The sequence below is a fragment of the Pseudomonas crudilactis genome (genome assembly GCF_013433315.1).
Classification (GTDB): Bacteria; Pseudomonadota; Gammaproteobacteria; order Pseudomonadales; family Pseudomonadaceae; genus Aquipseudomonas; species Aquipseudomonas crudilactis.
On record NZ_WXVV01000012.1, the window covers coordinates 164,187 to 213,030 of the forward strand.

At 60.4% G+C, this 48,844-nt stretch carries 43 protein-coding genes (1 of these 43 running past the window's edge); 28 read left to right on the top strand and 15 right to left on the bottom strand.

Annotated features, from left to right (window positions below):
- Nucleotides 1-1,183 carry the 3' portion of a type II secretion system inner membrane protein GspF gene (gene gspF, locus GTU76_RS15475; RefSeq protein ID WP_016985711.1) on the top strand. 29 nt of this gene lie to the left of the window's left edge, so only the last 1,183 of its 1,212 coding nucleotides appear in the window; its start codon lies off the left edge, out of view; it ends in the stop codon at nt 1,181-1,183.
- A 246-nt stretch (nt 1,184-1,429) separates the two neighbouring features.
- Here the strand turns inward: gspF and GTU76_RS15480 are convergent, their stop codons facing one another.
- On the bottom strand, nt 1,430-2,572 hold the full coding sequence (locus GTU76_RS15480; protein WP_016987792.1) for a pectate lyase family protein: 1,143 nt from the start codon (nt 2,570-2,572) through the stop codon (nt 1,430-1,432).
- A gap of 198 nt (nt 2,573-2,770) precedes the next feature.
- Here GTU76_RS15480 and GTU76_RS15485 point away from each other — a divergent pair, with 198 nt between their 5' ends.
- The gene (locus GTU76_RS15485) at nt 2,771-3,526 is read left to right on the top strand and encodes a FadR/GntR family transcriptional regulator (RefSeq protein WP_026000814.1); all 756 of its coding nucleotides are present in this window, start codon (nt 2,771-2,773) and stop codon (nt 3,524-3,526) included.
- 4 nt (nt 3,527-3,530) lie between these two features.
- Here GTU76_RS15485 and GTU76_RS15490 read toward each other — a convergent pair whose 3' ends face one another.
- The 3 genes from GTU76_RS15490 to GTU76_RS15500 form a co-directional block, all read right to left on the bottom strand.
- The gene (locus tag GTU76_RS15490; protein WP_180698999.1) at nt 3,531-4,424 is read right to left on the bottom strand and encodes an SMP-30/gluconolactonase/LRE family protein; all 894 of its coding nucleotides are present in this window, start codon (nt 4,422-4,424) and stop codon (nt 3,531-3,533) included.
- Complete coding sequence (locus GTU76_RS15495; protein WP_180699000.1) at nt 4,421-5,263, bottom strand: NAD-dependent epimerase/dehydratase family protein; 843 nt, start codon at nt 5,261-5,263, stop codon at nt 4,421-4,423. The genes GTU76_RS15490 and GTU76_RS15495 overlap by 4 nt, the downstream gene beginning before the upstream one ends.
- A 95-nt stretch (nt 5,264-5,358) precedes the next feature.
- Complete coding sequence (locus tag GTU76_RS15500; RefSeq protein WP_034152649.1) at nt 5,359-6,084, bottom strand: oligogalacturonate-specific porin KdgM family protein; 726 nt, start codon at nt 6,082-6,084, stop codon at nt 5,359-5,361.
- Nucleotides 6,085-6,444: 360 nt separating this feature from the next.
- On the opposite strand from GTU76_RS15500, the gene GTU76_RS15505 reads away from it, so the two are divergent.
- From GTU76_RS15505 to GTU76_RS15545, 9 genes are all read left to right on the top strand, one after another.
- Nucleotides 6,445-7,599: a mandelate racemase family protein gene (locus GTU76_RS15505; RefSeq protein ID WP_008079679.1), complete on the top strand. Its 1,155-nt coding sequence runs from the start codon at nt 6,445-6,447 to the stop codon at nt 7,597-7,599.
- A gap of 72 nt (nt 7,600-7,671) precedes the next feature.
- Complete coding sequence (locus GTU76_RS15510) at nt 7,672-9,282, top strand: ABC transporter substrate-binding protein (protein WP_016987797.1); 1,611 nt, start codon at nt 7,672-7,674, stop codon at nt 9,280-9,282.
- Nucleotides 9,283-9,366: 84 nt separating this feature from the next.
- A complete protein-coding gene (locus tag GTU76_RS15515; RefSeq protein ID WP_016987798.1) occupies nt 9,367-10,380 on the top strand; it encodes an ABC transporter permease in 1,014 nt (337 codons plus the stop codon).
- Between the two features lie 46 nt (nt 10,381-10,426).
- Nucleotides 10,427-12,037 carry an ABC transporter substrate-binding protein gene (locus GTU76_RS15520; protein ID WP_180699001.1) on the top strand — a complete coding sequence of 537 codons (1,611 nt, stop codon included), beginning with the start codon at nt 10,427-10,429 and terminating at the stop codon, nt 12,035-12,037.
- A gap of 62 nt (nt 12,038-12,099) precedes the next feature.
- Nucleotides 12,100-13,017: an ABC transporter permease gene (locus tag GTU76_RS15525; protein WP_180699002.1), complete on the top strand. Its 918-nt coding sequence runs from the start codon at nt 12,100-12,102 to the stop codon at nt 13,015-13,017.
- An 11-nt stretch (nt 13,018-13,028) separates the two neighbouring features.
- A complete protein-coding gene (locus tag GTU76_RS15530) occupies nt 13,029-13,868 on the top strand; it encodes an ABC transporter ATP-binding protein (RefSeq protein WP_180699003.1) in 840 nt (279 codons plus the stop codon).
- Between the two features lie 10 nt (nt 13,869-13,878).
- Nucleotides 13,879-14,655, top strand: a complete 777-nt coding sequence (locus tag GTU76_RS15535) for an ABC transporter ATP-binding protein (RefSeq protein WP_026000817.1) — start codon at nt 13,879-13,881, stop codon at nt 14,653-14,655.
- A 23-nt stretch (nt 14,656-14,678) separates the two neighbouring features.
- Nucleotides 14,679-15,047, top strand: a complete 369-nt coding sequence (locus GTU76_RS15540) for a 5-carboxymethyl-2-hydroxymuconate Delta-isomerase (protein ID WP_180699004.1) — start codon at nt 14,679-14,681, stop codon at nt 15,045-15,047.
- 13 nt (nt 15,048-15,060) lie between these two features.
- Nucleotides 15,061-16,878, top strand: a complete 1,818-nt coding sequence (locus tag GTU76_RS15545; RefSeq protein WP_180699005.1) for a glycosyl hydrolase family 28 protein — start codon at nt 15,061-15,063, stop codon at nt 16,876-16,878.
- Nucleotides 16,879-16,885: 7 nt separating this feature from the next.
- Here GTU76_RS15545 and GTU76_RS15550 read toward each other — a convergent pair whose 3' ends face one another.
- Together GTU76_RS15550 and rtcR are read right to left on the bottom strand one after the other, a co-directional pair.
- Nucleotides 16,886-17,164, bottom strand: coding sequence for a hypothetical protein (locus tag GTU76_RS15550; RefSeq protein ID WP_008079695.1), 279 nt, complete (start codon nt 17,162-17,164; stop codon nt 16,886-16,888).
- 100 nt (nt 17,165-17,264) lie between these two features.
- Nucleotides 17,265-18,869: an RNA repair transcriptional activator RtcR gene (gene rtcR / locus GTU76_RS15555; protein WP_016987803.1), complete on the bottom strand. Its 1,605-nt coding sequence runs from the start codon at nt 18,867-18,869 to the stop codon at nt 17,265-17,267.
- 204 nt (nt 18,870-19,073) lie between these two features.
- Here rtcR and GTU76_RS15560 point away from each other — a divergent pair, with 204 nt between their 5' ends.
- The 5 genes from GTU76_RS15560 to GTU76_RS15580 all read left to right on the top strand — a co-directional run bounded on the left by GTU76_RS15560 (nt 19,074) and on the right by GTU76_RS15580 (nt 24,501).
- Entirely contained in the window at nt 19,074-20,621 is a 1,548-nt protein-coding gene (locus tag GTU76_RS15560; protein ID WP_180699006.1) for an RNA-binding protein, read from the top strand.
- 336 nt (nt 20,622-20,957) lie between these two features.
- Nucleotides 20,958-22,184: an RtcB family protein gene (locus GTU76_RS15565; RefSeq protein ID WP_016987805.1), complete on the top strand. Its 1,227-nt coding sequence runs from the start codon at nt 20,958-20,960 to the stop codon at nt 22,182-22,184.
- A 14-nt stretch (nt 22,185-22,198) separates the two neighbouring features.
- Nucleotides 22,199-22,987, top strand: a complete 789-nt coding sequence (locus GTU76_RS15570) for a nucleotidyltransferase domain-containing protein (protein ID WP_016987806.1) — start codon at nt 22,199-22,201, stop codon at nt 22,985-22,987.
- Between the two features lie 8 nt (nt 22,988-22,995).
- Nucleotides 22,996-24,021, top strand: a complete 1,026-nt coding sequence (gene rtcA / locus GTU76_RS15575; protein ID WP_016987807.1) for an RNA 3'-terminal phosphate cyclase — start codon at nt 22,996-22,998, stop codon at nt 24,019-24,021.
- A 150-nt stretch (nt 24,022-24,171) separates the two neighbouring features.
- On the top strand, nt 24,172-24,501 hold the full coding sequence (locus GTU76_RS15580) for a hypothetical protein (protein WP_016987808.1): 330 nt from the start codon (nt 24,172-24,174) through the stop codon (nt 24,499-24,501).
- A 57-nt stretch (nt 24,502-24,558) separates the two neighbouring features.
- Here the strand turns inward: GTU76_RS15580 and GTU76_RS15585 are convergent, their stop codons facing one another.
- Complete coding sequence (locus GTU76_RS15585; RefSeq protein ID WP_016987809.1) at nt 24,559-24,972, bottom strand: VOC family protein; 414 nt, start codon at nt 24,970-24,972, stop codon at nt 24,559-24,561.
- Between the two features lie 223 nt (nt 24,973-25,195).
- Between GTU76_RS15585 and GTU76_RS15590 the strand changes: the two genes are divergently transcribed.
- Complete coding sequence (locus tag GTU76_RS15590; RefSeq protein WP_180699007.1) at nt 25,196-27,007, top strand: ABC transporter ATP-binding protein; 1,812 nt, start codon at nt 25,196-25,198, stop codon at nt 27,005-27,007.
- On the opposite strand, the gene GTU76_RS15595 is transcribed toward GTU76_RS15590, so the two are convergent.
- The 3 genes from GTU76_RS15595 to GTU76_RS15605 form a co-directional block, all read right to left on the bottom strand.
- Entirely contained in the window at nt 27,004-27,948 is a 945-nt protein-coding gene (locus GTU76_RS15595; protein WP_016987810.1) for an alpha/beta hydrolase, read from the bottom strand. The two genes, GTU76_RS15590 and GTU76_RS15595, sit on opposite strands and share 4 nt — an antisense overlap.
- A 112-nt stretch (nt 27,949-28,060) precedes the next feature.
- Entirely contained in the window at nt 28,061-29,059 is a 999-nt protein-coding gene (locus tag GTU76_RS15600) for an NAD(P)H-quinone oxidoreductase (RefSeq protein WP_016987811.1), read from the bottom strand.
- A gap of 61 nt (nt 29,060-29,120) precedes the next feature.
- Nucleotides 29,121-30,320 (bottom strand): YbfB/YjiJ family MFS transporter, encoded by a 1,200-nt coding sequence (locus GTU76_RS15605; RefSeq protein WP_180699008.1) that lies wholly within the window; start codon nt 30,318-30,320, stop codon nt 29,121-29,123.
- 111 nt (nt 30,321-30,431) lie between these two features.
- On the opposite strand from GTU76_RS15605, the gene GTU76_RS15610 reads away from it, so the two are divergent.
- Nucleotides 30,432-31,307: a LysR family transcriptional regulator gene (locus tag GTU76_RS15610; RefSeq protein WP_180699009.1), complete on the top strand. Its 876-nt coding sequence runs from the start codon at nt 30,432-30,434 to the stop codon at nt 31,305-31,307.
- A 249-nt stretch (nt 31,308-31,556) separates the two neighbouring features.
- On the top strand, nt 31,557-31,952 hold the full coding sequence (locus tag GTU76_RS15615) for a hypothetical protein (protein ID WP_180699010.1): 396 nt from the start codon (nt 31,557-31,559) through the stop codon (nt 31,950-31,952).
- A 48-nt stretch (nt 31,953-32,000) separates the two neighbouring features.
- Here the strand turns inward: GTU76_RS15615 and GTU76_RS15620 are convergent, their stop codons facing one another.
- Complete coding sequence (locus GTU76_RS15620; RefSeq protein ID WP_180699011.1) at nt 32,001-32,723, bottom strand: pirin family protein; 723 nt, start codon at nt 32,721-32,723, stop codon at nt 32,001-32,003.
- Between the two features lie 214 nt (nt 32,724-32,937).
- On the opposite strand from GTU76_RS15620, the gene GTU76_RS15625 reads away from it, so the two are divergent.
- The gene (locus tag GTU76_RS15625) at nt 32,938-33,891 is read left to right on the top strand and encodes a GlxA family transcriptional regulator (protein WP_175554772.1); all 954 of its coding nucleotides are present in this window, start codon (nt 32,938-32,940) and stop codon (nt 33,889-33,891) included.
- A gap of 90 nt (nt 33,892-33,981) precedes the next feature.
- Nucleotides 33,982-35,439 (top strand): ATP-binding protein, encoded by a 1,458-nt coding sequence (locus GTU76_RS15630; RefSeq protein ID WP_180699012.1) that lies wholly within the window; start codon nt 33,982-33,984, stop codon nt 35,437-35,439.
- On the opposite strand, the gene GTU76_RS15635 is transcribed toward GTU76_RS15630, so the two are convergent.
- Both GTU76_RS15635 and GTU76_RS15640 read right to left on the bottom strand, forming a co-directional pair.
- Nucleotides 35,416-38,322: an ATP-binding protein gene (locus GTU76_RS15635; RefSeq protein WP_180699013.1), complete on the bottom strand. Its 2,907-nt coding sequence runs from the start codon at nt 38,320-38,322 to the stop codon at nt 35,416-35,418. The two genes, GTU76_RS15630 and GTU76_RS15635, sit on opposite strands and share 24 nt — an antisense overlap.
- A 125-nt stretch (nt 38,323-38,447) precedes the next feature.
- Nucleotides 38,448-38,879, bottom strand: coding sequence for a helix-turn-helix domain-containing protein (locus GTU76_RS15640; RefSeq protein ID WP_026000818.1), 432 nt, complete (start codon nt 38,877-38,879; stop codon nt 38,448-38,450).
- Nucleotides 38,880-39,090: 211 nt separating this feature from the next.
- Between GTU76_RS15640 and GTU76_RS15645 the strand changes: the two genes are divergently transcribed.
- The 6 genes from GTU76_RS15645 to ycaC all read left to right on the top strand — a co-directional run bounded on the left by GTU76_RS15645 (nt 39,091) and on the right by ycaC (nt 44,702).
- Nucleotides 39,091-40,014, top strand: a complete 924-nt coding sequence (locus GTU76_RS15645; RefSeq protein ID WP_180699014.1) for a LysR family transcriptional regulator — start codon at nt 39,091-39,093, stop codon at nt 40,012-40,014.
- A 505-nt stretch (nt 40,015-40,519) separates the two neighbouring features.
- Entirely contained in the window at nt 40,520-40,879 is a 360-nt protein-coding gene (locus tag GTU76_RS15650; protein WP_095120147.1) for a DUF6124 family protein, read from the top strand.
- Between the two features lie 214 nt (nt 40,880-41,093).
- Complete coding sequence (locus GTU76_RS15655) at nt 41,094-41,507, top strand: DoxX family protein (RefSeq protein WP_016987822.1); 414 nt, start codon at nt 41,094-41,096, stop codon at nt 41,505-41,507.
- Nucleotides 41,500-42,126 (top strand): antibiotic biosynthesis monooxygenase, encoded by a 627-nt coding sequence (locus tag GTU76_RS15660; protein WP_180699015.1) that lies wholly within the window; start codon nt 41,500-41,502, stop codon nt 42,124-42,126. The genes GTU76_RS15655 and GTU76_RS15660 overlap by 8 nt, the downstream gene beginning before the upstream one ends.
- A 43-nt stretch (nt 42,127-42,169) precedes the next feature.
- Nucleotides 42,170-44,008: an amidohydrolase gene (locus GTU76_RS15665; protein ID WP_016987824.1), complete on the top strand. Its 1,839-nt coding sequence runs from the start codon at nt 42,170-42,172 to the stop codon at nt 44,006-44,008.
- Nucleotides 44,009-44,078: 70 nt separating this feature from the next.
- Nucleotides 44,079-44,702, top strand: coding sequence for an isochorismate family cysteine hydrolase YcaC (ycaC, locus tag GTU76_RS15670; RefSeq protein WP_007913541.1), 624 nt, complete (start codon nt 44,079-44,081; stop codon nt 44,700-44,702).
- A 319-nt stretch (nt 44,703-45,021) separates the two neighbouring features.
- Here the strand turns inward: ycaC and GTU76_RS15675 are convergent, their stop codons facing one another.
- Nucleotides 45,022-46,449 (bottom strand): mechanosensitive ion channel family protein, encoded by a 1,428-nt coding sequence (locus GTU76_RS15675; RefSeq protein WP_180699016.1) that lies wholly within the window; start codon nt 46,447-46,449, stop codon nt 45,022-45,024.
- A 108-nt stretch (nt 46,450-46,557) separates the two neighbouring features.
- On the bottom strand, nt 46,558-47,580 hold the full coding sequence (locus GTU76_RS15680) for an alpha/beta hydrolase (RefSeq protein WP_180699017.1): 1,023 nt from the start codon (nt 47,578-47,580) through the stop codon (nt 46,558-46,560).
- Between the two features lie 161 nt (nt 47,581-47,741).
- Here GTU76_RS15680 and GTU76_RS15685 point away from each other — a divergent pair, with 161 nt between their 5' ends.
- Nucleotides 47,742-48,641, top strand: a complete 900-nt coding sequence (locus tag GTU76_RS15685; protein WP_175554764.1) for a LysR family transcriptional regulator — start codon at nt 47,742-47,744, stop codon at nt 48,639-48,641.
- The last annotated feature ends 203 nt before the right edge of the window (nt 48,642-48,844 follow it).

Here is a 48,844-nt window from a genome sequence, read left to right on the forward strand (position 1 = left end):
CGCGACCGGCAAGATCGAATCCGGGCACCTTGAGGCGGACAGCCAGGCTGCCGCGTTCACAACGTTACGCGGGCGCGGTTTGACCGCGTTGTCGGTGCACAAGGAAAGCAACGTCGCCCAGCACGGCGGTGGCGGACTGTTCAGCGCCAAGCTCTCGGACAACGATCTGGCCTGGGCCACGCGGCAACTGGCGAGTCTGTTGGGCGCGAGTCTACCGCTGGAAGCGGCGCTCAGTGCCACGGTCGAGCAGGCCGAGAAAAAACACATCGCCCATACGCTCAGTGCCGTTCGTGCGGATGTGCGCAGCGGCATGCGCCTGGCGGAATCGCTAGCGGCGCGACCACGGGACTTTCCCGAGATCTACCGCGCGTTGATTGCGGCCGGGGAGGAGTCCGGCGATCTGGCTCAGGTCATGGAACGGCTGGCGGATTACATCGAGGAGCGCAACAACCTGCGCGGCAAGATTCTCACCGCGTTTATCTATCCGGGTGTGGTCGGTCTGGTGTCGATAGGCATTGTGATTTTCCTGCTCAGTTATGTGGTGCCGCAAGTGGTCAGTGCGTTTTCCCAGGCGCGGCAGGATTTGCCGGGGCTGACCCTGGCGATGCTCAATGCCAGCGATTTCATCCGCAGTTGGGGTTGGCTGTGCGCCGGGATCATGGCTGGTGCGTTTTGGAGCTGGCGCCTGTATTTGCGTAATCCGGCGGCGCGCCTGAGTTGGCATCATCGGGTGCTGAAGTTGCCGTTGTTCGGGCGCTTCATCCTCGGCCTGAACACTGCGCGTTTCGCCTCGACCCTGGCGATTCTTGGCGGTGCCGGGGTGCCGTTGTTGCGTGCGCTGGAAGCGGCGCGGCAGACCTTGTCCAATGATCGCCTGAGCCTGAGCGTCACTGAGGCCACGGCCAAGGTGCGTGAAGGGGTCAACCTCGCCGCCGCGTTGCGCGTGGAGAATGTGTTCCCGCCGGTGCTGATTCACTTGATCGCCAGCGGTGAGAAAACCGGCTCGTTGCCACCGATGCTTGAGCGCGCGGCACAAACCCTGTCGCGTGATATCGAACGGCGGGCGATGGGCATGACCGCGCTGCTGGAGCCGCTGATGATCGTGGTGATGGGCGGGGTGGTGCTGGTGATTGTGATGGCCGTGCTGCTGCCGATCATTGAGATCAATCAACTGGTCCAGTAGCCGGTTTTGATGGTGTCTGATCGGGCCCCTTCGCGAGCAAGCTCGCTCCCACAGTGTTCGGTGGTGTGAAGTAACTGCATTAACAACATCAATCCCTGTGGGAGCGAGCCTGCTCGCGAAGGGGCCAGTTCGGGCAACAAAAAATCCAGATTTTTTGTCAGGACTTCACCCCCGCACCATCTTCAAGCAGACATGAAAAAGCCCTCGTTACCGAGGGCTTTTCATTAACGCGGTTACATCGACCAATCAGATCTTGCCAGCGCCAGCCTTGGCCTTAACGTCGGCCGCGACTTTGTCCGCGTTCAGTGGGGTGTAGCTGTAAGGCGGGGTCCAGCCGATGTTGGTGCCCCACTTGCAGGTCAGCAAGGTGCCATTGAGCGTAGAACCCTGATCAAGGTAGGTGCTGCCACCGTAGTCGCCGGCGATTTTGTCGCAGCCGCTGATGCCGGAGATTTCGAACGCGTTTTTCTCGGAGAAAATCTTCGAGTTTTTGCCGACACCGTGCGCGTAGCTGAACGGGTAGACCTTATGGCTGGTGCTGCCCACGTGATAGTTGTTGTACAGATGCACCTGGCCGAAGCGAACGCGTGGCGCGCGTGCGGAGATGTTTTCGAACAGGGTGTTGTGGATCGTGACCTTGAGCTTGCCATCATCGGTGGTGCGGCTGTCGCTGGAACCGATCAGGTTGTTCTTCTCGTGCGATTTGAACGCCGAGTAGGAAATGGTCACGTAGTTGGCACCGTTTTTCACGTCCAGTGCGCCGTCGTGGTGTTGCTTTGGACGACCGTTGGCGGTGCCGTTCTGGTCATCGGTGCGGCGGCCATCGGTGAAGGTGACATGGTCGACCCACACATTGTTGGCGCCTTCGATGGTCAGCCCGTCGTACTCGGAGTTCCAGTTGCCGGCGCTGCCGTCATTGGCGTCCCAGATCGGCTCGGGATCCCACGGGTTTTCGATGGTGATGTTGCGGATGATCACATCGTTTTCCTTGGCATAGAAGAAACCCTCGCGGATCTCCGCCGTGCTGCTCGTACCGACGATGGTCGTCTTGCCCGGGATATCCAGACGACCGCGCTTTTTCATATCGGCGGTCGTCGTATAAGCTTTGCCTTCGCTGATGTCGATAGGCCCGGTAATCTTGATGATGCGCCCGTTGGTGCCGACCGAAGCGCTGAGTGCGGTCTTCAGTTCGGCGGCGTTCTTCACGGTGTAGATGTTGTTGGCTGCCGCTCTGGAGCCACCCTTGGTGCCACCGTTTTGCGTGGCCCAGCCAGTCGTTGCAACATCCAGCCAGATATCGGCTGCTTGTGCGGGCAGGGTGGAAAACAGCAGGCTGCCGACGATGGCGCTGGCCAGTTTGCAGGCCGTGAAGGTTGTTGGTTTTGTCATGAGTAATCAGATCCTTGATTAACTTGAGTGTTTTACACGCGATGTCTCCACGTGTTTCTCGAGCGGACGTCCTTATCGCCAGTGCAGCGAATCGAACGTCCGCTGCATGAGAAATCCTATCATTGAACTGGTGCGTTGTCGTACAACTGAATGGGCTATGATGCGTAATTATTCGAAAATTCGAGATTTTTGTTGCTGATGGACAGATCCAACGCCACACCCAATGTTCGTCGCCGGCATCGCAGCCTGGCGGAGGACCTGGTCACCGAGCTGTCGCGACGCATTTGCAGCGGCGAACTCGCGCGCGCGACGAAGCTGCCGACTGAATCTCAGGTCATGGCCGAGCACGGCGTCAGTCGCACGGTCGTGCGTGAGGCGATATCGCGTCTGCAGGCAGCAGGCCTGGTGGAAACCCGTCACGGTATCGGCACCTTTGTTCAGGACATACCCAGCCCGAGCGGTTTTCGCATTGATCCGGACAACATCGTCACGCTTCAGGATGTCTTGGCGGTGCTTGAATTGCGCATCACTTTGGAGGTCGAGGCCGCTGGCCTGGCGTGTGCGCGGCGTACCGATGAACAGCTGCAATTGATGCGTGATTCGCTGGACGCCATCAATTCCCGCGCCGTCAGTGTCGACTACGCCGTGTCGGCGGATTTCCAGTTCCACCAGCAAATTGCGCTGGCCACCGGCAACCGCTATTTCACCGACATCATGCTGCACCTGGGCGCCAACATTCTTCCGCGCACACGCCTGCATTCCAAGCGCCTGGAAAATGACCGCAAGGAGCCCTATCTGGAGCGCCTCAGTCGCGAGCATGAAGACATTTACATTGCGATTGTCCGGCGTGATTCCGACGCCGCACGCGCAGCCATGCGTTTGCATCTGTCCAACAGCCGCGAGCGTCTGCGCCGTGCCTACGAAGCTGCAGACGCGGCGGCGTTGAACGTCTGAAGCCTCAGGCGCGGGCCTTGGGTTCGGGCAGGCCTTGAACGCCCGGGTTGAGGGCAAAGACTCCGCCCGCCAGTGGCTGATCGGCGAGGTCGATGCCTTGCGGGCGAATCGAGGTGACAAACAGAGTGTCGAGCCGAGGGCCGCCAAAGGCACACATCGTCGGTTTCTTCACCGGCACCGGCAGCGCGCGATCCAGTTTCCCCTGCGGGGTAAAGCGCAGCACCAAGCCGGCATCAATTGCGCAGATCCAGTAACAGCCATGTGAATCGACGGCGGCACCGTCCGGTCGACCGGGGTGGTCGTTCATGTCGACGAACAATCGGCGGTTGTGCGGCGTGCCGCTGTCGATGTCGTAATCGAAGGCCCAGATCAGTTGCCGGCTCGGGTGCGAGTCGGACAGGTACATGGTGCGGCCGTCGGGGCTGAACGCCAAGCCGTTGGGCACCACGAGTTCCTCCAGTTGCGGCGCCAGCACCGATACATCATTCGGGTTTTGCGCGTCGTAGCGATACAGCGCGCCGACCGCTTCGGCACCCATGGCGGTTGGCATCGAGCTGGCCCAGAAGCGTCCCTGACGATCGCAGCGACCATCATTGAAGCGCATGCGCGGGCGGGCGTGCTCGACGCCGGTGAGCTTTTCCGCAGCCAGACGTCCGTCAGCCTGCGGGCGCAGTTTGAACAGGCCACTTTCCTGCGCGCCCAGCCAATGTCCCGCTTCGCTGCGGGCGATACAGGCGAGCATTTCGTCCGCCTGCCAGCAGTCGGTCTGGCCGTCGAGCTGCCAGCGATGCAAGCGGCCGGCCGGAATATCCACCCAATACAAGGCATTTTCGTCGGCTTGCCAGACCGGGCTTTCACCGGTGGCGTTGCGCGCATCGACAATCAGTTCGGCATTCATGGTCGTGTCTGCGCCGGCGTTTCAAACGGACCAGCAGCGGTAAAGGCGCCGCCCTGATACAAGCGGTCGGGATGGTCGGCAGCGAGTGCCGGTTGTTGTTCGACCTGTGCGCGAAAGGCTTCGGAACTGTCCTGCGGCGCAAAGCCCAGGTGCGCGGCGTGCCGGTTGCTCCACCACTGATCACGGTTGGCGGACACCCCGTACACCACGCTGTGCCCGACATCGCTGGCCAGCAGTGCGCGGGCGATCAGGTGCTCAAGATCGGTATAGCTCAGCCAGGTCGCCAGCATGCGCAAGTTGCGCGGTTCGGGGAATGAGGAACCGATGCGCAGGCTCACTGTTTCGATGCCATAGCGGTGGAAATAGAAGGTTGCCAAGTCCTCGCCGTAAGCCTTCGACAAACCGTAATAACCGTCCGGGCGACGCGGCGAATGGGCGTCGATCTGTTCGTCCTGCGAGTAGAAACCGGTGACGTGGTTGGAGCTGGCGAACACGATGCGCTTGACCCCGTGCAGGCGCGCGGCCTCATAAACATGAAAGGTGCCGCGAATATTCGCCTCGAGAATTTCTTCGAAGGATCGCTCCACCGAGATCCCGCCCAAATGCACGATGGCATCGACGCCCTCGACCAGCGCGGCGACAGCGGCCTTGTCGCTCAGATTGCAGTTGATCACTTCGTCATGCGCGCCGCGGCTCGGCGTCATCGCACTGATGTCCGAGGCGCGGACGATGTCGGCGTGAACCTGCAGGGTTTCTCGCAGAATCTGGCCGAGCCCACCGGCGGCGCCGGTCAGCAGAATACGGTTGAAGGGTTTGGCCAGCGTGGTTTGTGTGGTCATGGTCGGGTCTTCCATTACGCGGTGGTGAAAGGGGGAGCGGCGGGGTGCCTGCCCGACAAGCGATGCGCGCTCGTCAGGCAAAAGCTGCGCGCGGCTTACATGAAGTTGTACTGCACGCCCAGACGCCAGCGAGCCTGGCGGTCGGGTGAGGTGGAGTCGACTTTGATGTCGCCGATTTCCATGAAGGGCGCCCATTGTTTGGTGAGCTTGTATTTGACGATCAGGTTCTGTTCGTAGTCGTTCTTCTTGTTGTCGTAGCGGATGTAGTCGGTCTTGAAATAGATGAACTGATATTCGTAGGCCCACTTGTTGGCGGGCGTGTAGCCGAGCCAGCCTTCGAAGCGGTGGGTGGTCTGGTCATCCTTGTAGTGATCGGGCATGTCTTTGTTGACCTGATCGCGATCGAGTTTGCGCAGGTCCAGGCGATAGCGCGTCGCTACGTAAAAGGCGTCGTCGATTTTGTAGTTGTACTTGAGGCCGAACTTGTAGGCGGTCGCATCCTTCGAGCTGTCCATCTGAAACGCCGGGGTCAGCGTCGACTGCGCGCTGAGCTTGTAGTTGTAGCTCACCGTGAACTCATGGCCGTTGTTGACCATGTTGTCGTAGGCGACATCTTTGCGGTCGCCGGCCGTGCGGTATTTCATCTCCGCCTCAAACCCCAGTCCACTGTCCAGGCGGTAGTTGAGCTTGATTCGATCGGCGTGGGCGCTGTCCTCCTCGGTGTACTGATGGCGGTAGTTGAGGCTGGCAGAGTCAGCGTGGGCAGAGAAGGGCAGGCCGAGGGCCGCGACAGTGACGAGCGTGCGTAGGGTGGTGTTCATACGGTCTTCTTTTTTGTTTTTGTTAGGGTCGTTTGACGAGTACTACAGGCACCGCGATGTTGCGTATGGCTCTCATTTGAGGCACAGATATAAGTTATCGTACGACAAGATGACTCGTCTATGTGATTTTGCTAGTTTAGAAACATGTTGATACATATATGCCCTGTGAATAGGGGTCTAAAGCAAGTCCTGTTATTCCGTAGTCATCTTTAAATATGGCGCTTTGCTGGACGTTTAGCCGCAAAGGCGTCGATTCGAAGAGGTGTTATTGGGTCTTTTCAAGTGTTGTACGATGACCTATGATCGGTCGCAACCGACGACACTCCTGTCACAAATCCAATAAGAAGGCTCAAGACGTCCATGAGAATCACAGCAGTCAACGTCCAGGTTTTTTCCTATCCCACCCGCCGCGCAGTCGACAGCGCCGGTCATGCTCATCCCGGTGATGTCAGTCAGGCGCAAATGGCGTTGCTGCGCATCCAGACCGAAGACGGCAAGGAGGGTTATGCCCTCGGTGCGCCGGAGCTGATTCGTCCTTATGTGCTGGATGGTTTTGTGCGCAAGGTGCTGGTCGGGCAGAACGCCTTTGATCGCGAAAAGATCTGGCATGACCTGGCGCACTGGCAGCGTGGCAGCGCCAGCCAGTTGACTGACCGCGCGCTGGCGTTGGTCGAGCAGGCGTTGTGGGATTGGGCGGGGCGCAAGCTCGGGGTGCCGGTGCACAAGTTGATCGGCGGTTTTCGCGACAAGGTGCCGGCGTACGGCTCAACCATGTGCGGCGATGAATTGCCTGAGGGCCTGGCGACGCCGGAAGACTATGGACGCTTTGCCGAAACGCTGGTCAAGCGCGGCTACAAGGCGATCAAATTGCACACCTGGATGCCGCCGGTCTCGTTCGCGCCAAGCCCGCGCATTGACGTCAAAGCCTGCGCGGCAGTGCGCGAAGCGGTGGGCCCGGACATCGCCTTGATGCTCGACGGTTATCACTGGTACAGCCGCACCGAAGCGCTGTACATCGGACGCGAACTGGAAAAACTCGACTTCGCCTGGTTCGAAGAACCGATGATGGAAGAGTCCGCCGAATCCTATGCCTGGCTGGCGGGGCAACTGGACATTCCGGTACTCGGCCCGGAAACCTTGTCCGGCAAACACCTGAGCCGGGCCAGTTGGGTCAAGCACGACGTTTGCGACATTCTGCGTGCCGGGGTCGCCGGGGTCGGCGGGATCGGACCTTGCCTGAAAGTCGCGCACATGGCCGAGTCGTTTGGCATGGATTGCGAAATCCATGGCAACGGCGCAGCCAACCTGACGGTGGTCGGCGCGATCAAGAACTGCACCTGGTACGAGCGCGGCTTGCTGCACCCGTATCTGGATTACGACGAGGTGCCGGCGTACCTCAAGCGCCTGGTCGATCCGATGGACAGCGACGGTTTTGTGCATTTGTCCGACCTGCCGGGTCTGGGCGAAGACATCGACTTCAACTTCATCGAGATGAACACGCTTAAAAGCTTCTGACGTGTACGCGGGCTGCCCGGTGCATGCCGGGCTGTCCGAGAGCCCTATAAATATAAGAAAGGCACTCTCGCTATGAACATTCTTCCTTCGCTGTGGGCGCGGGTTCTGGTGGCTACCCTGACGGTGACCGCGCTACCTGTCGTCCATGCCAAAACCCCGGCCGATCAATTGATCGTCGGCATGAGCATGATCAATCTGCTGTCCCTCGACCCGGCAGCCGCCACCGGCCTGGACGTGTCGGAGATCAATGCCAACCTCTATGACATGTTGCTGGTGCAAGACGTCGCTGCGCCGGATCAGCTGTTGCCGGCACTCGCCGAGCGCTGGCAAGTCAGCGACGACCGCAAGACCCTGACCTTCAATCTGCGCCAGGGCGTGCAATTTCAATCGGGCAACCCGTTGAGCGCCGAAGACGTCGCCTGGTCGTTGCAGCGCGTGCTCAAACTCAATCTCGCACTGGCGTCGACCTGGAAGGCTTACGGTTTTACTGCTGACAACGTCGAGCGTTCGATGCGCGCGACCGATGCCAATACCTTCGTCATTGAATTGCCGCGACCCACCGATCCGCAGTTGGTGCTCAACACGCTGGCGACCTCGCCAAGTGCCTTCATTCTTGACCGCAAAAAAGTCCTCGAACATCAGAAGAACAATGACCTGGGCGCCGCCTGGCTGGTGACGCACGCCGCCGGCAGTGGTGCCTTCGTGCTCAATGACTGGCGGGCCAACGACGTGATTCTGATGAGCCGTTTCGACGGTTACTGGGGTGGCCCGGCCAAGCTCAAGCGCATCGTCATGCGCAACATGACCGAGTCGCAGTCGTTGCGTCTGATGATCGAACGGGGCGACCTCGACATCGCCAAAGGCATGTCGGCGCCGGACATCCAGGCCTTGCAGAACAGCGACAAGGTCCGCACGCAAACCTTGCAACGCGGCACGTTGTATTACGTCGCACTGAGTGTGAAGCAGCCGATGTTCGCCGACGCGCGCGTGCGCAAGGCCGTGCGCTCGTTGATCGACTACCAGGGCATCAACCAGACTGTCATGCCGCACTACGGCGTGATCAATCAGCGGCCGATGCCGTTGGGACTGGCCGCGCGCCTGCCGGATCCCGGTTATCGACTGAATGTCGATGAGGCAAAAAAACTTCTCGCTGACGCCGGTTACCCGAACGGGTTCAAGACCAGTATTCGCGTGCTGGCCGAGCCGCCGTTCATCAACATCGCCTCCAATCTGCAATCGACGCTGGCGCAGGCCGGGATCGAAGCCAGCATCATCACCGGCACCGGTAACCAGATCTACGGCGCCATGCGTGAGCGTAGTTTCGACATCATCGTCGGCCGTGGCGGTGGCGGCGCCGAACGTCATCCTCATTCGAGCCTGCGCACGCTGGTGTACAACCCGGATAACCGTGACGAAGCCAAGCTGAGCAACTTCCAGGGCTGGCGCACTTCGTTCTACAGTCCCGAGTTGAATCAGTTGATCGAGAGTGCCGAAGTCGAGCCCGATGCGCAGAAACAACTGGCGCAGTATCAGGACATCCAGCAGCAACTCGATCAGCAAGTGGGCGCGATTCTGCCGGTCTCGCAGATGACCGACACGGTGTTGGTTTACGCCGATGTTGCCGATTTTCAAGGGCACACAGCCGCGACCACACGCTACAAAGACGTCTACAAAAAACGCTGAAATGCACGGATGAACTTCGCGTGCCGGGTGCACCGGTGACCGTTTTATCAGGAGCTGACTATGTTTGTTATGACTGCCTCTGCCATGGGAGCCCGCGCCTCCAATACCGCGCGGCGTGCCAGCACGGTACTGGTGACGTTGCTGGGCCTGCTGGCGCTGACGTTTATCATCGGTCGGGTCATGCCGCTCGATCCGGTGCTGGCGGTGGTCGGGCCGGACGCCGACAGTTCGACCTACGATCAGGTGTATCGGGCGATGGGGCTGGACAAACCGATCTGGACCCAGTTCGGCCTGTACCTCAATGACTTGCTGCACGGCAATTTCGGTAACGCGCTGTTGACCGGGCACCCGGTGCTCGATGACATCCGCCGAGTGTTCCCGGCCACCATCGAGCTGGCGACCCTGGCCATCCTCTTCGGTGTGCTGATCGGTTTGCCGCTGGGCGTCTGCGCGGCGAGCAATCAAGGGCGACTGGGCGATCATGTCGCGCGAGTGATTACCCTGTTCGGCTATTCCACACCGATTTTCTGGCTGGGCATGATGGGCTTGCTGGTGTTTTACGCCTGGCTCGGCTGGGCCGGGGGCGCCGGTCGCATCGACCTGGCGTACGACGGCATGGTGCCCGAAGTCACCGGGCTATTGCTGATCGATTCGAGCCTGGCAGGTGACTGGGAAGCCTTCGCCAGCGCCTTGCGCCACATCGTCTTGCCGGCGCTGATCCTCGGGCTGAACTCGGTGGCTTATATCAGTCGGATGACGCGCAGCTTCATGCTCGAGCAACTGTCCCAGGAATACATCATCACCGCTCGGGTCAAGGGTTTGTCGCGCCGCCAGGTGGTCTGGGGTCACGCCTTTCGCAACATCCTCGTGCAACTGCTGACAGTAGTGGCGCTGGCTTACGGCTCGCTGCTCGAAGGCGCGGTGCTGATCGAAACGGTCTTTGCCTGGCCGGGTTTCGGCCAGTACCTGACCAGCAGCCTGATGCTCGGCGACATGAATGCGGTGATGGGCTGTGTGCTGGTGATCGGTTTGATTTTTGTCGCGCTCAACCTGATCAGCGATGCCTTGTACAAGGTCTTCGACCCGCGCACCCGTTAACACGCTTGGCAGCAGCACTAAAAATTATAAAAAGAAGGATTTTTCAATGACGACTGCATTTACCAAACTGCACGCTGGCCTGTTGGCGGCGATCCTGGCGCTGGTGCCGATGACCCAGGCCAGCGCCAAGACGCCGGCCGATCAACTGATCGTCGGCATGAGCATGGTCAACCTGTTTTCCATCGATCCGGCCAACGCGCCAGGTCTCGACGCTTCCGGCGTCAATGCCAATCTTTATGACACTCTGGTCAAGCGAGATCAGGGCAATCCGGAACAGCATCTGCCGCAACTGGCCGAGCGCTGGACGATCAGCGACGACGGCAAGCAGATAACCTTTCATTTGCGTCAGGACGTCAAGTTTCACTCCGGCAATCCGCTGACCGCTGAAGATGTGGCCTGGTCGCTGTACCGGGTGATGAAACTCAATTTCGGTCTGGCCACGACCTGGAAAGCCTACGGTTATAACGTCGACAACATTCAGTCACTGATCCGCGCCAGCGATACCCACACGCTGGTCGTCGACTTGCCGCAAACCATGGACCCACTGTTATTGATCGACTCGCTGGCGATCTCGCCAAGCGCGGTGGTGATCGATCGCAAAACAGCGTTGGCGCATGAGAAAAACGCTGACCTCGGTGCTAACTGGCTGGTGACCAACGAGGCCGGCAGCGGACCGTTTGTGCTGAGCAAATGGACAGCGAACGACTCGCTGTTGCTGACCCGCTTCGACGGTTACTGGGGCGGTGCTGCCAAGCTCAAACGCGTGGTGGTGCGGCACATGACCGAATCGCAGTCGCTGCGCCTGATGCTGGAGCGCGGTGACCTCGATCTGGCGTATGGCATGGCCGCACCGGACATCCGCGCCATCGACGGTTCGGAAAAAATCCACGTACAGTCACTGCCGCGCGGCACCATGTATTACGTTGCGCTGAGCATGAAGCAACCCGAATTTGCCAATCCCAAAGTGCGCGAAGCGGTGCGCAACCTGATCGACTACAAGGGCCTCGACGAACAGGTGATGCCGTATTACGGCCAGCTGAATCAGCAGCCGATGCAACTCGGTCTGGCGGCGCGCCTGCCGGATCCGGGTTATCACATGGACGTCGCCAAGGCGAAAAAACTCCTCGCCGAAGCGGGTTATCCGGACGGCTTCAGCACGACCATTCGCACATTGTCAGAGCCGCCCTTCATCGACATCGCCGCGCGCCTGCAAGCGACGCTGGCCGAGGGCGGGATCAAGGCCAGCATCGTCAACGGCACTGGCAACCAGGTGTACGGCGCCATGCGCGCGCGCAACTTCGACATCATCGTTGCGCGCGGGGCCGAGCGCTATCCGCATCCGTATTTCAGCCTGCGCACGTTTGCCTACAACCCCAACAACAGCGATGACGCCGGCCTGCCGAATTTCCAGGGTTGGCGCGCGTCGTTTTTCAGTCCGCAGCTCAATAGCCTGATTGATCAGGCCGGGGTCGAACGCGATGCCGGCCAGCGCCTGAACCTGTATCACCAGGCGCAGAAAATCTACGACGAGCAGGTCGGCCCGATCATGATGATTTCGCAGATGACCGACACCGTGGTCAGCGCCGCCGACGTCAAGGGTTTCGCCGGTGACGATGCCGAGGCAACGCGCTATCTGGGTGTCTACAAACAACGCTGAACGCTGCCCGGTGCGTCGGCTTACGCGCCGGGTAATCCTGAATTCAATCCGAGAACATGCCCATGATTGCCAACATGTCTTCTACTGATTCGAGCGCCAAGCGGCGGTTGGATCGTACCCCCGGATCCAGCTTCGACGCCTTCTGCAAAAGTGCCCTGAAAGTCTTGCGGCACTTGTTGCGCAACCCGATGACCCTGGCCGGATTGCTGGTCGCGCTGGTGCTGGTGGTGGTGGCGCTGTTTGCACCGTGGATCGCCACCCATGATCCGGTGGCGCAGAACCTCGCCAATGCCCTGCAGGCGCCGGGCGCTGCCCACTGGTTCGGCACCGATGAATACGGCCGGGATATCTTCAGTCGGCTGGTCTACGGCTCGCGCATCACGCTGTACATCATCACCCTGGTGACCGTGATCGTCGGCCCGATCGGGCTGTTTATCGGCACCGTCTCCGGCTACTACGGCGGTGTTGTCGACACGGTGTTCATGCGCCTGACCGACATCTTCATCTCCTTTCCCAGCCTGGTGCTGGCGCTGGCATTTATCGCTGCGCTCGGTCCGGGCCTGGAACACGCGGTGGTAGCGATTGCGCTGACGTCGTGGCCGTCGATTGCGCGATTGGCGCGGGCGGAAACCCTGTCGTTGCGCAAGGCTGACTTCGTCGTGGCGGTCGAGCTGCAAGGGGCTTCGTCCACGCGAATCATCCTGCGGCACATCGTGCCGATGTGCATGTCGTCGGTGATCATCCGCCTGACCATGAACATGGCCGGGATCATCCTCACCGCAGCGGCACTGGGCTTTCTCGGCCTCGGTGCGCAGGCGCCGTCGCCGGAGTGGGGCGCGATGATTTCCACCGGGCGCCGCTACATGCTCGAGTGCTGGTGGCTGGTGGCTGTTCCGGGGGCCGCAATCATGTTGGTCAGCCTGGCTTTCAACCTGTTGGGCGACGGCCTGCGGGACATTCTTGATCCGCGCAGCGAGTAATCGGAGGCTGTATGTCTGCAATCAAATTGAACGTCGAAGGGCTCAATGTGCGCTTCGTCAATGCTCAGAAAGAAACCCACGCCGTGCGCGATGTGTCCTTCACCCTCGGGCGGGAAAAACTCGCCATCGTCGGTGAATCGGGCTCGGGCAAATCGACGGTCGGTCGCAGCTTGCTGAAGCTGCACCCGGCCAGCGCGCGGATCACCGCCAAGGCCATGCAGTTCGGTGAAGTCGATCTGCTGTCAGCCGGCGAAAAGGTCATGCAGAAGATTCGTGGCCAGCGCATTTCGATGATCATGCAGGACCCGAAATACTCGCTGAACCCGGTGGTCAAGGTTGGCGATCAGATTGCCGAGGCGTATCTGGCGCACCACAAGGCCAGCCGCAGCGAGGCCCGCGAGCGGGTGCTGGAAATGCTCGAGAAGGTCCATATCCGTGATCCGCAACGGGTCTACAACCTGTACCCGCATGAGGTTTCCGGTGGTATGGGTCAGCGCATCATGATCGCGATGATGGTCATCACTCGTCCACAGATGATCATCGCCGACGAGCCGACCTCGGCCCTTGATGTGTCGGTGCGTCAGCAAGTGCTCAACGTGCTGGAAGAACTGGTCGAACAGCAGGAAATGGGTCTGATTTTCGTCAGTCACGACCTCAACCTTGTGCGCAATTACTGCGACCGCGTGTTGGTGATGTACGCCGGCAGGGTGGTCGAATCGCTGGCCGCCGGTGACCTGCAACATGCACAACATCCCTATACCCGAGGCCTGATGGCGGCATTGCCGAGCATGGACAACCGTCGCGAACGGTTGCCGGTGTTGCAACGCGATCCACTGTGGCTGACTTGCTGAGGAATCGACCATGTCCATGATCCAAGCACACGCGCTGAACCTGAGTTTCGGCGCCGGCCCGGCCCTCAATCAGGTGCTGCACGACGTCAACCTCAGTGTCGCCGACGGCGAATCCTTCGGCCTGGTGGGGGAGTCCGGCTCCGGCAAGACCACCGTATTGCGCTGCCTGGCCGGGCAGTACCGGCACTGGACCGGCGAGTTGAGCATTGCCGGCGCGCCGTTGCAGCACAAGATTCCCAAGGAGCATTTCCGTCAGGTGCAGATGGTGTTCCAGGACCCTTACGGCTCGCTGCATCCGCGCCACACCGTCGACACGGCATTGCGTGAGCCGCTGATTATTCACGGCGTGCGCGACAAGGACGACCGGATCAACGAGATCCTGCTCAAGGTCGGTCTGAACGACAGTTACCGTTTTCGCTATCCGCACCAGTTGTCCGGTGGCCAGCGCCAGCGCGTGGCAATTGCCCGTGCGCTGATTCTCGAGCCACGCGTGTTGCTGCTCGATGAGCCGACCTCGGCGCTGGATGTCTCGGTGCAGGCGGAGATTCTCAATCTGCTGGCGGATTTGCGCCGGCGCGAGAAACTCACCTACCTGATGGTCACTCACGATCTCGGTGTGGTCACGCACCTGTGTGATCGGGTGGCGGTGATGCAGCAGGGCAAGATCGTCGAGTTGCTCGACAGTCAGGCGCTCAGCCAGGATCTGGCAAGCCACGCCTACACGCGGATGCTGGTGCAAGCCAGTCGTGATTTCAGCCAGGAATCGGTGCGCCAGCTCGCTGGTTGAACCGATCCATCAAGGAGCGCGACATGCCGCATTGCCTTATCGATTGCCCGCAAACCCTGGCCCAGCGTGTCGGCGCGCAAACCCTGCTCGCTACCGTGCATGACGCCCTCGATGCCTTCGGTCTGTTCAAGGCCGGCGACATCAAGGTGCGCCTCAATACGTTCGAGCACTACCGCTGCGGCGCGGGCGCGGACGATTTTGTCCACGTCGTCCTGTCGGTGTTGTCCGGGCGCAGTGCTGAACAGCGCCGGCGTCTGGCCTCGGCGACCGTGGCGGCGCTGGTCGCTTTATTGCCGGACGTCGAGTCGCTGTCGATGGAGGTTGTGGAAATGCCCCGCGAGACGTTCGTCAACCGCAGCCAATATCTGCAAGAAGCCGGATTGTCGGCCTGAACAAGGAGTGCTCATGCCTTATCGATATGTTGTTCCGACGCAGCGCAAACAGCCTTTGGCCTTGTCGCTGGCAGCCACGTTGACGCTGGTTTGCAGTGTGCCGTCGTGGGCGCTGGAGGCGCCGGCAAAATTGCAGGTGCCGACCCTGGCCTACGATGATCAGCAGATCATCCTGGTCTGGGAAAAGCCCGCCGATCACGCCGATATCAGCGACTACCGGGTCTACGCCAACGGTGTGTTGCTGGGCGGCAGCAACGCCAACAATGACCGTGTCTCGCCGGCCAAACCTTACATCGACCGCTTCTACGAACAGGATGTCGCCGGTTTTCATCATCGCATCGGCATTCACAGTTACACCGCGCAAGGCTTGAAAGCGGATACGGCCTATCGGTTCACCGTGCGTTCGGTGGGCACCGATGGCAAAGAGTCGGCCGACAGCCCGCCCGTTGTGCAGCGTACGAGCAAGGTCGCGGCCGTCTTCGATGTGAGGAAATATGGCGCCAAGGGTGACGGCAAAAGCCTCGATACCCTGGCGATCCAGAACGCCATCGACGCCTGCACCCCCGGCTGCAAAGTGTTGTTGCCCAGGGGCACCTACAAAAGCGGGGCGCTCTACCTGAAGAGCAACATCACCGTGGAAATCGCCGAGGGTGCAACGCTGTTGGGTTCCGAGCGTGCCGAAGACTATCCGTTGGCCGGCTACATCCAGTACCCGTATTCGAGCACCGTGCGCCCGGCGTCATTGATCAACGCCTTACCGCGTGATCCGCGTCAGCATCAGTCGTTCGAAAACATCCGCATCGTTGGCAAAGGCACTATTGACGGTAACGGCTGGAAGCGCCGCGCCGATGTCGTCGACGAGCGCGGTCAGCCATTGCCGTTCTACCTGCCCAGCGACAACACCCGCTACCAGCAGGACGGCATTCTGGCCAAGGCGCAAGTCGAGCAAGCGGTCGCGCGCGGCATGAACGTCAAGGATGCCTACGGGCAGATGCGCTCGTCGCTGATCACCCTGCGCAACGTAAAAAATGTGTTCTACGGCGGCTTCACCGTGGTGAACCCGGCCTTCCACGGAATCATGAACCTGGAAACCGAAAACGTAGTGCTGGCCAATACCACGCATAAAACCTACGACGCCAATAACGGCGACGGCATCGAATTCGCCAACAGCAAGGGCGCGATGGTCTTCAACAACTTCTTTGATACCGGCGATGACTGCGTCAATTTTGCTGCGGGCACCGGGGCTGATGCCGTGCAGCAAAAGCCGCAGGAAGATGCCTGGATCTTCAATAACTACTTCCGCAAGGGCCACGGCATGGTGGTTGCCGGCAGCCATACCGGCGCGTGGATTCAAAACATCCTCGCGGAAGACAATGTTTCCGATGGCACCGACGCCGGTCTGCGCATGAAAAGCACCAACTTCATGGGCGGCGGGGCGCGTAACGTGATCTTCCGCGACTCGGCAATCCGCAATACGCTCAAGCAGGCGTTCATTTTTACCCTCGACTATAACGATCCGAACGCCAAGCTGGATTACCAGCGCTCAACCATTCCCGGGCAATTCCGCGATATCCGCGTCGCCGACGTGAGCGTCGAAAATGCTCAAGGCAAGGCGATCGAGGTCAAGGGCGACAGTCAGCACAACGCCTGGCATCAGGGGTTGGTGTTCGAGCGCGTGCGCTTCAGTGGTCCGGCCCAGGCGCAGATCGACGGGCTGAAGGATTCGCTGTTCGACCATGTGTCGTTCAGCGGGCACGGCGCTGCCAACCCGTGGCAAATCACCGGGAGTGTCGGGCTGACGTTCAAGGATGTGCAGCCGCCACCCTTGTAGAACCTGATCAAGGTTTCGGCGATTTACCGAGGTCTTCCGAGTCGCTTGAAGTGGCTGCATCTTTTGCCGTTTCATGCGACTCGGCGCCGGAGTTCGAGCCCGACGCCTCTTCACCTTTCTTGTCGGCCTTGTCTGCGTTGGACTGAGCTTTGCCGGCCTGATTCACGCCGGGAAGCGCGGTCGGTGGCGCGGCAGACTCGTCAGCGGTCTTCGCGGCTGCCGAGGCGAAAAGCGGGCAGGCCGCGAGCAGGCCGGCCAGGGTGATTGCTGCAATTTTGCTGTTCATGATGGGCGTCTTCCGGTTCAAGCGGATGGTGATTCATTGGAAGCGCCCGGCAAGCAAAGGTGCCCGCTGCTGGACGGGCGGTCTGTCGCTAAAGTTCGCCTCACTTGGGCTCGATAATCTGGCCCCACTCGAGCCCGAATCGGCCGAGGTATTTCCTCAGTCGATCGGCATCATTGGGTTGTGCCTTGGCCTGGCGCGAAATTCCGAACAGTCGGCGGCCGGCATCGGACAAGCTGTCTGCCTGCCGGCATACCTCGATCACTGCCTTCAATTGCAAGCGGTCAAACAGATCCATGGTTTCGGCGTCCCCCGGCAACTCTCCTGAAATCGCCTGCGGTTGCGCCAAGCCCCAGGCATAACGCAGCCGGTCGATCTCTTCCTGCACCTGCGCCTCATCAATCCGTCCGCTGTCGGCCAGGGTCGCCATGCGCGTGATCGAGGCCGACAGTTCGCGGAAGTTGCCCAGCCACGCCGCCTCACGAGAGCTGGCGAACGCCAGATAACTGCGCCGGGCTTCCAGGTTGAAGCGCACCAGTTGCCCGTGTTCGCGGGCGTGACGTTCCAGCTCGAAATCAATGTTCGGTTCGATGTCCTCGCGGCGACCGGCGAGGCCGGGCAGGTCGAACGTCCACAGGTTGATGCGCGCGTACAAATCTTCGCGAAACATACCATCAGCGACTCGGCTGCGCAGGTCGCGGTGGGTGCCGGCGATGATCAGGAAATCGCTTTCGACTTCCTTGTCCGAGCCCAGCGGAAAGAAGCGTTTTTCTTCAATCGCCTTGAGCAGCATCGCCTGTTCGTCTGCGCCCAACTCGCCGATCTCATCGAGAAACAGCATGCCGCCATCGGCGGCGCGCAACAGGCCGTCGCGAGCATTCTGTGCGCCAGTGAAGGCGCCTTTGACATGGCCGAACAGCGCCGACATCGCGCCATCGCCACGCAAGGTGGCGCAGTTCACCTCGACAAAACGTCCCTGCATCTGATGGCGGCTGCGTTTGAGTTCGTAGATGCGTCGGGCGAGAAAGGATTTGCCGGCGCCGGTCGGACCGATCAGCAGCATCGGCGCCTTCGAGCGCACTGCCACGCGCTCGATCTGTTCTATCGAGCGGTTGAAAGCCGCGTTGCGTGTAGCGATGCCGGACTTCAAGAACTCCAGGCCTTCGAGGCGCTTGTTGGCGAAGCGCGAGGCGATGCGATCGTAGCGCGACAGGTCGAGATCGATCAGAGCGTGAGTGCCGATGGCGTGATCGCTGTCGCTGTTGCGCTTGGCCGGGGAGGTCTGGATCAGCCGCGCCGGCAGATAGCGCGCCTCGGTCAGCAGGAACCAGCAAATCTGCGCGACGTGGGTGCCGGTGGTGATGTGGACGAGGTAGTCCTCGCGCTCGGTGTCGAAATCGTAGGCGGTGGTGAAGTCGTGCAACGCACCGTAGACCTCTTCGAAATCCCACGGGTTGCGCAGTGCCATCGGGTGCAGGCGCACTTCGGTCTCCGGCGAAACCTGCTGGATGTCGGCGCGCACTCGCTCGGCGAGGCTGACGTCGCGGGCGTCGATGCCGTGAATCAGCTCGAGCCGGTTGATCAACACCTCTTGCTGTTGGCACAAGCCAACGCTGGGGCGCCAATGGCTCCAGCGATTGGCGCCTTTGCCGACGCGATCAAGGGTGGCACCGATAAAACCGATGGCGACGGTGTGCTTGTTTGGCATGTTTATCTCAAAAGATAAAAGACGATATCCAATGATAATTATTCGGCGAAGGGTTTGTCGTCAGTTCATTCGATGAAAAACAAACGAATAAATAAAAACTATATAAATCAATTAGATATGAATTTTTTTCGAAAGAGATCAAAAGCTGGCACAGCCGCTGCAATAGCTATCGCAACGAACAGGACAACACAGCGAGACGCCAAGATGGCCAACTCAAATCTCTTCAACACGCAATCGAATCACCTGCCGGCCTGCGATACTTTGAATGCCTCCGGTGCCAGCGCTTATGCCTACAGCCCGAAGCACCAACTGGCGCAATTGGCAGTCACCGGTTGCCTGAGCCAGACCTTTTACGCCTCCGCAGAAAGTCAGCTGGATCAAGTGCTGAAGCTGGTGGCCGAGCTGGACAGCCGCTTCGTGGCGAAAGCCGCGATCTACGCTCGCAAGAAAGGTCACATGAAAGACATGCCGGCATTGTTGCTGGCGGCATTGACCGCGCAGCGTTCAAGTCTGGTGCCAGAGGTTTTCGAGCAAGTGATCGATAGCGGCAAGATGCTGCGCAACTTTGTGCAGATCCTCCGTAGTGGTGCTACCGGACGTAAATCCCTTGGCTCGCAACCCAAGCGTCTGGTGCAGAACTGGCTGAACAGCGCGACCGAGCGGCAACTGCTGCAAGCGTCGATCGGCAATCAACCGTCGTTGGCGGACGTGGTGAAAATGGTTCACCCAAAACCTGCCGAAGCGTGGCGTGAAGCGTTTTTCGCTTGGTTGATCGGCAAACCGGTGGAGGCAAAGGCCTTGCCGGAGCTGACTCGCGATTTGCTGGCGTTTCGCAGCGGCGCGAGTGATGAAGTGCCGGCAGTGCCGTTTCAGTTGCTCGGCAACGAAACATTGAGCCAGTCACAATGGGCCCATCAAGCCCGCAACATGGGCTGGCAGGGACTGCGCATCAACCTCAACAGCCTGGCGCGGCACGGCGCGTTTGAAGTGCCGGGGTGCATCGACTATGTCGCGGCGCGATTGGCCGATCCACAGGAAGTGGCGAAGGCGCGGGTGTATCCGTACCAGTTGTTGTCGGCGTATCGGATGATTGGCGAAAACACCCCGGCAGCGATCCGCGACGCCTTGCAGGAGGCGCTGGAGTTGTCGCTGGCCAACGTGCCCAAGCTTGAGGGCGCGGTGGTGGTTTGCCCGGATGTGTCGGGTTCGATGGGCAGCCCGGTGACCGGTTATCGCCCTGGCGCGACTTCGCAGGTGCGCTGCATCGACGTGGCGGCGCTGGTCGCCGCAGCGGTCTTGCGCAAGCAGCCGGCTGCGCGGGTCATGCCGTTCGAGGTCAACGTGGTGGATATCCAGCTCAACCCGCGTGACAGTGTGATCAGCAACGCCGAGAAGCTCGCCGGGATTTTTGGCGGCGGCACCAACTGCTCGGCACCGCTGAAGAGGTTGGCGGACAGCAAGGCCAGGGTCGATACGTTGATCATGGTCTCGGACAACGAATCGTGGATCGATTCGCAGCGTCGCGGCGCCAGCGAGACGATGCGCCAATGGGAGCGGATCAAGAAGCTCAACCCACAGGCAAGGCTGGTGTGCATCGACATCCAGCCAGGCCCTGCAACACAGGCGGCGGATCGCGATGACATCTTGAATGTCGGCGGTTTCAGCGATGCGGTGTTCGACGTGATCGAGCAGTTCACCAGCGGCCAATACAGCGCGCAGCACTGGGTCGAGGCGATCGAAAGCGCGTCATGAATTGATTGATCACCGGCGCTGAATGCCGATGGGACTACATCCAAGACGTCTCATCAAGCCCTTGTCAGCGCCAGTGACGGCACGAATGCCTGATGGCTGTACATCCAAGGCCGGTTAAGTCCGGAGCGCGGCAACGCGCAACAGTCATCAACTTTTGTCGTGCCACCTTTTTTGCAGTTATTGGCAGCGAATGCGACAGGTACTCCATCGGAACGCGGGTTCGACTCCCGCCCCGGCAACGGGGGCTCAACTGGCAGAGCCACAGTGCCTGTGTTTTTGTCGCTGCAACTTATAGAACAACGCCGAATCATCGGCCAATGAATAAAGAATGAAGACATGAAAGAACACACTTACCAACTGCTCGAAGTCGCCAACGGCAAACCGATCAAACTCTGGACCGAAGGCGTCCCGGTGGAAAACGAGGCTCGGGAGCAGTTGATGAACACCGCGAAAATGCCGTTCATCTTCAAACATCTGGCGGTCATGCCGGACGTGCACCTGGGCAAGGGCTCGACCATCGGCAGCGTGATCCCGACCGTCGGCGCGATCATTCCGGCAGCGGTTGGCGTCGACATCGGCTGCGGCATGATCGCCGCGCGTACGTCGCTGACCGCCGCTGATTTGCCGGACAACCTGCTCGGTCTGCGCAGCGCCATCGAGCAAGCCGTGCCGCATGGCCGCAGTTCAAACCGGTCGCGACGCGACAAGGGCGCCTGGGATGAAATCCCGCAGCAAGCCGATCAGGCCTGGGCGGGGCTGCAGCCTCGGTTCAAATTGATCACCGACAAGTACCCGAAACTGGCCAACACCAACAACCGTGGGCACCTCGGTACGCTCGGCAGCGGCAACCACTTCATCGAAGTGTGCCTGGACGAAGCCAACCGGGTCTGGTTCATGTTGCACAGTGGCTCTCGCGGTGTCGGTAACGCCATCGGCAACCTGTTCATCCAGATGGCTCAGGCGGATATGCGTCAACACATTGCCAACCTGCCGGACCGTGACCTGGCCTACTTCGAAGAAGGCAGTCAGCACTTTGATGATTATGTGGAAGCGGTGGGTTGGGCGCAGGACTTCGCCAAACAGAACCGCGAACTGATGATGCGCGCGGTGATTCAGGCGACGCGGCAGATTATTCGCAAGCCGTTTGAAGTGGCGCTGGAAGCGGTCAACTGCCACCACAACTACGTGCAGAAAGAGCGGCATTTTGGTGAAGAGGTGCTGGTCACCCGCAAAGGCGCGGTGTCGGCGAAGAAGGGCGAGTTGGGGATTATTCCGGGCTCGATGGGCGCCAAGAGTTTCATCGTTCTCGGTCTGGGCAACGAAGAGTCGTTCAGCTCCTGCAGCCACGGCGCCGGTCGCACGATGAGCCGCACCAAGGCCAAGAACACCTTCACCGTCGAAGATCAGATTCGCGCCACTGCCCATGTGGAGTGCCGCAAGGACGAAGCGGTGATCGACGAAATTCCGATGGCCTACAAGGACATCGACAAAGTCATGCACGCCCAGCGTGAGCTGGTGGAAGTGCTGCACACCTTGCGTCAGGTGGTGTGCGTCAAAGGATAAAAGGAAAGCAGATCATGGAACTGCAAGAGCGTCATCCGCTGTGCGCCACGATGCGTGCGCGGGTACTGGAAGAGCTGGTGCGCATAGAGCGCGAACGCAATGTCACCGTTTTATATGCCTGCGAGTCCGGCAGCCGGGCCTGGGGTTTTGCCTCGACCGACAGCGATTACGACGTGCGGTTTGTTTATGTGGAGAAGCCCGAGTGGTTCGTCCAGGTCGATACGCCACGTGATGTGATCGAGCGTCCGCTGGACGATGAACTCGACGTCAGTGGCTGGGAACTGCGCAAAACCCTCGGGTTGTTGCGCAAGTCCAATCCGACATTGCTTGAGTGGCTCGACTCGCCGCTGGTTTATCGCAGTGAAACCGCGCAAGTGGCACAGCTGCGCGAACTCGCTGAAGCGTTCTACAGCCCGCCTGCGGCGCGCAATCACTATCTGTCGATGGCGAAGAAGAACTTTCGCGGTTACCTGCAAGGTGAAACCGTGCGTTTCAAGAAGTACTTCTACGTGCTGCGGCCACTGCTGGCGGTGCGCTGGATCGACCAGGGCCGAGGGCGGCCGCCGATGACGTTCGCCGACCTGCTGACCACCGTCGACGACCGCGCGCTGCTCGCGGAAGTCGCCGAACTGCTGGCCCTCAAACGCAATGCCGACGAGAGCGCCTACGGGCCGCGTCGTCCGGCGTTGCACGGGTTCATCGCCGCTGAACTTGAGCGCGAAGTGCCCACATTACTCAGAACTCAGGAAGACTCGCGACGCCTGGATCGGTACCTCAGGGAAACCGTCGGGTTGCACGCGTAAGGAATGCAATGAAACAGGAAGTGATAGAACTGGACGGTGCCATCGGTGGCGGCCAGGTGTTGCGCAGTGCCTTGAGCCTGTCGATGCTGACAGGCCGGGCGTTTCGCATTAAACAGATCCGCGCCAAACGCAGCCGTCCGGGATTGCTCAGGCAACATTTGACGGCCGTCATGGCGGCGGCCGAGGTCTGCGGCGCGACGGTTTCCGGTGCGCAGTTGGGCTCGCAAGCGTTGAGTTTTGAACCCGGCGCGATTCGCTCCGGCGATTATCAGTTCGCCATCGGCACGGCCGGCAGTTGCACGCTGGTGTTGCAGACTTTGTTGCCGGCACTGTTGCGGGCTCCGCAGGCGAGCCGGGTGCGCATCTCGGGTGGCACGCATAATCCGCTGGCGCCGCCGACCGACTTTCTCACGCGTAGTTGGCTGCCGCTGCTACGGCGTATGGGCGCCAACGTTGAGCTGGACTTGTTGCGACATGGATTTGTCCCGGCAGGCGGTGGTGAGATTGAAGTGAACGTGCAGCCGTCGAACCTGACGCGGTTGGACCTGTGTGAACGCGGCGCGGCCATTTCGCAACAGGCATCGGCGCTGACCGCCGGGCTGGCACCGACGGTGGCCGAACGTGAGTTGAGCCAGGTGGCCAAGCGTTTGAGTCTGCCGCCTGTGGCGCTGCAACATGTCACGCTCGATCCGGCGCGGGGCCCGGGCAATGTGTTGCTGCTGGAGTACGCATTCGAGCACGTCACCGAGGTGTTCAGCGCATTTGGCCAGGTGTCGCTACGGGCTGAAAAGGTCGCCGACGCCGCGATCAATCAAGCCGCCGACTGGTTGCGCAGTGGTGCTGCGGTGGCCGAGCACCTTGCCGATCAATTGCTGTTGCCAATGGCGCTGGCCGGTGGCGGCTCGTTTACCACGCCGCGCATGACCGAGCATCTGCACAGCAATATCGCGGTGATCGAGGTGTTTTTGCCGGTTCGCATCGATTGTCGGGAGGAGGGCGCGGATCGATTGCGCGTTGAGGTCAGCGCCAACTGATCGTCAGGCCAGGGGCGGTGGGATTTCATCAGGAAATCCCACCGCCCTTTTTTACGTCCGTAAAAAACTCGCGAAAGGCGGCAAATTGCTGGCCCCCGGCTTTGCGCTTCCCCGGCAAAATCGCCTTTTTTCAGAAGGTTAGGTTGGCTTATGCGGACGATTGTCATCACCGTTGCAACGCTTTCCCTGGCTGTTTTCGCGGTGGGAGTGCAGGCGAAGGAGCTGAGCAAAAGCCATCGCTTTGCCTGCACCTGGGGCTCGGACATTGCTGCCGGTGCCCAGCAATCGAAGTTGTCTGGCGTCTCGCTGTACGGCGCACGCAAACAATTGCAGGTGCGCCGCTTCCAGCAGCCATGGATGCGCATGACCGCGATGGGGATTACCGAGCAAACCTACAACAGCACGTCGAAGCTCAAGCCGGCGGCGGTCAAGCAGACGTATTACGAACAATGCGTACGCCACGAATTGGCCCAGCGATAACTCAAAAAGCCCAATCTTTTCAGATTGGGCTTTTTCATGCCTGACGAAATCTCAGCGTTACTTCTCGCTCTCGCAATTGACCATCCACGCCACGCCAAAGCGATCCACCAGCATGCCGAAGCGTGCGGCCCAGAAGGTCGCTTCCAGCGGCATGTCGACGCGACCGTCCTTGGCCAGTGCGTTGAACACACGTTCGGCCTCGGCAATGCTGTCGACGTTCAGCGAGATCGAGCAGCCGCTCATGCCTTGAGTCGGCCGATCGGGCGTGGTGTCCGAGGCCATGATCATTTGATCGCCGACTTTCAGGCACGTGTGAATGATCAGGTGGTGATGCTCTTTCGGCACATGCTCGGCGGCGGGCGTCTCGCCAAACGTCATCATGGCCTCGAGTTTTCCCTGCAGGGCTTGCTCGTAAAAGGTGAACGCCTCGCGGCAGTCGCCGTTGAAGATCAGGTACGGGTTGATTCTCATGTCTCTGCTCCCGGCAGTCAGGCGCGGAGCGTGGCGGGGGTTCGCCGGGTTCCGCGTAGGGCGGTTAAAACATAGCAGAGCGTTGGACGTCGGAAAGGCCTGAGTCTTCCAGATGTTTTTGTTCTGAAAAGCGCGTCGACGATAACGCGCTCGTCGTGTGAAATTCAGTCGTAGCGCTGGAGTACCATAACGCACCGCCATCACCTGCCGAGTCCAATGCCCCATGCCTGATCTATCGCGTTTCACCTCCTTGTTCGATCAGGCGCAGCGAGCCTTGCGCTTGGTTTGGGGGACATCGCGTGGCTTGTTTCTCGGGCTGGTGCTGGCAACGTTGGTGGCCGGGTTGCTGCCGGCACTGGCGGCATGGCTGGGCCAGCGGATTGTCGATGCCGTGGTGGCGGCGATGCAGTTACACGCACAACAGGGCAGTGCGCCGCTGTGGCCGGTGTTGCGTTATGTGTTGTTGGAGGCGGGGGTGTTGGCAATGTTGTCCGGCACGCAACGGGCACTGTCGGTGCAGCAGTCGCTGCTGCGGGTGCAACTGGGGCAGAAGGTCAACACGCTGATTTTGCAGAAAGCGCAGACCCTGTCACTGGTGCAGTTCGAGAACTCCGAGTTCTACGACAAACTGGTGCGTGTCCGGCGCGAGGCTTCGACCCGGCCACTGGCGCTGGTGATGAAGTCGTTGGGCTTGATTCAAAACCTGATCATGTTGATCAGCTTCGGTGTGCTGCTGGTGCACTTTTCTCCTTGGGCGCTGGTGCTGTTGGTGGTGGGGGCGTTGCCGGTGTTCTTTGCCGAGGCGCATTTTTCCGGTGACGCTTTTCGTCTGTTCACCCGCCGCGCGCCAGAGAGTCGACAGCAGAGCTACATCGAAACCTTGCTGTCTCACGAAACGTATATCAAAGAGGTCAAGCTGTTCGGCTTTGCCCCACTGTTGCTGCAACGCTACCGCGACACCTTTGCCAGGCTGTATGCCGAAGACCGGCGCCTGACGTTGCGGCGCGACGGCTGGGGTTTCGGCCTCGGTCTGCTCGGTACGGCGGCTTTTTATGTGGCCTATGCCTGGGTGGTGATCGATGCCGTGCATGGCCAGATCAGCCTCGGTCAGATGACCATGTATCTGGTGCTATTCAAGCAAGGCCAAAGCGCGGTGAGCAGCAGCCTGAGTGCGATCAGCGGCTTGTACGAAGACGGCCTCTATCTGACCAGTCTTTATGAATACCTGGCCGAACCGGTTCAGGTCGATACCGGCCACCTGACGGTCGGAGCGTGCCCGGGAGATGGTTTGCGTTTCGAAAACGTCGGTTTCCGTTATCCCGGTGCCAGTCGGCCGGCCCTGGAAAATATTGACCTGCAACTAGTGCCCGGCAAGAGCGTGGCGCTGGTCGGGGAGAATGGCTCTGGCAAGACCACGTTGATCAAGTTATTGACCCGGCTCTATCGCCCCGATCAAGGGCGCATCCTGCTCGACGGCAGCGATTTGCAGGATTGGCAGGAAACCGCATTACGTCGGCGTATTGGCGTGATTTTCCAGGATTACATCCGATACCAGTTCAGCGTCGGCGAGAATATTGGCGTCGGCGATACCTTGGCGTTCAACGACGCGCAACGGTGGAAAGAGGCGGCTGCCCAAGGCATGGCGGCGCCTTTCATCGAAGGGCTCGACAAGGGCTATGCCACGCAATTGGGACGCTGGTTTGCCGGTGGTCAGGAGTTGTCTGGCGGGCAGTGGCAGAAGATTGCCTTGTCCCGCGCTTACATGCGCCGTGATGCCGACATTCTGATCCTCGATGAACCGACTTCCGCCCTTGATCCGGCGGCCGAAGCGGCGGTGTTCGAGCATTTCAGCCAGCACAGCGAAGGGCGCATGACCTTGCTGATTTCCCATCGCTTTTCCAGCGTGCGCAATGCTGACCACATCATCGTCCTGCAACACGGCCAAATCCTCGAGCAGGGCGGTCACGATCAACTGCTCGCCGCTGCCGGGCATTACGCGCAACTGTTCGATTTGCAGGCTCGCGGCTACCGTTAAGTGTCCCGGCCGCTGCGCACGGTTGTCGGCCCGGCAACCCGAGGGACGGGCTTGCTCTGCATCAGGCTGTCGAGCGCCTGGCGGTAATTCTGCCCGCCCAGCGCCATGCTGTTGTTGTGCGTGGCACCCGGCACCAACAGCAGGCGCTTGGGTTGTTGCGCGGCGTTGAACAATTGCTCACTGAAACGTGGTGGCACGAACGCGTCAGCCAGACCGTGCACCACCAGCAGTGGCATATGAATGTCGGCGATCTTGTCGATCGAATCGAATTTCTGCGACAGCAGCCAGCGCACCGGCAGTGACGTGTTGGCCACGGAGGCAGCGACATCCGCCAGCGTGGTGAAGGTGGATTCGATCACCAGCCCGCGCACTGGCAGCGCGGAATGATCGCGTGCGGCGGTCTGCCCGAGTTCAGCGGCCAGATCGATGGCCACAGCGCCACCCAGAGAGTGTCCGTAGATCAGCCGTTTGGCTGGGTCCGGTTGCAGCAGTTTGAAACGCTCCCATGCCACCCGCGCATCTTCGTAAACGCTGCTTTCCGAGGGCAGGTCGCCTTTGCTCTGCCCGAACCCACGATAATCGATGGCCAGTACCGAATAACCTGCCGCGCGCAATTGTTCGATGCGGAACAGCTGCCCGGTGAGATTCCAGCGCACCCCATGCAGATAAAGAATGGCCGGCGCATTGGCTTTTTCCGCCGGCCACCACCAGGCATGGATGTTTTGCCCGGCCTTGAAACTCTTCGGTTGCAGGTCGAGTTCCTGCACACTGCCGGGCAAGCCGTGATACCAGCCGGCGGTGCCCGGCTCAATGCGAAACAGCAATTTGCGCTCGGTGTGTTGCAGCACACCACAACTCGCCGGCACGCCGATAATCAGCGCGGCCATGCAGGCAAACGCCAAACGGCGGCGTCGTAGACGCGTCATGAAGGACTGGAACATTAAACGTTTCACCAAGGCGCAGACAAAGAACGCTTTTTACCAGATGCCTCGGCCTGCGCGTGAATTTTTCGACCACCGCCCCGGCGCAACGATTACCAAATGCTGCAAGGACTCACACGACCTGCAGCACGATCTTGCCGATATGGTCGCCAGCCTCCATGTGCGCGTGGGCCTGAGCCGCGTCGTTGAGTGAATAAACCTTGTCGATCATCGGCAGGCAGCGCCCGGCAGACAGTGCCGGCCATACGTGCTCACTCAGTTGATCGGCAATCGCGGCTTTTTCGGCAGCGGTGCGCGCGCGCAAGAGAGATCCGGTAATGACCGCACGTTTGGCCATCATTGCCAGCAGATCAAAGTCGTTGGCCCGCGCGCCGCCGAGGAACCCGAGCATGACCAGACGGCCATCCATCGCCAGAGCGCTGACGTTAGCGTTGAGGTACGAACCACCCATTATGTCGAGAATCACATTGACGCCCTGGCCAGCGGTTTTCTCGGTGATGACCTTTGCGAACTCTTCATCACGATAGTTGATCGGCATGCCGCCGAGCTTGCTGATCGCTGCGCATTTCTCTGCGCTGCCGGCGGTGGCGAAGGCTTCGATGCCAAATTCACGGCAAAGCATCAGGGCTGTGGTGCCGATGCCGCTGGTGCCGCCGTGAATCAGCGCGCGTTGACCATGGCTGGCGCCGCCGAGACCGAACAGGTTGGCCCACACGGTGAAGAAGGTTTCCGGGATCGCGGCGGCGTGCACCCAGTCCAGGCCGTCTGGAATCGGCAGGGTCTGGCCGGCCGGGACGGCGCAGTACTCGGCATAACCGCCGCCATTGGTCAGCGCGCAGACTTTGTCGCCCACGGCGAACTGGCTGACACCCGCCCCGAGTGCGACGACTTCGCCGGCGACCTCCAGCCCGGGAATCGGGTTCATGCCGGGCTTCATCGGATATTTGCCAGCACGCTGCAAGGCGTCTGGCCGGTTGATCCCGGCGGCGTGCACGCGGATCAGCACTTCGCCATCTGCGGTAACCGGCAGCGGCACGCGTCGCGGTTGCAAGACCTCGGGGCCGCCGGGTTCGGTAATTTCGATTCGGGTCATTTCATTGGGCAGGGACATATCGGTTCCTCTTGGCGTGAGTGGTGTAAGTGGGAGCGTGCTGCGCAGGCAATGATTCCCTTTATTGTGCACAGCAGTGCGGTTCAACAGGGGCGGGCAGCCATTTCATGGCTTGCTCCAGCAGCAGCGCCACGACGATCGCGCCTGCGGCAATGATGAACAACAATGCGTGATGACCGCCGCTGGCATTGAACAGCGCCGAGTAGGCAAAACCGGCCAGCGCCTGAAACGTGGCGAACGACACCGTGGCACGGCTCCAGGCGATTTGCTGACGGTGATGCTCCGGCACCAGTTCATGCACCCGCGCGAGCGCCAGTGGCACGATGCCGGGCGGAAACGAACCGAGAATCACCGCCAGTAACGCCAGCGCCATAAACGAGTGGGAGATCGCCAGCAGCCCAAGGGCAATTGCCTGCACCAGCAGCACGAGGCGAATGCCGGACCGAGGACCCAGCTGATCGGCGAGAAAGCCATAACTCACCGGGCCAACAATAGCGCCCAAGCCATACATCACCCAGATCAACGCGCCGACATGCGCCCCGGCGCCGAGTCCACGCGCCACGTAATCCACCAGAAACACCATCGCCGGTACCAGACCTGCGGCCATAAAGGCGTATTGAGCGAACAGCACGTAGACAGCGCGCGGCGTCGGTTCAACGGACGCCGTTTCGTGCGCAGCCACCGGGTGCGCAAAATCGGACGGCCAGCCGAACCAGCTCAGCGCAGTCAGCAACAGGGCCAATGCGCCCAGGCCCAGCCAAGTCGCCTGCAAACCCAGGCTCAACAGCGGCGGCACCAGCGTGCCAGAGCCAGCGATGCCAAGACCGATGCCGAGGAAGATCGCGCCACTGGCCAGCCCTTTACGTGCAGCTGGAACATGCGGCAAGACCGTCGCCGCCACCAACACCATGATCGCGCCACCGGCAATCCCGGACAGCAGCCGCCAGCCAAAGAACCAGCTCACCGACAAGGGAAATGCACAGGCAAAAAATGCGGCGGTGACGATCAGCATCATCAAGCGCAAGGCATTTTTATTGCCGAGCTGGCGCGCTGTCGGCCGGCCGAGCAGGGCGCCGATCAGGTAGCCCACCAGATTGGCCGCACCCAGGTAGACCACATCATTGGCGCTAAACCACTGCGCTTCAATCAGTGAAGGAATCAACGGCGTGTAAGCGAAACGCGCCAGACCGATGCTGACCAGGCTGGCGCACAGGCCGGCGAAGATCGGCAGCCAGATACCGGTGGAGGTTGAAGTGCGCATGATAGCGATCTCGCGGAAGGTTTATGGCGTTCAGCATATCGGCTATCGTTGCTGCGTTAATGCAGCGATTAAGCGGCACAGCGATGCGAATTTGCATCATTGGGAGACAGCATGAATTGGGATGACGCACGGGTATTTCTCGCCGTTTGCCGCGAATCGACACTGCGCGGGGCCGCACGGATTCTGGGGGTCGATCAGGCGACTGTCGGGCGGCGGATCACGGCGCTGGAAAAGTCCCTGGGTGCGACGCTGTTTTTGCGCACCTCCGACGGCTACGCGTTGACGGCCGTCGGCGAAGCAGCGCTCAAAAGCGTGGAGAAGATGGAGCATTCGGCGTTGGAACTGGAGCGGCAGATTCAAGGCCTGGACGATCGCCTGACCGGCACTGTGCGCGTCAGTACCACCGATTCGCTGGCCATCGATTTTCTGATTCCGGCCATTGCCCGTTTGCATGCACGGCACCCGGATGTGCGCGTGCAACTGGATGCGTCCACGCAAATCCTTAGCCTGGCCAAGCGTGAGGCGGATATCGCCGTGCGCAACACCCGGCCGGACAACCCTGACCTGATCGCTCGGCGCATTGCCCGATGGCCGGTGGGGCTGTTTGCTTCCCAAGCGTATATAGACGCCAATGGAGTGCCGCCGCCGGGCACGGCATTTGAAGGGCATGATCTGGTGGTTTATCAGCCGTATCTGCAAGGCAAAAAAGATCTGACGTTGGTATCGGAGCCAATGAGTCGCGGCCGCATCGTCGCCAGCCTCAGTTCCAGTTTGCTCGTCCGTCGTTCGATTGCAGCAGGGTTGGGTGTAGGAGAAATCCCTGTGTACATGGGGGCGCGCGATGGCCTGATCAGGCTTTGGCCGGAGCGCACCACGCCATTGCCCTATGAGGTATGGCTGGTAACCCACGCGGACCTGCGCCATACCGCGCGGGTGAGGGCGGTGATTGAGCAGATTGTCGACGTGTTCGCGTCGGAGAATGAGTAGGTAGATGCTGTTTTGGCAGGGCTACAACCTCTGACGAAACGGCCTACACCAGAGGCAGAATCTCCCGGCTTGTGAGCCTGTTGGATGGGGCCTATTGTTTCGGCATGTCGGTGAGGGGCGCAGGGCTCGCACTGATATTGATACCAGGGAAGGTATTGGTAAACCCAGGAAGGTGCCGAATTGAGAACCACGGAATTCAGTAAAAATCCAATCAGTGATCTATCGAGTAAAGGTCGGAATGCTCAAACCATGAACGCTATAAGCCGTGAAGAGTTCAATGCCAGGATCGAGACCATTGAGACGAGGATGGATGCTCGGTTCGAGGGTGTGTCGACAAAAATCGATGCTTATCTTTTGACTCAGGCGGAGAGGGACAAACGGTACGATTTGATGTGGGACGGCGTACAAAAAATCGCCGAAGACTCAAAAGAAGCCATCAAACAAGCCTCGACAGTGAAGGCGCATTACTGGGCGACGACAGCCGTCCATTTTCTCGGAATGATCACCGTCGTCGTGGGGGCGCACTTTGCCAATCAGGCAGCGGTGTTAACCACCTTGCAGACGACACTCGCTGCGATCCAGGTAGGTAAGGATATAGGCGCACCAAGACCTGCTTCGCAACAAGCACCCGAATCAGCACAATAGAAAACGGCCTTCAAAGAAGGCCGTTTTTGTGGGCGTTGAAACGCAGCGTCATGGCATCTCTGGCAATTCCTGCGGCCGCAGGTCGAATACCAGCACTTCGGCATCGACACCGTTGCTCAAGGTCAGCAACTGTTCCTCGCGAACCCGCACGCCGTCACCTTCGCGCAATGGCTGGCCATTGAGTTCAACACTGCCGCTTGCAACGTGCACATAGGCGTAGCGGTTGGCCGCCAGTTCCAGCGTGGCGCTTTCCTTGCCGTCGAACAGCCCGGCGTACACCCGTGCGTCCTGGCGTACTTTCAGTGAGCCGTCGTTGCCGTCCGGCGAAATGATCAACTGCAAACGACCGCGTTTTTTCCCGGCGCTGAAATGCTCTTGTTGATAGCGCGGTTTGGCGCCGCTGACTTCCGGCACGATCCAGATCTGCAGGAAGTGCACCGGTTTGGTCGCCGAATGGTTGAACTCACTGTGTGCCACGCCACTGCCGGCGCTCATCAATTGCACGTCACCCGGGCGGATGACCGAGCCGGTGCCCAGCGTGTCCTTGTGTTCCAGCGCACCTTCCAGCACGTAGGAAAAGATCTCCATGTCGCGATGCGGGTGCTGGCCGAAACCTTTACCGGCAGCAACGCGGTCATCGTTGATCACCAGCAGGTCGGAAAAACCCTGTTCGCGAGGGTCGCGATAGCTGGCGAAGGAAAAGGTGTGAAAGGACTTCAACCAGCCATGATTGGCGAGGCCACGATCGGAGGCTTTGCGAAGGGTCAGCATGATGAAATCTCCTTGCAGGACGTGAATTCGTCCGAGTGAGGAGAAGGTTACTGTTTACTGATCGGCGCAATAAGTAGATGAAAATTGAAAGACTGTCCCGAACAGGTTGACAGTTATGCGATGCGCTTCGCACAAACTCTTGCGCCCTCAATGTCGTACTTGGCCATAATGTCTGGCCTGTCTCATGTCTCCTTGATTTAAGTGATGTCTGCCCATGAAAACCGTGGCAATGGTGCTGTTTCCCGACTTTCTTCTGCTCGACATGGCCGGGCCATTGGAGGTTTTTTCGGTTGCCAACCGCTACCTGAAAGCCGAAGCGCATTATCAATTGATCACGCTTGGCACCGAGCGTGGCCCACTTCGGGCATCCAACGGCGTGTTGGTGCATGCCGATCGGGCCATTGATGATGCCGACGGCGAGCGCTATGACTTGTTGCTGGTGCCGGGCGGCCCCGGTGCCTACAACCAACAGTTTCCGGCGCTGTTCGCCTGGCTCAAGGGCGCGGTCCAGCGCGTCGAGTATTACGGTTCGATCTGCACCGGCGCCTTTGTGCTGGGCCATGCCGGATTGCTGGACGGTTACCGCGTAACCACCCACTGGAATTACACCGAACGCCTGATCAAGGGCTTTCCGAAAGCCCATGTCACCACGGATCAGATCTATGTCGAAGATCGCAATCTGATCACCTCGGGCGGTGTCACCGCCGGGATCGATATGGCGCTCGCTGTCATCGCTCGCGATCACGGCAAGAAACTCGCTCAGGACGTGGCCAAAGTCCTGCTGGTGGTGATGAAACGGCAGGGCGGGCAGGCCCAGTTCAGTCCGCTGATGGCCGCTGTGGCACCGCAGGAAACGCCGATCACCCGTGCGCAAAGCTACGTGCTGGAACATATCGACGAAGCGTTCACGGTCGAACGCATGGCAGCCATTGCCAATATGAGTGCGCGGCACTTCGCGCGGGTGTTCACCCGCGACATCAATATGACGCCGATGGAGTTTTTACAAAGTGCGCGCATCGACTGCGCGCGAAATCTGCTGGAAACCAGCGATCTGCCGCTTAAAACCGTGGCTTACAAAAGCGGCTTCGGCAGTGTCCGGCACATGCGTTCTCTGTTCGCTGAAAAGCTCGGCCTGACGCCCGCGCAATACCGCGAACAGTTCAGCTAGAGCGGTTATGTCCGTCTGGTGCACCCGGATGTCCGTGCTGCGCCCCGTGTAGCAGTTGTCGCGTCATCTGAGGCTGCCAAGATAGTTGGCATGGATAGCCTCATCGATTTGAACACGGCGTCGGTGCTGCATTTCGGCCCCTACGCCTTCCACCTGCGGCAACGGCTGATACTCGACGGAGATCGGCCTTTGCGCATGGGCGGTCGTGCGCTGGACATTTTGCAGGTGCTGGTCGAGCGTGCCGGTCGAGTGGTCAGAAAGGAGCAATTGATCGCTCTGGTATGGCCGACGTCGGTGGTCGAAGAGATCAACCTGCGCGTGCACATCGCTGCGCTCCGGCGGGCCTTGGGTGACGGCGAAAACGGTCAGCGCTACATCGTCAACGTGCCGCAATGCGGATACAGCTTTATTGCCCCGGTGCGTTGCGACAGCGCCGCGCAGGTGGTCTTCGAGGGGCTGCAAACGCCCCGGCATAATTTGCCCGCACGACTGACCCCGGTTGCCGGACGCGACTCATTGGTCGGCGGGTTGGTGCGGAAAATGCCGCTGTGTCGGCTGATGACCGTCACAGGGGCGGCCGGGGTGGGTAAATCCACTGTCGCATTGCGGGTCGCGGAGCTGCTGTTGCAGTACTACAGAGATGGCGTGTGGCAGGTCGATCTGAGCTTGATCGACGGCGACACGTCGCTCCTCGATCAGGTGCTGCGCATCCTGGAGTGCGATATGACCGGGCTCTCGACTCGCCATGCCTTGTTGCTGCTGGATAACTGTGACCACCACCGCGACGCTTGCAGAGCAGCGGTTGAAACGTTGCTCGAAGTCGCGCCTCGACTGTCGATTCTCGCCACCTGCCGCGAAGCTTTACACGTCAGTCTGGAAACGCTTCAGTACGTGCCACCGCTGGCCATTCCGAAACGCTCGACGGCCGATTGCATCACGGAAGCCATGGGCCATTCGTCGGTACAGTTGTTCGTCAGCCGTGCGCGGGCGCGACAGCATGATTTCCGCCTGCGCGAGCAGGACGTCAAAGTTGTGGTCGAGATCTGTCGGCAACTCGACGGTTTGCCCTTGGCGATCGAGCTGGCCGCGGCGCAGATCGATGCACTGGCATTGGTCGGCTTGCAGGCGCAAATGGCCCACGGCCTGCAAGTGCTCAGTCATGGCCGGCGCACCGCTGTGCCACGGCATCAATCGATGCAGGCGGCATTCGACTGGAGCTATCAGCGCTTGAGTGAACAGGAGCAACGCGTACTGCAGCGTCTATCGGTATTCAAAATGGCGTTTACGCTGGAGGCGGCGCTGGCGGTGATCAGTTGCCCGCAACTGGCGCCGCAGCGGCTCGCCGTGATCATCGAAGGTCTGGCACTGAAGTCGTTGTTGACGGTGGAGCGGGGCGGCAGTACAGGCCGGTACCGGATGCTCAACACCACTCGCTGCTATGCCCGCGGGCAACTTGAGCGCAGCGGTGAAGGGATTGAGCTTGAACGCCGGCATGCGCGTTACATCAAGCGGATTCGCCGAACCTCAGACGTGCACGTGCTGGCGTAGTTCGTCGATCAGCAAGCGCACCTTGCGCAAGTCCGGGGTCGCGTAGCCCTCGGTGAAGCGTTGATAGATCGGAGTGAGCAAATCCAGCGCCTCGCGACAGCGCGATTGGCGCTGCCAGAGTTGCGCCAATGACGTAGCGCTGCGCAGTTCCCAGGCGAGCGCGCCTTGGGTGCGGGCGATGGTCAGGGATTGTTGCAGGAGTGCTTCGGCTTGCTGAATATTGGTGGCGTTTAGGAGAACCTCTTCGCGAGCAAGCTCGCTCTCACAGAGATTTTTGGTGTGCTCAGAACCCATGTGGGAGCGAGCCTGCTCGCGAAGAGGCCCGCCCAGACAAACCATCTCTTCATTCAATAACGCATCCGCTCGAGCCCGCAGGATCTCCGCCGTGCTCCACCCGGCATCACCACTCAGCGCCCGCTCAAGCAGCGCGTCATCCACAAAACGGCCATCCAGCGTGACCATGATTTCCCGAATCAGCCCGCTACTGTCCTTCGGCACTGGCGTGATGGTGGGCGCATCGAGCACCTGCGCGTAGTGCCGCGCCCACGTGTTGAACAGCAGCACTGAATGTTTCTGCGACTGCTCCAGCAACAACTGCAACAGCGCCCGGGCGTTTTGTTGATCACCGTTGTAATGAGCGATCAGGCAACTCGCCAGCGCGAGGGTGTAGCAAATCGAGGTGCCATGGTCGATCTGTACGGCAATGTCCAGGGCCTGCCGCGCCGTGTGCCAGGCTTGTTCCGGCAGGCCTTGCATCCATAAGACCCGTGCCAGCACCGTCAGCGACGCGACGCTCTGGTCGTATTGCACGCCAAAGCCATGAGTGAAGCGGTTGACATGGCCGCTTTGCGCCATGCGCTGGAGGACCTGTTCGGCGTGGATGCGCGCCTGCAACTGGTCGCCGGCATAGTGCAGGGCCAATACGCGCAAGCGATGGGTACTCAGTGACAACAGCGGGTCGCCGTGCAGGCCGAGGCGGTCGAAGTGCTCGCTCTGTGCGAGCGCCATGCGGTAGTGCCCGCAACTGAGGTTGACCGCCATGTGCCCGGAAACTGCGCGCAATTGCCCGGCAACGTCGTCGTGTTCATGCGCCAACTGGCGAGCTTCGGCGAAAGCTTCGATGGTTTCCGCCGTGCCACCCCACGTGTGATAGCAGGCACTGCCGAGGGCCAGTTTCAGCGCAACTTTCAGGCGCGGGCAAGGTTCGCCGAGTTCATCAAGCAGGCTCAGCGCCCGGCGTACGTAGCCGCCGTACTCCTTGAGCAGCGACAACTCTTGCCACAAGGGCGCCGACGCTGCCGCCAGTCGAATCCCCAGACCCCCGGGGCCGACACCGTTCAGGCTCCAGTCCAGCGCTGCGCGCAAATCTTCCAGTCCTCGGGCGTAGCGATCAATCCACAACAGCGTCGGGGTATTTTCCCAATCGTTCTGCGCCTGCTGCATCAACGCCAGACAGCGTTCGGCATGCCGTTCGCGGGTTTCTTCGCATTCGGCAGCGTGATCGAGTTTTTCCAGCGCGTAACGTCGGGTGGTATCGAGCAAACGGTAGAACACGTCCTCGTCACCGACTTCGACGGCGAGCAGGGACTTGGCCACCAATTGCGTGATCGACACAAACACCACACCGGGGTCGATCTGTTGGCCGACGATTACGGCCGCCGCCGACTCCAGGGTAAAACCACCGCGAAACACGCCCAGACGACGCAGGCAGGTTTGCTCGCAGTGGTCGAGCAGATTGAAACTCCAGTCCAGCGTGGCGCGCAGGGTGAGGTGGCGCTCCAGGCTGCTTTGATTGCCCGCTGCCAGCGGTGGCAAACGGCCCTGCAATTGGCTCAGCAGGCCGTCCAGACCGAGTTCGGCGACCTGCGCTGCCGCCAGCTCAAGCGCCAGTGGAATGCCATCGAGCCGATGGCAAATCTCGATCGCTTGGGGCAACTGGGTATCGCTCAGTTCGAAGCTTTCCTGCGCGGCCGTGGCCCGTTCGATGAACAGTTGCAGCGCCGAGAAGCTCAGCGCTTGCTCGCGATTCAATATCGCCGGCATCGACGGGTATTCGAGGGAATCCAGACGCTGCACGTATTCGCCTTCAGCCCGCAGGCTCTCGCGGCTGGTGGCGAGAATATGCACCTTCGGCGCGCCGCGCAGAATGCTCTCGCTGAGCGCCGCGACGGCATCGATCAGGTGTTCGCAGTTGTCGAGCAGCAACAGCATTTGCCGCTGTTGCAGGCCATTGACCAGCGCCGCCAGTGGATCACCCTCGAGTAACGCCAGATCGAGCAGTGCGGCCAGGTGCGAGTAAATCAACCGCGGATCGTTGAGCGGTGCCAGGTCCACCAGCCGAATGCCGTCGCGATAGTGCCCGATCAACTGCTCGGCCACGCGCAAGGCCACGGTGGTCTTGCCGATCCCGCCAGGCCCGACCAGGGTGATGCAGCGTTGGCGCGGCAACTGCGTCATCAAGCTGTCGACCAGCGGCTGGCGGCCGATCATCCGCGTGCGCCGCAAGGGCAAATTGTGCCGACCGCCAGCATCGCCCACAGGACGCTCCTCCATGGATTCCAGTAAAACCGGTGCGACAAAACTGTAACCGCGTTGCGCCACGGTGATGATGTAGCGCTGGCCGGCCTGACCGTCACCGAGCGCCTTGCGCAGCGCCGCCATGTGCACGCGCAGGTTGATGTCTTCGACCACGCTGTCCGGCCAGACCCCGGCCATCAATTGCTGCTTGCTCACCACTTCGCCGGCATGGGCCAGCAGAATCAGGAGGATGTCCATCGCCCGTCGACCGAGGCGCAACGGCTGCTCGCCTTCGAGCACCCGTCTTTGTCCGGGATGAATCCGATAGGGGCCGAAACCGAGGGCCTGATTCGGGGAAAGACTCAACAGCTCACTCCTGCGGTGCAGCGACGGACAGAGCGGAGTAGGGCCGAGCGCGTGCGCAGGCCTTCTATTCCGGGGTGTCCCGGCATAATCCTCAGGTTTGAGCGTCAGTGCAACGGTTGCCGGGCTCAAAACACGGCAGGTTGTAAACGGTGAGCTTTCGGTTCACGCATGATCTGGCAGCGCCAGGCAAACGGATTGATGCCTTCACTGCGGGTGAACATATGGCAGAAATGCGCCTGATCGCAGAACCCGCATTCCAGGCTGATTTGCGTCAGGCTCAAGTCAGTGTGCTGGATCAACAGCTTGGCCCGCGCCAGGCGCTGGGTGCGAATCCAGTCCTGCGGCGATAATCCGGTGCTGCATTTGAAGGCGCGGGAAAAATGGCTGCGTGACAGTGAACAGGCGCGGGCCAGTTCGGTGACCTCAAGGCTTTCGCCCAGGCGTTCGAGGATCAGTTGTTTGACCTGTCGTTCACGTTGCGGACTGAGTCCGCCGACCCCGGTCTTGCGTGGTTCGTTGGCAGGGGCGAGGGCGACGCTGTGCTGTAAGTGAGCCATGGCCAAAGTCCGTGTCGATGGGGAATGCACGGTCGGCGCATCCCCTCAGGTCAAAAAAACAACGCTGCGCAGAGGGTTTCATTGTTGGCCGAGGGCGGGAGGCTGACGAGTTAATCGTTGTTAATTCCATGCTGGAGTCGCGCCCACAGGCCGGTAGATCGCGTAAAGTGCGTAGCACTTGCGTCTGGCTGGCCTTAAGGAATCCGTGCCCATGAACCGTAACGATCTGCGTCGCGTTGACATGAACCTGTTGGTGATTTTCGAAGCGCTGATGTTCGAAAAGAACCTGACCCGTGTCGCCGAAAAACTGTTCATGGGCCAGCCGGCCGTCAGCGCTGCTTTGGGGCGGTTGCGCGATCTGTTCGACGATCCATTACTGCTGCGCAACGGTCGCGGCATGGAACCGACCGCGCGGGCGCTGGCGATTCTCAAGGAGTTGCAACCGGCGATGGACGTCATCTCCGGCGCGGTCAGCCGGGCCAAGGAGTTCGAACCGGCGAGCAGTTGTGATGTGTTTCGCATCGGCTTGTCGGACGACGCCGAGTTCGGCCTGTTTCCACCGCTGCTGCGCCAGCTTCAGCAAGAGGCGCCGGGGATTGTCGTGGTCGTGCGCCGCGCCAATTACTTGTTGATGCCGGCACTGTTGGCCTCTGGGGAAATCTCCGTCGGCGTCAGTTACACCACTGAATTGCCGGCCAACGCCAAGCGCAAAAAACTGCGCGACATTCCCTGCAAAGTCCTGCGCGGCGATGACCGCCCGGGGCCGCTGACGCTCGATGAATACTGCGAGCGCCCGCATGCGATGGTGTCGTTCTCCGGCGACTTGAGCGGCAACATCGACATGGACCTGGCCAAGGTCGGCCGTTCGCGTCGCGTGGTGTTGGGCGTGCCGCAATTCAGCGGCTTGCGCGCGTTGCTCGCCGGCACCGAAATGATCGCCACGGTTCCGGATTACGCCGCGTGTGCGCTGGTTGAGGGCTGTGCCTTGCGTGCCGAAGATCCACCGTTCCCGATTGATGCGGCGCAATTGTCGATGGCCTGGAGCGGGGTGCATGACAACGACCCGGCGGAGAAATGGCTGCGCGCGCGGATCAGTCAGTTCATGGCGGCACCGCTGGATATTCCAGCGGTTTAAATCCCTGCGCATATCTCACAAACAACACCAATCCCCTGTGGGAGCGAGCCTGCTCGCGAAAGCGCTGTGTCATTCAAAGCATTTATCAACTGACCCGACGTCTTCGCGAGCAAGCTCGCTCCCACATTGGCTCGGAGTGATCGATGGTTTAAACATCGCCGTTTAAGCAACACCCTCAGACACTCTTTCAGGCTACGCAACCTTGCGCCTTTGCCTACAGCTACGCCAGAATCCGCCGGCTTGTGCGCTTGTGGTCAGGTCTCTATCGTTTGGTGGTCGCTGAAAACTCAGCGATCGGGTTTAGCGACTCGGACCAAAAAAAGTGCATCAGCGCTCCATGCTTCGTTGCAGGCTATCGTCTGCACTTCGCTATGGCGGCTGTATGCGGGAGACCTTCGGGTCTACCGGGTTGCCTTTTTACCGGTTCGCTAACCTGCATACGGTCGCCACCCATCCTGTTTAGCGACAGGACGTGGTGATCCCGGCTCTAAAAAGGAGATTCACCATGTTCAAAGTCACGCCCAACCCGCCAGACATCGACCCCACATCCCCCTACGAATCCATCGATTCCCGAAAGCTCCACGAAGCCGCCGACCGCGCCCTCGACCACTACCTCCTGCCACCCGGCTCCACACCACCTCCACGCAGAACTCGCGGCATGTATGCGGTAACTGCCGACACCAAAAACGAAGAACTGCTGACCGATGCCAGCGAAACACTCGCCTCGGCCAAAACCATCGCCCAGGACGTCGCCCACCTGTTGCCCGCGCCGCAGCGCCGGGCGTTGTTGGGAATTGCGCAGTTGATCATGCTCGGTGAGTTGGCGGTGAATCGGGTGCTGGATAACCTCGAACCACCGGCCTGAACACACCCCCTGTGGGAGCGAGCTTGCTCGCGAAAGCGGTGTGTCATTCAAAGTATTTATAACTGACCCGACGCCTTCGCAAGCAAGCTCGCTCCCACAGGGGGCTGCGGTGTTCCAAGAATTTTGGAATGCCGTAGAACTGAGCACACCCATCCAATTTCCTCCCGACCATCATTGGCATGATTCCAGCCAATGACATTTCAAGGGTCGGGTCATGAATGCCTCAACAGATGAACGGGCACGCGACATCGGTTTGCTGTTCCTGCGGGTCAGCGGCGGATTGTTCCTGCTGTGGGTGCACGGCTTGCCCAAGCTGCTGGATTTCACCGCGCAACTGCAACTGATCGAAGACCCGTTCCACCTCGGATCTCACCTCACCTTGATTCTGGCGATCTTCGCCGAAGTGCTCTGTCCGCTACTGATCGTCGCCGGGTTACTGGCGCGATTGGCCTGCGTGCCTATTCTCTTTGTGCTGCTGGTGGCGCTGCTGGTCGTGCATCCGCAATGGAGTGTGGCCGAAGGGCAGTTCGGCTGGTTGCTGCTGATCCTGTTTACCACCGTGTTGATCGCCGGGCCGGGACGGCTGGCGATTTCTGTTCGTTTGCCCGGAGTGTTGCGTTATGCCTGAAGTCCTCAATCCACAGTCACCGGGGGCCGATGAGACGGTCACATTGATCATCAAACACCGGGTCAAGGCCGGTTTCGAGTCGGCGTACGAGGCCTGGCTGCGCAATATCGTCCGCGTGGCGGGGCAGCGTGAAGGCCATCTGGGCGTGGACGTGGTGCGCGGCAAGCGCGGCCGTCTCGACTTCTACACCTGCGTGCTGCGCTTCAGCACCACCGAGGCGATGCAAGGCTGGCTGGAATCGCCGCAGCGTCAGGCACTGGTCGCCGAAGCCGCGCCAATGCTGGCTGATGGCGATCAGACGGAAGTCGCGCCGATCAAGGAATTCTGGTTTACCCCACTGGCCGATGCCGCTTCGCCGCCGCCGCGCTGGAAGCAAGCAGTGGTCACGCTGCTGGTGATTCTGCCGCACACCTTGCTCGTGCCGTTGATCTGGGGGCCGCTGCTGGCGCTGCATCCGCTTCTTTCCAACTACTTGGTCGCCACGTTCCTGATCACCCTGACCATCGTCCTGTCGGTGGTGTACGTGGTGATGCCGCCGGTCACCCGTTTGTTTACGCCGTGGCTCGAAGCCAGCCAGACCCATGAACACCTCGATTCCCAAGAAACCTCGCCACGCTGAGCGCGCGGGGTTTGCTCCTTTTCACTTTGCTTGAGGAACTGCGATGAGCGCCGATCTGATTCTGTTCAATGGTCAATTTCACACCGTTGACCGCACCAAACCGCTGGCCAGTGCCGTGGCAATCACCGATGGCCGCTTCGTGGTCGTTGGCAACGATAATCAAGCGATGGCCCTGCGCGGGCCGAACACGCAAGTGGTCGATATGCACGGCCGCTGCGTGATCCCAGGTCTCAACGACTCGCACTTGCACTTGATTCGTGGCGGATTGAACTACAACCTCGAATTGCGTTGGGAAGGCGTACCGTCGCTGGCCGACGCGCTGCGCATGCTCAAGGATCAGGCCGACCGCACGCCGACCCCGCAATGGGTGCGCGTGGTCGGTGGCTGGAACGAATTCCAGTTCGCCGAAAAACGCATGCCGACTCTGGAAGAAATCAATCAGGCCGCGCCGGACACCCCGGTGTTTATCCTGCACCTGTATGACCGCGCGTTGCTCAACCGCGCTGCGCTGCGTGTGGCCGGTTACACCCGCGACACGCCGAACCCGCCGGGTGGCGAGATCGTCCGCGATAGCAACGGCAACCCGACCGGCATGCTGGTTGCGCGGCCGAACGCGATGATTCTCTACTCGACGCTGGCCAAGGGGCCGAAGCTGCCGCTGGAATATCAGGTCAACTCGACCCGCCAGTTCATGCGCGAACTCAATCGCCTCGGCCTGACCAGTGCGATCGATGCCGGCGGCGGTTTCCAGAACTACCCAGACGATTATCAAGTGATCGAGCAACTGGCCAAAGACGACCAGTTGACCGTGCGCATCGCCTACAACCTGTTCACCCAGAAACCGAAAGAAGAGCTGAGCGATTTCCAGAACTGGACCGGCAGCGTCAAGTTGCATCAGGGCGACGACTTCCTGCGCCACAACGGCGCCGGCGAGATGCTGGTGTTTTCGGCGGCGGACTTTGAAGACTTCCTCGAACCACGCCCGGACCTGCCGCAGACCATGGAAGAAGAGCTGGAACCGGTGGTGCGCCACTTGGTCGAGCAACGCTGGCCGTTCCGCTTGCACGCGACTTACAACGAATCGATCAGCCGCATGCTCGACGTGTTCGAGAAGGTCAATCGCGACATTCCGTTCAACGGTCTGCCGTGGTTCTTCGACCACGCCGAAACCATCACCCCGCAAAACATCGAGCGGGTGAAAGCGCTGGGCGGCGGCATCGCGATTCAGGATCGCATGGCGTTCCAGGGCGAGTACTTCGTCGACCGCTACGGCAAGCAAGCCGCCGAAGCCACCCCACCGATCAAACGCATGCTCGCCGAAGGTGTGCCGGTCGGCGCCGGCACCGATGCCACGCGGGTCTCCAGCTACAACCCGTGGACTTCGCTGTACTGGATGGTCAGCGGCCGCACCGTCGGTGGTCTGGCCTTGTACGAAGAAGGTTTGCCGCGCACCACCGCGCTTGAATTGTTCACCCACGGCAGCGCCTGGTTCTCCTCGGAGCAGGGCAAGAAAGGCCAGATCAAGGTCGGCCAATTGGCGGATCTGGCGGCGCTGAGCGCGGATTTCTTCCATGTTGAAGAAGAAGCGATCAAGTGGATCGAGTCGGTCATGACCGTGGTCGGCGGCAAGATTGTTTACGCCGCTGGCGACTTCGAAGACCTCGGCCCACGCTCGATTCCAGTGCTGCCGGACTGGTCGCCGGTGGTCAAAGTCCCGGGCCACTGGCGGCCGAATTCGCCGTTGCAGGCGCAGGTTCACCAGTGCAGCGGGCCATGCGCGGTGCATACGCACAGCCACGAAAAGGCGCGGATGTCGAACGCGCCGGTCAGCGACTTCGCCGGTTTCTGGGGCGCGTTTGGCTGCTCCTGCTTCGCTTTCTGATTTCCCCTGAAGCGCCGGCCATCCGGTCGGCGCTCTACGCTTCATCCATCCGTCCATCAGGAGTTTTCCCATGAGCGTTCCTTACACACGTCTGAACAAAGATGATGCGGTTGTATTGTTGGTCGATCACCAGACCGGTCTGATCTCGCTGGTCCAGGATTTCACCCCGAACGAATTCAAGAACAACGTGCTGGCGCTGGGCGACATCGCCAAGTTTTTCAAGCTGCCAACCATCCTCACCACCAGTTTTGACGCAGGTCCCAACGGCCCGATCGTGCCTGAACTGCGCGAGCAGTTCCCGGATGCGCCGTTCATTCAGCGCCCGGGCCAGATCAATGCCTGGGACAACGAAGACTTCGTTAAAGCGATCAAGGCGACCGGTCGCAAGCAACTGATCATCGCCGGTGTGGTGACGGATGTTTGCGTGGCGTTCCCAACCCTGTCGGCGATTGCTGAAGGCTACGAAGTGTTTGTGGTGACGGATTCGTCGGGCACCTTCAACACCACCGTGCAACAAGCGGCGTGGGCGCGGATGTCGGCGGCGGGTGCCCACCTGCTGAACTGGTTCTCGGTGGCGTGCGAGCTGCAGGGCGACTGGCGCAATGACATGGAAGGGTTGGCGCATTTGCTGTCGGAGCGTCTGCCTAACTATCGCAATTTGATCAACAGCTATACCAAGTTCACTGCCAAGTAATTCGGTGTGAGTTTGAAAAGCCCCTCACCCTAACCCTCTCCCGGAGGGAGAGGGGACTGACCGAGGGGCTCTTTCGAGGTACGCCGACTTGCGATACCGAGCCGAACTTCAGTTTTGAACAGCTTGAAGATTGGCTCCCTTTCCCTTCGAGGTTTTGGGGAGAGGGGACTGACCGAGGGGCTCTTTCGAGGTACGCCGACGTGCAATACCGAGCCGAACTGAGGTTCTGGATTGTATGCGGTCTGCTCCCTTTCCCCCTCGCCCCCTTGGGGGAGAGGGCTGGGGTGAGGGGGAGGCTTTTGATCTTGATCTTGCCGCTTCAACGCTTCTGCAACCACCCCAAAAACCCACCTTTCCTCACCTCCACCGGTTTGCCCATCAACGCGAGGCGACTGTTCTGCTGACGCACCGCCTGCAACTTGTTCAACGCCCGACCCACCTCCGTGCGCTGTTCCATGCACTCACGAGTCAGGCTCTTGTCGAGACGATAAATGATGCTCGACGTCAACGCCGTGAACGTCGCCTGCGACGGTGTATCCGCGAGAATGCTCTGTTCACCCATGACCTCACTCGGCCCCATCCGCCCGGCCTCGACCTTGCTGTCGCCATCCACCACGGTCGCACTGACCACCCCAGTGGCAATGACAAACAGACTGTCCGGCACCTCGTCCAGCTCCAGCACCACCTGGCCCGCCGCATACTGCTGCGCAACCATCGATTCGGCGAGGCGATCACGCTCCTCACTGCTCAGCGAGCGGAAGATTTTCACTTCATCGAGCAATGCGCGGGCGCGGGTCGACGGTTCGATCACGCCGTCCGGATGCCGCGAGATTCCCGCCGCTTCGAGATGCCGGTGAGCGAGGTCGAACAGCTGATTGCGTACTTCGCTTTTTTTGCCCAGCTCGGCGATGAACCCGCTGGCGACGTATTCCGACATGGTTTCGCCGGCCTCTTTCAGCACGGCTTTTGGCGCCGGGCTGAGAAGAAGAGAGCTGCTGCCCTGCAAGGTGCGATCAAGCGCATCAAGTACCCGACGTGGGCGGATGTGATTCGGCACTTGAATGCTGATCGACACGCCGTGCATGTTGTTCGGGCGACTGAGGTTGACGATTTTCGCCTTGGCCGCCACCGAGTTCGGCACCACGGCCATGGTCCCGGCGCTGGTCAGCAGGTGCGTGGCGCGCCAATCGATGTCGAAGACCTTGCCTTCGACGCCGTCGATCACCACGAAATCATCCACCTGGTACGGCTTGGTGGTGTTGAGCACGATCCCGGAAAACACATCGGCCAAGGTGCTTTGCAACGCCAGACCGACAACGATGGCCACCACGCCGGAGGTCGCCAGCAAACCTTTTACCGGCAGCTCCAGCACGTAACCGGCCGCGGCGACGGTAGCCACCAGAAACACCAATGCGCCGATCACGTCTTGCAGCAAACGACCGCTATGGCCGATGCGGCGCATCAGTGCCAAACCGATGACTTCAGTCAGCACTCGCGCCGCGTACAGCCACCAGAGAATCCCCAACGCCGTCGCACCCAACTGCGCCACGCGGTCATCGGTAAATTGCGGTGCCTGCAACGGACTGACGCCGGCGTTGATCACCAGCGCCGTGAACGCCAGAAACAGCACCAGCCGCACACCGACTCTCGGAGCGCGATGGGTGAAGGGCGAGAAGTGCCAGAGCACGGCGTCGAGCAGCAGCAGGGCGGCGCTCCAGGACAACAGGTGGGTGTAGAAAAGGGTCATGACCGAAGCTCCGAAGTGTCTGCCAATAAAAAGATCGCAGCCTGCGGCGGCTCCTACAGAAGAACGTATTCCAATGTAGGAGCTGCCGAAGGCTGCGATCTTTTGCCGTTATGGATTCAGATGGGTTTTCAGCTCAGCCGCCGCCTGACGCACCGCCGCCTTCACCTCAGGAATCTGACTCAGCGGATTGAGCAGGCCAAAGTCATGAATCATCCCGTTGTAACGCACCGAGGTTACCGCCACGCCGGCCGCATCGAGGTGCCGCGCATAGCCTTCGCCTTCGTCACGCAGCACGTCGAATTCGGCGGTCTGCACCAGTGCGGCAGGCAGGCCTTTGAGCTGTTCGGTGCTGGCGTTGAGCGGCGAGGCATGGATCTGCGCACGCTCGGCCGGGTTGGTGGTGTAGTTGTCCCAGAACCACTGCATCATGCCTTTGGTGAGGAAATGGCCCTCGGCGAATTGCTGGTACGAACCGTCGTCGAACTGCGCGTTGGTCACCGGCCACATCAGCAACTGGAAGCGCAGGGCCGGGGCTTTCTGTTCCTTGGCCATCAGCGCGACGACCGCCGCCATGTTGCCGCCGACGCTGTTGCCGGCCACCGCCAGGCGCTTGCCGTCGACACCGATATCTTTGCCGTGCTCTGCCACCCATTTGGTTGCGGCGTAGGCCTGGTTGATTGCGGTCGGGTACTGCGCTTCCGGCGACGGCGTGTAATCGACGTACACCGCGACGGCGCCCGAACCCACTACCAAGTCGCGAATCAAGCGCTGGTGCGTCGGGTAATCCCCCAGCACCCAGCCGCCACCGTGGAAGAACATGAACACCGGCAACTCGCCTTTGACCTTGGCCGGACGCACCACTTTCAGGTTGATGGTCTGGCCATCGACCTTGACCGTCTTGTCGCTGACTTCAACACCGGACAAGTCCACATTCACCGAAGCTTGCGCGCCGGTCAGTACCGCACGAGCGTCTTTCGGGCTCAGTTGCTCCAGCGGTTTGCCACCGCCGGCGGCGAGGGCGTCGAGGAAGGCTTGGGTGTTGTGTTCAACGCCGCTGCTTTCAGCGGCGAAAGCGTTGCCGATGGACAGGGCGAGGAGGGAAGCGGTGAGGGTTTTCTTGACGATGTTCATGGTGGAAATCCTTTTGAATGTTTTTGAATTTTTATGCCTGGGTTGCGGGCTGCTGTGGCGCTGGGGTTCAGGCCTCAGCAACACCGTGAGCACAGATTAATGAGCTGCTCGAAAGTGAAAAAGCGGCTATAAAGCGTTTAACTGTCCACCAGAGAGTGACAATGAACCCGTTCGAAGACATGCGTATTTTTTGCCAGGTCATGGACTCCGGCAGCTTCACCTCAGCGGCCGATCAATTGGGCCTGTCCAAGCAGTTCGTCAGCCGGCGCTTGATGCAACTGGAAGAGCGACTCGGCGTGCGGTTACTCAACCGCTCGACCCGTCGCTTGGATGTCACGCCACTGGGCCAGAGTTATTACGAATCTGCCTTGCGTCTGTTGGGCGAAGTCGAGCAAGTGGAGCAGGGCATCGCCGGACAGACTGCCGAGCCGCGCGGAACGATTCGCCTGAGTGCGCCGCTGTCGTTTGCCGTGGCGCATCTGGGCTGTCTGTTGCCACTGTTCTTGCAGCGCTATCGGGAAGTTACGGTTGAGGTTGATCTGAGTGATCGGCCGGTGGATTTGCTCGGTGAGGGCTACGATCTGGCGCTGCGCATTGGCGTGCTGGAAGACTCGACACTGATTGCTCGGCGTATCGCGTCGATCGAACGGGTGTACTGCGCCAGCCCGGCGTACCTCGCTGAACGCGGTACGCCCCTCGAGCCGGAAGATCTGCACAGCCATGACTGCCTGCCGTACGGGCATAGTCGTTCGGTGCAGTGGCGCTTCAACGCGGGGCAGGGCAAGCCGCTGTTGGTCAATGTCACCGGGCGCATGCGGGTGAACAACGGCGAGCTGCTCAGGGATGCGGCGGTGCAGGGGATGGGGATTACCTATTTGCCGACGTTCATTGTCGGCGCGGCGTTGAAGGATGGCCGACTGGTGCCGGTGCTGGATGATTTGCGCCCGGAGCCGCTGACACTTTCAGCCGTTTACCCGCAACATCGTCAGGCCTCCAGACCGGTGCAGGCGCTGGTTGAATTTTTGCGTGAACGCCTGAACGAGAGCCACGTCGCTCTCTGAGCCAGTACTGGATTTTTCAACCACTGCAAAACCCTTGTGGGAGCGAGCCTGCTCGCGAAAGCGGTGTGTCAGTCAAAACATCATTGGCTGATCCACAGCATTCGCGAGCAGGCTCACTCCTACAATTGATGGTGGTTGTCTGCGGAATCTGCGCACGCCAAAAACCCCTGTGGGAGCGAGCTTGCTCGCGAATGCTGTGGGCC

Bases quoted from the DNA above. Each gene is read 5' to 3' on its own strand.
- GTU76_RS15535 (WP_026000817.1), top strand. From the start codon at position 13,879: ATGTCCATGATCCAAGCACACGCGCTGAACCTGAGTTTCGGCGCCGGC.
- GTU76_RS15675 (WP_180699016.1), bottom strand. From the start codon at position 46,449: ATGACCCTTTTCTACACCCACCTGTTGTCCTGGAGCGCCGCCCTGCTG.
- GTU76_RS15595 (WP_016987810.1), bottom strand. From the start codon at position 27,948: ATGTTCCAGTCCTTCATGACGCGTCTACGACGCCGCCGTTTGGCGTTT.
- GTU76_RS15505 (WP_008079679.1), top strand. From the start codon at position 6,445: ATGAGAATCACAGCAGTCAACGTCCAGGTTTTTTCCTATCCCACCCGC.
- GTU76_RS15550 (WP_008079695.1), bottom strand. From the start codon at position 17,164: ATGAACAGCAAAATTGCAGCAATCACCCTGGCCGGCCTGCTCGCGGCC.
- GTU76_RS15605 (WP_180699008.1), bottom strand. From the start codon at position 30,320: ATGCGCACTTCAACCTCCACCGGTATCTGGCTGCCGATCTTCGCCGGC.
- GTU76_RS15510 (WP_016987797.1), top strand. From the start codon at position 7,672: ATGAACATTCTTCCTTCGCTGTGGGCGCGGGTTCTGGTGGCTACCCTG.
- GTU76_RS15655 (WP_016987822.1), top strand. From the start codon at position 41,094: ATGAATGCCTCAACAGATGAACGGGCACGCGACATCGGTTTGCTGTTC.
- rtcR (WP_016987803.1), bottom strand. From the start codon at position 18,869: ATGCCAAACAAGCACACCGTCGCCATCGGTTTTATCGGTGCCACCCTT.
- GTU76_RS15560 (WP_180699006.1), top strand. From the start codon at position 19,074: ATGGCCAACTCAAATCTCTTCAACACGCAATCGAATCACCTGCCGGCC.
- ycaC (WP_007913541.1), top strand. From the start codon at position 44,079: ATGAGCGTTCCTTACACACGTCTGAACAAAGATGATGCGGTTGTATTG.
- GTU76_RS15540 (WP_180699004.1), top strand. From the start codon at position 14,679: ATGCCGCATTGCCTTATCGATTGCCCGCAAACCCTGGCCCAGCGTGTC.
- GTU76_RS15480 (WP_016987792.1), bottom strand. From the start codon at position 2,572: ATGACAAAACCAACAACCTTCACGGCCTGCAAACTGGCCAGCGCCATC.
- rtcA (WP_016987807.1), top strand. From the start codon at position 22,996: ATGAAACAGGAAGTGATAGAACTGGACGGTGCCATCGGTGGCGGCCAG.
- GTU76_RS15650 (WP_095120147.1), top strand. From the start codon at position 40,520: ATGTTCAAAGTCACGCCCAACCCGCCAGACATCGACCCCACATCCCCC.
- GTU76_RS15680 (WP_180699017.1), bottom strand. From the start codon at position 47,580: ATGAACATCGTCAAGAAAACCCTCACCGCTTCCCTCCTCGCCCTGTCC.
- GTU76_RS15665 (WP_016987824.1), top strand. From the start codon at position 42,170: ATGAGCGCCGATCTGATTCTGTTCAATGGTCAATTTCACACCGTTGAC.
- GTU76_RS15545 (WP_180699005.1), top strand. From the start codon at position 15,061: ATGCCTTATCGATATGTTGTTCCGACGCAGCGCAAACAGCCTTTGGCC.
- GTU76_RS15585 (WP_016987809.1), bottom strand. From the start codon at position 24,972: ATGAGAATCAACCCGTACCTGATCTTCAACGGCGACTGCCGCGAGGCG.
- GTU76_RS15600 (WP_016987811.1), bottom strand. From the start codon at position 29,059: ATGTCCCTGCCCAATGAAATGACCCGAATCGAAATTACCGAACCCGGC.
- GTU76_RS15610 (WP_180699009.1), top strand. From the start codon at position 30,432: ATGAATTGGGATGACGCACGGGTATTTCTCGCCGTTTGCCGCGAATCG.
- GTU76_RS15590 (WP_180699007.1), top strand. From the start codon at position 25,196: ATGCCTGATCTATCGCGTTTCACCTCCTTGTTCGATCAGGCGCAGCGA.
- GTU76_RS15640 (WP_026000818.1), bottom strand. From the start codon at position 38,879: ATGGCTCACTTACAGCACAGCGTCGCCCTCGCCCCTGCCAACGAACCA.
- GTU76_RS15645 (WP_180699014.1), top strand. From the start codon at position 39,091: ATGAACCGTAACGATCTGCGTCGCGTTGACATGAACCTGTTGGTGATT.
- GTU76_RS15530 (WP_180699003.1), top strand. From the start codon at position 13,029: ATGTCTGCAATCAAATTGAACGTCGAAGGGCTCAATGTGCGCTTCGTC.
- GTU76_RS15625 (WP_175554772.1), top strand. From the start codon at position 32,938: ATGAAAACCGTGGCAATGGTGCTGTTTCCCGACTTTCTTCTGCTCGAC.
- GTU76_RS15515 (WP_016987798.1), top strand. From the start codon at position 9,367: ATGGGAGCCCGCGCCTCCAATACCGCGCGGCGTGCCAGCACGGTACTG.
- GTU76_RS15565 (WP_016987805.1), top strand. From the start codon at position 20,958: ATGAAAGAACACACTTACCAACTGCTCGAAGTCGCCAACGGCAAACCG.
- GTU76_RS15495 (WP_180699000.1), bottom strand. From the start codon at position 5,263: ATGACCACACAAACCACGCTGGCCAAACCCTTCAACCGTATTCTGCTG.
- GTU76_RS15620 (WP_180699011.1), bottom strand. From the start codon at position 32,723: ATGCTGACCCTTCGCAAAGCCTCCGATCGTGGCCTCGCCAATCATGGC.
- GTU76_RS15570 (WP_016987806.1), top strand. From the start codon at position 22,199: ATGGAACTGCAAGAGCGTCATCCGCTGTGCGCCACGATGCGTGCGCGG.
- GTU76_RS15490 (WP_180698999.1), bottom strand. From the start codon at position 4,424: ATGAATGCCGAACTGATTGTCGATGCGCGCAACGCCACCGGTGAAAGC.
- GTU76_RS15525 (WP_180699002.1), top strand. From the start codon at position 12,100: ATGATTGCCAACATGTCTTCTACTGATTCGAGCGCCAAGCGGCGGTTG.
- GTU76_RS15485 (WP_026000814.1), top strand. From the start codon at position 2,771: ATGGACAGATCCAACGCCACACCCAATGTTCGTCGCCGGCATCGCAGC.
- GTU76_RS15660 (WP_180699015.1), top strand. From the start codon at position 41,500: ATGCCTGAAGTCCTCAATCCACAGTCACCGGGGGCCGATGAGACGGTC.
- GTU76_RS15580 (WP_016987808.1), top strand. From the start codon at position 24,172: ATGCGGACGATTGTCATCACCGTTGCAACGCTTTCCCTGGCTGTTTTC.
- GTU76_RS15615 (WP_180699010.1), top strand. From the start codon at position 31,557: ATGAACGCTATAAGCCGTGAAGAGTTCAATGCCAGGATCGAGACCATT.
- GTU76_RS15685 (WP_175554764.1), top strand. From the start codon at position 47,742: ATGAACCCGTTCGAAGACATGCGTATTTTTTGCCAGGTCATGGACTCC.
- GTU76_RS15500 (WP_034152649.1), bottom strand. From the start codon at position 6,084: ATGAACACCACCCTACGCACGCTCGTCACTGTCGCGGCCCTCGGCCTG.
- GTU76_RS15630 (WP_180699012.1), top strand. From the start codon at position 33,982: ATGGATAGCCTCATCGATTTGAACACGGCGTCGGTGCTGCATTTCGGC.
- GTU76_RS15520 (WP_180699001.1), top strand. From the start codon at position 10,427: ATGACGACTGCATTTACCAAACTGCACGCTGGCCTGTTGGCGGCGATC.